We start from the raw sequence: 57,671 nt of genomic DNA, 5'->3' as shown, positions 1-57,671 counted from the left end.
ATCCGCCCGTCGGCGCACGGTCGATGGCGCAGTCATCGGTCACCGCTCCTCAGGATCGTGGGCGTCGCGGTTGCGGAAGACCTGTTGGTCGCGGCCGTGGAGGAGGTAAGGCGTTCCCGGCGTGGCGCCGGTGCCTGGTCGTTCGGTGCCGAGCATTCGCACGGCGAGGCGGTAGTGGGTGCGCCGCCATTGGCGCACGGCGGCGGCGAACTGCCGCATCCCGTCGGCCAGAATGGGCGTTTGCGCGAGTGCCCGATGGTCGGCGCGGATGGCGTCCAGGGCGTCGTCGAGACTGCGCTGTCCGTTGCTGACGCGGGCGTACACGTCGGGCACGGACAGGTACGCCGCCGAGTGCAGACGCTGCGGGTCGGGTATGCGGCACAGCGATTCGACCAGCTTGTAGGCGCGGGACTGGATCGCGCTTGCCCCGTCGGTGTAGACGCGGAAGGCGTGGAACGCCTCCGGTTGCATGGTGGCCAACAGCGACCACAGCGGTGCGGTCTCGCGCAGAAGCGAGGCCGCGAAGGACAGGCGCGCGCCGGCCGCGGGCAGACGTTCTTCGTCCACGGCGGTAATGGCCGCGGTGAGGTCCACGGCGAGCAGTGCGAGGGTGGACTCAAAGGCTTGCAGGACCCGGATAAACAGGTACTCGTCGTGGACGCGCTCGACCGGCAGCATCGTGGTCCGCAGCATCAGCCGGTCACCCGCGGTGCGATCGATCGCGGTCAGCGCGGTCAAACGGCGGGCCAGCGCCATCGGATCGCCGGCGGCAGGGAGTGCGAAGCTGAGCCGGCGCAGAGCGGGAGCAGCGGCACGCACCGCATGTCGCACCCGTTTCCTCACCACCATCGCGTCGGGACGCATCTGGGGCAGCGGCGCCCCGGTGCTGTCGAGGGCGCGAAGCTCGAAGGAGATGAGGTCCGTCAGGAGCAAGGTGTGCAGGTGGTCGCGGCGGGCCAGCAGCTGGTCTGCCGGTCCGGCGTTGCTCTCCGCGTCAGGTATGGGTAGGAGGGGCAGGGCGAGGTAGGTGCGGTAGTCGTACCTGCCGTCGACCTTGTCGAGGGCTACGGCCAGGAAGTCGGCCAGGTATGCGCGCGGCCCGGACACCTCGGGCAGTCGCTCACGGGCCGAGCGCAGCGGCGTGGTCCACGTCTCGGGGATGAAGTGCTTGCCGTAGTAGAGGTAGGCGTCGACGACACTGTCGTAAGGGAAGCGGTGTGTGGTGGGCCGGCGGTGGGCCAGCCAGCGGTGCAGCGGCTCGGGATTCATCGGGCCGCTCCAGGGCGGGTGCGGCTGCGGCACCGGTACGCGGCGATCGCCTCGCATACGGCGTCGATGTCCTCGTTGGTGGTGTAGGCGTGCATGGCCAGGCGCAGGACACCTCTACGGGGCGCGGTGATGACGCCGCGGTGTCCGAGCCAGGCGGCCATCGCCTCCGCGTGTGGCTCGATGAGCGCCAGGTGGGCGCCTTGCGCGTTGACGTCGGCGGCCAGACGCACGACCTCGCCCTGGGCGGCCAGCCGCTGCGCGGTCATGGCGATCAGCCGCTGGGTGTGGTGGCGTACCTGCCGCAGGTTGAGGTCACCGATCAGGGACAGGCCGGCGACGGCGGCGTAGACGGCGGCTGCGGCGGGGGTGCCGGTCTCGTAGCGCCGGGCGTGCGGTGGCGAGTCCAGGACGGTGGTGCGAAAGGCATGGGGGTCGATGCGGCCGAGCCAGCCGGTGAGCGCCGGCGGCTGTCCGCCAGGATGCCGGACGTAGAGGAACGCCAGGCCGGGCAGCCCGAGCAGATATTTTCCGGTGCCGGTGACGAGGTAGTCGCACCGCAGGGCGTCGACGTCGAGGGGGATGACGCCGGCGGCCTGGTAGGCGTCAACGAATACGGCAGCACCGGTGTCGTGCGCGGCATCGGCGATACGTGCGATGTCGAGGCGGATGGCCTCGCGGTAGGTGACGGCGGGCACTGACACCAGCGCGGTACGGGGTGTGATCGCCGACAGGTAGTCGCCGGTGTGCACCGTTCCGTCGGGCGTGCCACACCAGCGCACCCGCGCACCGGGTTGGGCCATCCAGATGTGCGCGATCCCCGGGAACTCGGCGCGGGTGGTGAGGATTTCCCGGCGTCGTCGCCACCGGCGGCCGGATGCCGCCTGGTGCGCGGCAATGCTGGCGTTGGGCAGGACCGCGACCTGGTCGGCGTCGGCGCCGATGAGGCGGGCGAACAGCTGGCGGGCCCGGGCGACCTGCTCCTCGCATGCTTGCCAGAAGCCGGGCCGCGAGAGGTCGTTGAGCATCCGGGCAACAGCCTGTTCCAGGTCGAGGGTGCGGGGGGCGATGCTGCACGCCGCCAGGTGGGCGCTGCCGGATGGCGTGGCCAACCGCTGCCGGAGCAACGCGGGTCGGGTCAGTGCCGCGGCGGTCACGGCTGCACCTGCCGGGGACAGGCCACGCGCGAGAACGCTTCAGTGAGTTCGCTGCGGGCTTCCCACAGCGTCGGAAACCGGCGGTGGGCGATGAGCTTGGTGAGGCTGTCAACCGGGGTACGGCCCGTGCCGAGCACGCCTTGACCGATGACACGGGTGGCGACGCTGTAGTGCTCGGTGCGCCACAGCGCGATCCGCTCGTCCAGCTCCACCAGCGCCTCGGCGAGCCGGTACAGCGGGTCCGACGGCTGTCCCCGATACAGGTCGACGGGGGTGAGGCGCAGCGAGGACAGCAGCCGGGCGAACGCGATGTCCAGCTCCGTGGTCGCTTCACGGAGCAGCCGCCACCCGGGGCTTTCGAACCCTGACCCGTTGCCGAGCGCGGCCCGGATGATCGCGAACTGCGCCGGTGGCAGTGACCGCAGGATGCGCAGGTGCTCGGTGATCAGCCGAAGCGCTTCCGCGGCCCGACGGAGGAGGAGTTCCGCCGCGGACGGTTGATCTGCGGTCATGTGCGCGAGGGCCCTGGCGAGATGTGAGCGGGTGAGCTTGAGCCACAGTTCGCTGCTCTGGTGCACGACTTGGAACAACAGTTCATCAGGGTGTACCCACTCCCCCGGTCCCTTCTGCAAGGAGAGCAGGTCGTCGATGCGCATGTAGCGGGCGTAGTCGGTGTCGCCCGCTCCCGGTAAAACAGCGGGTAGAGGTGTTGTGGGCACAGGAAGTCTCCAAGGACGGTCGGACCGATGCGCAGGCGAGGCGTTGTCGGGATCGGCGTCTCCGGTGGATCGCGTCGCGGCGGCCTGATCAGGTGCGCAGGGCGGCCAGGGTTGAGGTCGCTACGGCCGTCAGCCGGGCGGGCAGGTCGCCGGGCAGCGCAGCCCCGAGGCGCAGCGGTGCGGCCGCAATCGTCAGGTACAGGTTCGCGTCGTAGGTGACCAGGTTGAAGCCGGTCGACTCGTCCGTGTAGGTGTAGGCGGCGGCACCGACGCCGGTCAGATCGGTGACCGGGCCAGCGTCCTGCTGCGCCTGCCGCATGCCCTCATACATCAGGCGGGCCGAGTCAGGCTCCACGATGTCGACGTGCACCGTCATCACGACACCTTTGGGCAGGCGCCCCACGGTGGCGGTGCACGCCAGGTTGGCGGTGCTGCCGCTCGTGCGGGAGGTGTCCTGCCTGCTCCCTACCGGCCCAATGATGTCGGCGACGGCGCGCAGGTCCAGCTTGGCGCATAGCGCGTCAATCGAGCGATAGAGGGTCGCGGTCGAGGGTGGCGCGGCTGGCGTCGTCGAAGCGCCCGCTATGGCGGTGGAGGTAGCGCCGGAAGCAGGCGAAGACTCAGCGGCGCCGGTGCAGCCGGACGCCGCCAGCGCCACGGCGGCGAGGCCCCACATTGCGGTCGCCGCGCGAAGCGTCAAGCCAATGGGAATCGTCCGTCGGCGACGACGCGACTGACAGCCGCAGGGAAATGACGACAAATTCATTTGACGCACCTATCCGGGGGTGCGAGCTAGCAGCCCGCGCGGATGATGTCGCGGGCTCCGGGCGTAGACCTGCTCCCCCGTTGTGAGGTCTGCGCCAACAACGCGATCAATTCAGCACACGCCCAACCGGAGTGTCTACGTTTCCGGCCACTACTAGTCGGTTTCACCAGTCCAGTCACCACACTATGTAGGCACGGTTGACCTGGGATTATGTCCGCCAGAAGGTAATCCTCCAGCGCGCATCACGCTGGTAGCTGACACAGCAGAAAGTTACGTTTTCTTCCGCACGGCACGGCGGGGCATCGCGCCTTCCGTCAAGGCCGAGTTCAACACTCCGAGGGGGAGGAAATCACTCGTGCATTTTGGATCGATTCGCACCTGGAATGCCCTGGCAATATCGGCAGCCAGCGCAGCTGTCGGCCTGATGGTCGCAGCCTCACCCGTACTCGCCGATGCCACGCCTGCTCCGGACGCGGCGGCGACGAGGGCCGCGACCGCGGAGGCGACCAGCGCCGACATGAGCCCGCCCGCGCCGGATCCCACCGCGACGCCGGAGCCCGATCCCACCGACCCGGGGCCGGATCCGGAACCCACCACACCGCCGGGCCCTGAGCCCCCCACGCCACCGCTCCCTGAACCGAGCAAATCGCCGACGGCCCCGCCCCCGCTCAAGCCCTCGCGGCCGTCCAGCAGCGTCTCGAACACGTCCACCCCGACGTCCGACGCCGCGGTTGTCGCTGGCGGTGCCGATCAAGGATCAGGGTTGCCCGTGACCGGGGCGCGGGTCGCATCGATCACGGCGGTCGGATCCGGCGCGGTCCTCATCGGCGCAGGTCTGGTCGTTGCCGGCCGCCGACGCAAGATCGGCTAACGCTCACGACACAGATAGGGAGGGCAACGTGACGAGGCAGCGCCCCGACCAGGCGATCTGGCCCATCGGCCACGGCGACGTGCCGGCGAGGGCACCTGGCCGGGCGCCTGCCGTCACTCCCGTACACCCTGCAGGCGGCGCCTCCACTCCAGCCCACGCCGCCATCCCGCACAGTGATCGACCAAGGACCAGCCGCGCCCGGCTTGTGGCCATGATCCTCGCGGTGCTCCTTGCCGGTGCCGGGCTCGGCACCGATTTCGCGAGCTGGTTTGCACCCACATCCTCGGAGATGCCAAGGGACCGCCCCACAGGCGATGTCGAAGGTCCGTTCGCCGAGCGTCAGGCCAGCGTCAATCGCAGCCACATCCCGACGAAGCAGCTGGCCGAGTTCGCCGCGCCCTGGCTCACTCGCATGGGCGACTGCACCGGCGACACCCAAAGCGGAGGACCCGAGCGCGGCGACGGCGAGCAGACGCGTACCCGGTGCACCGCCGGGATCGTCACCGTCTACTGGATCTCATATCGCAGCATTGCCGATCGGGATGCCGCCCAGGCTCGGTATGCGGCCCAGGCGGCGCAGTCACAACATCTGGCTCCCGGCATGCTGCAACCCAGCCCGGCGGCCGCCGGCCACGCTCCGCAGCTTCACGTCGAGTACGCCTACCGAGTGCCCGCCGGAGAGCACGCCGGACAGACAGTGGCCGCGCTGTGGTGGAGCGATCCCGCGCAGCCTGTCGCCGGCGTCCTGACCGCCTACTGGGAACAGGGTCTCGGCTCCTCCTGGGCACCCCTGCGCGACCTGTGGCGTCACACTTCCTGAACCTCCCGATGACCGCGAGGTCCCTCGGGTGGCTATGGCGGACGAGATGGGCTCCACCGGGACGGCCATAACGGGCCCCGGCACGGGCCGGCCTCGCCGAGAGTCAAGTAACGGTGCGTGAGGGCCAAGGCTGCTGGTGCTGCGCGTGGCAGTGCGCGGATCTGAAAGTGCGCGCCGCGTCAGAGCGGGTTCTTCCTACGATCCCACTTCAGCTTCATTGATCACAGTTCGCGCCCTCGCAAAGAACGTTTCCACCGCTTTTAGCGCCTTATCGCCCGAGGGTGGGCGAGTGCCATTCACTAGAGCTTCCCTGTTGCCCGTGAACCAGATGCCGCGCAACTCGAAGACTTGGTTAGCCGCTCGGCGCAGAGAGTCGTCATCCAATACTTCAATGTGTGGCATAGCACTGTTGTGGAATTTGCGCACAGCAGACGCCCCCAAGTCGCTTAGCTCGGCAGCCTCCAGATCTGCTCCTTCCGAAATTGCTTTATGGAGCGGCCGCACGTCCTCGAGCATCGCAGCGATGTCTCTCGCAACGGCAGATATCTGGTCGCGAACTCTAGCTGCGTGCTCCTTGCGCAGCTCTGAAACCCGCTTCTCGCGCTCGACGGTATTCGTGTACCAGTGACCAAGTGTCGTAGTGATAATTGCGGACAGCAGTGCGATAAGGCCAGTCACCAAAGCCAGGGCGAGAACATTGCTCTGGGTAGTTGTGGTGGTTTTACCGTCGGGATTTGTGCTAACAATCGTGGTAGTTCCGCCTCGCAGCAACGTAAATATTACCAGAGCCACCAGGGCGGCGCCCAAAAGCACGATAGCGATGCGAACCAGCCACGAATTTTGTTCTGCCTTCATGCGACCTCATCACGGGATATTTGAAAGCGGAGAACTTAGCTGCTTATGGTACCGATGCGGAACAATGCAATACTGTCATGCCGCCGACCGCGTGCCACAGACGGTGGCTGCTCCCGAGGCCACCCAGTGTCCGGACGTGCCGATGAGAGGACGCAGGCCAGGTAGATTTGCGTGCGAATCCCTGAGAGGCCACATTCTTATCAGGTTCTCACCCTTCTACACAGACGCCGCCACCTGGCGCTTCCCGGACTTTCCGGGCATCCGGTTCACAGTGGACAGCATTCAGACCGTTGGCCGGCATGGCTCAATAGCATGCTGTGCTGGGCGCCCGCCACTCCGGTGCTCGACCGGCATCCCGAGGCCTGACGAGATCGAGAAGCGATGCGAGAATTTGGCCATGGGTACTCCGATCACGCTATCACTGAACGGCATCACCATTGACTGGGGCCAGAACCGGCATTGGAATAACCACCACTGGCTCTTCCCCCCAGGGAGTCTCACCGACGTCGAATACCTGTACGCCTACGATGTCGTCGAGACGAAACCGGGGTTCCAGACAACCCTGGACGAGGCTTACTTCCGACTTTGCCATCTCGGCTATTCCCATCAGGAGACTAGGACGAAGTTCGACATCGCCGTGGCGCGCTGGAACCGGACTGCGGACTTGCGTCTCTCCTTCGAGGACTTTCTAGGCGCTCTTACCAGCGTGGACTTTGCATCGCTCACACCGGCGGACCTTGCACCGTACGTTTGGGACTTCCGGGCATTCGTGGCGAACCTGCTCGCTGCGTGGGATTGGGACGAGGCGATGCTTGAAGACTTCATTGCGGGCCTTGACTTCGCGCTCACCCTTCGAGTGCTCGCCGATCGTGTTGACAATCGCCCACTTCCACTAAGGTGGCACCACCAAGATTTTATCGACAGCGGATGGGCGTCTCTCGACGACCTAACTGACATCGATCGACAGACTCTCATCATTAACCACACGATGATGGTTGGACGCCTGCAGGATTACGCCGGCAAGACGTCCGTGAAGGAGTTCGATAACTGGCTCGTAGAGCACGGGCTCCGCCGATCGACGCCCTACTCACGGATGAATCAGGACGGCACGGTGACCCACCAGATGACGACCCTGCCCAGTGCCGTCCGTAACATGATTCATCACCCAGAGAACCCACACAATGCCCTGTCCGACGGCAACCTTTTGGAGAGCATCGAGGTCCTTCTAAGAATCGCGAAGCTTCTCCCGAGCCCGATTCCCGGCCTAACCTAAGCTAATGGCAGCCCTCCGCCCGTAATCCCTCGGTCAGCATACTGATTTGCCGCACACCGTGCGCTAGGCCCGCGCCTGTGGCGTTACGGCATCGCCTGCCTGACCGTTGATCGCTGTGCCGAGCCCAGGTCGTGCGGCGGCATCGGCGTCTCGTCAGCGGGCCGCTTGCTTGCCGAGTGGGCAGGCTCGGATCGCTATGGTGACCTGGTTGCCCACGGCGGGGTCGATGACGCAGTGCAGTCCGAGGTCTGTGATGCGGCCGTCGCGTGCGTCCCACTCCCGGGCACCGGCGTCACGCCCCAAGATTGGGCCCAGCGAGTCGATCGTGGCCTTCCAGATGTTCGGCCAGGCGCGGCGGGGCCCGACCACGAACGCAAGCTGGAGGGCGATACCGCCATCGGGAAGTGGTTGAGCGGCGGTGATCTGGTCGCGGATTTGCCGCTTGTAGGCGGTGGTACTAGCCGACGCAGTGGTGCGTACCTGCAGCGAGTACACCCCGCCGGGATCCTGGACAGTTTGCGTCTGGCACACCGCGACCGCGGACCTCGCCGCATGCCGCTTGGTCGCCCAGACCGAGGCAAACTGCCGCCCAGTGCCCTTGGTCAGCTTCGGGACGAGCGGAAACAGGTAGTTGTCGAGGTCGTTGAGCGCGAGCAGGGGCACGATGTCCGGCAGCCCGATATCCACGCGCAGCGCGAGCGGATCCGGAGTGACGCGCAACTTCGGGGCGATGGCCGCCAAGACGTCTGCGGCAAACGCGACGGAGCGAACCTGGCCAGGTGACCCAGCCGTGTCCCAGCTGGCCAGGGCAGGCGGAACGCTGAGTGTGCTGCCCACGAACTCCGGGCGCGCATAGAAGACAGGCAAGGCCACAGGGAAAATCTATCGTCAGACCAAAGCTTGACCGCCCGTCGTGGCTGCCCGCTGCTCGAGCTGGGTTTTCGGTTGCCTTCACGCTGATGCCACCGTCCGTGCGCGCCAGCCGCGCGTCGCCCCTCGCTGCGGGTGGTCGGTGCTTCGCGACGCTCGGGCATCCTGAACTGCCGATGTGAACGCACTGTAGACACATCTGGCAAGTCACGCTGTCGTCCAGAAACGTGGAGTTATCTTTGCACCTGAGCGCCAAGAGTTACCTCCTTGATTAACAAGCGCAAGGTGCCGATTCCTGCCACGAGCGCAGTCTCAAAGTCTCTAGATGTGGGATCCGCAGCCAGCATGTGATCTTTTAGGACATGCACTCGGGGCCCAATAAGCGGCAGAATGCTGAATTGCCTGAGCAGGTAGGCTTGGCGGATGGCCAAGTCGGAGCGCAATGCGCCTTGCCTGCTGACGCCAAACATGCAGCAACAACAGCCGCGCTGACACGGCATGAGTGCACGTGAAGTTTGTCTGCACAAGCCGAACAAGCAACTTCTCGTGGGGAATGCGCGACGCCTAGGCATCCCTCAAATCCTTACCAGGGAATAACCCGACCTAATCTGATGGAGCGCAGCCGTCCGTCGCGTCGCGATCTACGGTATGCATGGTTAGCGGAAATGAGTGAATGACGGCAGCCGAGCCACCGATTTCTCTAGTCCTCCTGCGAGAACCTCAAGAGCTCTCGGCGTGGAATCCGCCACTCATCCCATCTCGTCGCGGTTCCTTCTGGTCGTTTGCGATAACTAGCGTGTGTCAGCACGAGATGGTGCTTCGCGCGGGATATCGCGACGAAAAACTCGGACATGATCGTAGTGAGGTTACTGCCCCAGAAGAGTTGCTCCTCCACTCCGAGGACCACGACTTTCTCGAATTCCAAGCCCTTGCACTTGTGAATGGTCAAGAAGCGGATTGCCTCCACCTCCGAAAGCCGTCTGAGCGCTTGAACGGCGTTTCCGTCAACCACGAGCTCCCTGCCGAAAGCCTCGAGCGCCTGCTCGATGACGTCATCGAGCCGTTTGCCCTGCTGGTACCCGGGCAACAGGGCGGTCAGCACGGGTCGTGACACCAGTTGGAGGAACTCATGGACGAGAGGGCTCCATGCTCCGGGCTTCTCAGCCTCGAAGGCGGGATCGCGGACGGCAGCTCGGGCCGTGCCGAGCATCCGCTTCAATTGGCTGTCGAACCGTGACGCCTCCTCCTCGGAGGCGCTCAAGCGGTTGGCAATCCTCATCAGTTCGGCGTAGGCGTCGGGCTGCCTGTCGTCGGCGACGACCCGGATGAAGTTGAACACGAGTGCAGCTGCTGGCTCTGCGGCGAGGTCCTGGCTCTCTTGCTCGTTGCGGAATGGAATGCCGCGGCCTCTGAGCTCGCTACCGAGTGCTGCTGCGACCAAGTGCGGCTGCTGACGTACGAGGATGGCGATCTCGCTCGGCGCTACGCTTTCCTTGAGCCAGCCTTCGATGAGGTCCGCGACGGCCTGCGCCTCGTCGTGCTCGGTGTCAAAGTGGAGCACCTCGATGATGCCGTCATCTCCGGCCAGGTCCTGGGCGGGGCTGACTGCTTCGGGGTCCATTTGTGCGATCATCCGGTTCTGCATCCTTCGCAGGCGAGGGGCCGAGCGGAAGTTCTGATAGAGCGGAAGCGGCCTGGCGGAGAAGTCCTCGGCGAAGGTCTGCAGTACACCGTCTAGCGCGCCAGCCCAGACCATGATCCGCTGTTTGGTGTCACCGACGGCTGTCAGGAGGGCTGGTGACTGGCCGAACGCTGCCTTGATCAGTCGATACTGCTGGGTGGTGCAGTCCTGAAACTCGTCGAGGAAGACGTGGCGGTATGTCTGGCGGATGCCTCCGCGGGCATAAGCGTTGGCTTCGACGATCTCCAGCGCTAGCGGCACCAGGTCAGCAAAAGTGATCTGCTCGCGAGCTATACGGGTGTCAGGATCGATCCGGTAGTCCGGGTTGAGAGCGTTCTGACCCGTAAGCGCGGGTCGGAAGTTGTCGATAAGGCGCTTGGCGAAGGCGTGGAAGGTGAAGCTGTCGAACCTGGCCGCGAGCTGTGAGCCGGACCGACGGCGGACTCGCTCGCGCAAATTGCGGGCGGCGTCGACCTTGAACGAGACCGCCAGGATCCGGCGCGGGTAGGGGCACTGCCCGGTACGCAGCAAGAAGTCCGCTCGCTGGGCGAGCAGCTCAGTCTTCCCCGCTCCTGGCCCGGCGGCGACAACCACGTTCTCGTTCGACATCGTGGCGGCCTTCATCGCATTCGGTTCGAGGGTCAGGCCGTCAACTGGGTGCCACTGATCGGGTGGGATCATTCCGGCAGCCCGGCAAGACTCGCGCGCACGTGCTCCACCAGTCGATCGAGCGCGTCGGGGAGCTCTTGGAGCAGCTCCTCGTCACTCAGGTCGGCAAGAGCGGCTAGGTGGGTGGCAGGCTTGCTGCCGAGGTCGAACTTGCCGTGGTAGTCGTCGAAAAGTTCGAGGACGTTGTCGGGAAGGCGGGTTTCGTTCACGTGGCTCTTCCCGAGCACAGCCACGATCGTTTTCTCATCCGGCGCCTTCGGATCGACGCCGTAGGCGTCGGGGTATGCCGCCAGCATCATCAGGTCGAGGTCGACCGGGTGGGAGAAGAAGACGCCTTGCTGCTCCAGTGCCTCGATGGGGCCGTGCCCGTCTTTGAATCCGGGGTCGACGAGTGTCGGGAAGTCCTGGTCATCATCCCACTTAGGAAGCTTGCTGAGCTGTGCTTCCGTGTAGGTTCCTGGCCGAACTTTGTTGATCTGTTTCAGGGCATTGCGCACCCGGCCCCACCCGCCGTGATAACGGCCGCTGTCGAGGTCGAGCAGTGTGGCGTAAGGGATCTGCAACTCGTTGAGGAGTCGCCAGAAGTGATTGACGTGCCGGCCGCCCAGCGGGACCACCGACACGGATGCGTCATCCTCGGCAATGCCGGCGGCCGCCAGGACTCGGGGCAAGACCACCTGCTCGCTGTCGCCCTCGCCGAGCACGACGTAGCGGGAGAAGTAGAGCTCGGGGTAGGCCTGGACAGCCTCCCGCACGTACTTGGCGGCCGATTCGTCGTCATCGGGTAGGACGATGCGGTGGACGGTAGTTTCCCGGGCGGCGTTCAGCCGCAGAAAGCAGATCGAGTGGGGATCGACTCGTCGCAGCAGTGTGGGCGCATGCGTGGCGATGAGCGATTGGACGTCCCCGTGCGAGCAGGCCCCGCGCAGTTGACGGATGATCCGACCGAGATACTGCGGCGCGAGGCTGTTCTCGGGTTCCTCGAGAGCGATGACTGTGTGCACCGGAGGACGCAGGCGGTCCGCGTCGAGAGACGTCTCCTCGCCGTTGAGTACCCGTCTGGCCAGGGACTGCCAGGCAAGTACGAGTGAGATGTAAAGCAAGGACTTCTGTCCGTCGCTCAGCCGCTCAAAGGGCAGCGGCGCCCCGTCGTGCGAGGGCGAGAACGTCACGGTGAGCTGGCGCAGCACTCCCTCCAACTCGCCTCGCCCGAAGGCGATCGAAGGTTCCTTGAAGTAGGTGCCACGATGGAGGCCGAGCCACTCGTTGGTCAACTGAACGCCTATGCCGGCTACCGCGGTGTTGGTAGCGAGCGATGCGGTGATCTGAGCAGTCAGGTCGCTCAGTGTCTTGCGCTCCGTCGTCCAGTCGGCGGCTCGCAGACTGCGCCCGATGAGTGAGGCCGTCGTGTACGCGATGTGATCGGCCGGGTCGCGACGAGCAGGCAGATAGTGCACTTCAATATGTCCGCGGTCGTAGCGCGACATGTCCGCGCAGCGGGCCGGCTCACCGGCCTCATCCGCCTCCAAGACGTACTCGATCTTCTCGTCGATGACACCGTCCGGGGCAAGCGAGGCTGTCAGGCGCACACGGATGCGCGGGACCCCATCCGCTGTATCGATCGCCATGTGCGAAAAGTTCGGTGGAACGGAAGCGTGCTGGCCATCGGCTCCCGCCTCCGGACACTCAACGTCGACCTCCAGCCACAGTGTCGGCTCTCCGCTCTGCACCTCGCTCGCGCGTTGGTCGACTGGCACATGAAAGTCCTCAAGGCGGATCTTGCGCTCGGCAGCCAGCGGACTGAACAGCCGCGACAGTGCTTCGAGGGCGGCCGTCTTGCCGGAGCCGTTAGGGCCGAGAACATACGTCAGACCGTCGAGATCGATAGCCGTCGGTTCCGGACCGAAGGACTGAAAATTGCTCAGCCGCAATCTCGTGATCTTCATCCGCGCTTGTTCGCCTTCCTCGCTCGCGGCACTGGCATCACCATGCCGTTCGGTCGCGCGTAGCCTAACCACCAGCCGAGCCAGATTCAGACACCCGAAAGTGGAACTTCAGGCGCAAACATCCGGTTCGATCACCCGATCGCCCTACCGATTCGGTCGAGGCTCTCGAGGGCGGACGTTCAACCGAGTCGGGCCGAGCCACCCTGCATGATCGGGTATAGCCTTTTGGCAGAGTGGCCAGTCCGATTGGGTCCGTGCCGGTCAGCCGTCAGCCTGCGCGCAACGCGCCGCCCCGTTGAGCCGTCACCGCCCTTCGCCGGCGACAGGGGTGGATAGCTGGAGTGCCGGGTTGTCGTAGGTGCCTGTCATGCTCTGCCACATGACGCTTCACATAGATGGCAGCTGGAACGGCTGGTCAGGCGACACCATCGTCCAACTCACAGATGGCTCCGTTTGGCGCCAAGACGAGTATCACTATGAGTACCACTACGCCTACCGCCCGGAGGCCACCGTCTCCAACGGGAAGATGCTGGTTAAGGGCATGAAGAAAGCGATCCGGGTGCGACGCCTCACCTAAGCTCACGACCCACGACGGCCCCCCGGTTCGGCGCGCACGGATAAAGGCAACTTAGAGTGCTGCAGTGCACGGGCATCGCGTGACCGAGTGCACTCAACTCGACAGAAGCGGATGCAAGCGGCTCGGGCTCATGCGACTGTTTGAGGCGCGCTGCAGCGGATCCGGCTGCACTCGCTGCTCATCAGCAGGCCCACGGATACTCACCCCAGGTCGCCGAAGTAGCCCTCCTCCTCGCCGAGCAGCAGCGGTACGTCGTACACCGACAGGTCGGCCCGGTTCCGCGAGTACCTCACCCGGTGCCGCCAGCGGCCGTGCTCGAAGGCAACGTCGGCGTCGATCTCTGCCACCACGGTGGGCTCGATCTGCACGTACCGCAGCGGCTCCGGCCGGTCCAGCTGTCCGGACCAGGACGCGGGTAACGGCTCTGGCCACGGGTGCACCACGGCGGCACCGTACTGTTGCCGAGGCCGTAGCGGAGACAGCAGCACGGCAAGCTCCTTCCGCTGGAGGCCGGTCAGCGGGTGTGTCCGCCCCTCTGGCGATGTCAGTTATCACAACTATCGGAATTGGCAGAGATCGGTAGCCCCAGCGTCTGGCCTCTCACTGCGGTAGACGCGACGGCGGGTGCCCAGTTCAGGTGACCTGGCTCGGGTCTCGCTGTAGCTGGCGGCACTCGGTGCTGCGTCTCATTGGAATCGATTGCCGATGGGCAGCGGCCTGCCCGTCAATCGATGTCGGCAACGATCATGCCCGTCGTCATCAGTGGCACCTGCGCGACCACCTCGGCATGCGGGCTGATCACACTGGTTGGGCCCCAGCCGACCCGGTGTTCGTCGCGTTCGCCGGTAACGTCAGCCGATACCAGCCACATGCCGGTTTCTCGTACCCGTTCGGCGCGGATGGCGTGGTGCAGGTGCTTCCAATGCAGCGCGGCGGCCCGGCGCATCATGTTCTGTGCGGGCACGAGGAGCAGCCGAGCACCCTGGGCCGCGACGGGCGCGGCGGCATTGCCGAACTGTGTGTCGTAGCAGATGTTGATGCCGAACCTGACACCGCGCAGGACGAAGGTGGGGTAGGCGTCGCCCTTGTCGAACAGGGCCTCTCCGGGCACGAGGTGGGTCTTGCGATAGGCACCCACCAGTTCGCCCCGCGCGACGACGACAGCGGTGTTGTAGTACCTGTCCTCAGCATGTTCGATGACGCCGAACACGAGCGTCTGCTCGATCCGCGCCAGCCGCCGTAGCACTGCAGCGAATCGCTCCGAGTCAAGGCTGAGCGCGTGCTCGCGCACGTGCTGTTCCTCCACGAGATATCCCTGGAGGAAGCACTCTGGGAATAACAGCAGATGCACGGCCTGCACGTCGGCCTGCGCGGCGAACTCCTCGATACACCTCAGCGCTCGTTCGATGTCGCCCAGGATCTCCGGTGTCTGGCACGCGCCAACCCGCAACCTCCCGCGCACGTCGCGATCATAGGACACGACGGGTTGCACCGCGGCGGAGGCTTTCTCCCTGTCTTCTGCGCGCTCGTCATTCCTGCGATGTATGCGCAGCGCCCAGCCATGCATCGAGAAGTGGCAGCACAGCCCGCAGGTCGGTCCCGTCGACTGATACGTGGGCGGCTGCGCGAGCCGCCGGGGTCGCGTTGAAGGCGATGGCCAGCCCGACCTCAGTGAAGAGCGGCACGTCCGAGCGGCCGTCGCCAACGGCCGCGCAACGCTTCGGGTCCACTCCAGCTCCGCGGCCATGCTAACCGCGAAGTCGCGCTTGCCCAGCTCATCGAACTGCTCGGCGACCTCCCCGCTGTAGCGGCCGTCAACCAGCTCCAGACGCGGTCGGCTGCTCAGGTGCCGGCGCCGTAGCCGGCCTGCACCCCTTGAATGACCTTGGCATGGCCGAGGAACTCCGCCAGGTGCTGCCCGCTGCTAGCAGGCGTCAGCGTCCCATCGACATCGAAGAACACCGCTCCACGCGTCCTGGGGCGAACGCTATCGGCTCCATGGCGAGTCAATGCCTTCACCTCTTCGTCGTTCGGCGGCCGATGTCTGCGGCATAGCTTGTCCAGTCGCCGGCGCTGGCGCGTTGCCAGGCCGCGGCGCTGGAGATGTGTATTCCGAGCATGCGCGCCAGGACTGCGGCGGGTAGGTCGGTGGCGAGCTGGAACAGTGCGGTGGATCGTGCCTGTCGTGGGCGGAGTCCGTGCCGCCGTAGGCGTTCGCCGAGCTGACGGCCGCTGATGGGGCGACCGGGCAGCTCGCCGGGGAACAACCAGCGCGAGGTCGCTTGGCCGGTGACGGGGTGGCTGCGGCGGTCGCGGACGAGGTCGAGCATCAGGCCGGCGAGGGGCTCGGGCAGGAGGATCGGTTGTGCGCCGAGGTGCAACGCCACTTGCCCGTCGGTGATTGCGATGTGGTCGAGAGTCAGGCGGCTGATGGCCGAAGTCCACTGCGCGTAGAACAGGACGAGGAGGCCTGCGACCCGATCTTCGGTGCTCACAGTCTGGTCGTGCAGAAGGCGTCGGGCTTGCTCCCAGCGGGCCTCGCTGTCGAGCGCCTGTGTGGGTCCGGCCCATCTGCTCGTGGGCGCTTCCACCGTGGTGAGTTTCTGGTTCTTGGCCCAGCGGAGGAATTGGCCGGCCTCGCGGTGGCGGGTCGTGGTGTCGTCTGCGTGCCAGTCGTCGATGTGGTTCTGGCGGCAGGTGGCGAGGGTGAGGTCGCGTGCGGTCAGCCAGTCGAGGATCAGCATGGCGGCGCGGACGTGTTCGCGTGCGGTGACGAACTGGTTGAAGGTGATGTGATGCCCCTCGGTGCGGCGCCGCAGCCGTCGGGTGACGTGCCAGGTGGCGTAGTGGCGGAGAGTCTGCTGCTGGTCCTCAGGGGCGTCACGGCTGCTGAGGGATCGTTTGATCCATCGTTCGAGGCGGACCATGTGCTCGTCCCGTTCGGGGAGGGTGCCGACGGCGACCAGGACAGCGCGTAGGTAGTCGACGGTCTTGCCGGCGGGTAGTTCGTCCAGGACGTCGTGGGTCACTGGTTTGCCGGTGCTGAGGTCTTGGAGGAGCGTTGCCCGGGTGTCGTTGCTGAGCCAGGTCGCGAGAGTGCCGGGCCGTTCGGTGGCGCGGAGCGCGTCGCGCAGGGGTTGGAGTTCGGGACGGATGTGGCCGTGCTCGTCGGAGAGCAACAGGTCCAGACGTTGGTGCAGTGTGCAGCGGGCGCACCGGTTGGTGTGACGGCGGCCGGCCTGACCGCAGGTAGGGCAGGTTCGCCAGTATCCGGGCTCTGGCCGGGTGCACGGCGCGCAGAGCGGCGCATCCTTGGTTCCACCCCGCTGAGGGCGCACCTGGCTGCAGTTGGTGCAGCGGGCCCAGCGGCTCGTGCAAGTCTTGCAGTAGGGCTGCCCAGTGGTTTGGGAGATCTTGCATGGCCGGGTCTGACCGCAACTGGCGCAGGTAAGGACCGGCCAGGGCCGGCATGTGTCGCAGAAGGGACCATCAGGTGTCCGGGCCGCGACGGGCCGCCGACGTTCGCAGCCGGTGCATTCCTCGAGATTTGCCGGTTCTCTGCTCACGCAGCTGGAGCACAGAGGCTGGCCGTCGCTGTCTCGGGTGCACGGCTGCCGCCGAACGCCGCAGCGGCCGCACGGGATCATCCTGGTCTTGCCCACGCAGGAGCGGCAGAGCCACCGTCCGTCGATGCGTCGGTGCAGGGGGACGACCCGAAGACATACCGGGCAGGGTGGCTGGACCACCCCGTTGACGCCGGCCTGACAGAGGTGGTCGATCAGCCGCAGCACTGACGAGGCGGGGGCATCGGCTGCCGCACCGGTGAGCAGTTCGGGCTGGTCCTGGACGATCCACGCGACGCGGCGGCGCTGTCCTGCCCGCTTGCTGACCGCGTCCAGGGCCGTCGCGATCGTGCCGGCGTTGACGTTCGGGTCGAGCGTCGCGACGACGGCGAGCAGCACGGGCAGGGGGTCGTCGTGTGTTTCGCAGCGGACGCAGCGGGGCCGCCCGTCGCGGTCACGGGAGCTTACTGGGCGGTCGTTGCCGCAGCTCGCGCACTGTTCGCGCCGCGGGCCGCAGGTACCGCAGTACCAGTCCTGGTCTCGGCGCTGCTGAGTACGCAGGTGCTTGCCGCATGTGGCGCAGACCGGTGGCGAGGTGCCCACCGCCCCGGCCGCCCGTAGCGCGATGAGCAGGTCACCGACCACCCGGGGTGCCGGGGACCGCCCGTCGGTCAGCACTGACGGGCGGTCCAATAGCGCCTGGGCCAGCCTGCGGCGCTTCGCTCGCCTGCCCGCCACACCCATGACGATCTTCTCGACCAGGCCTTCGTCCAGCAGCGGGTCGGCTCGGTGCACGATGTCGACCGCAACGCTGACCGGGTCGGTGAGCACCTGCGGGAGGTCGCCGCTCACCGGCTAGTCACCGGCAAGCACGATGCGCGCCCGTTTCGGGCGTAGGGCGCCGACACCGGCCTCTTCGCCGGTGGCCGCCCGGTTCGTGCGGGTGGCCTTGGCCGCCGCGACGGGCTCGATGAGGTCCTCCATCGTGCAATCGAGGATGTCCAGCAGCGCCACGAGCACCTTCAGGCTCAGCCGCTCTGGCCGCTCGACCACCAGCCGGTAAATCTGGCTGGCTGACAGGGTGATGCCGCGTTCGGCCAGCGGCGACGCCAGGTCAGTGGTGGCGAACATGTGAAGTGACCCCCTGAAGCCGGACACCTCCTGACTTGGCATTCTGCCGAGGAGGAGGAAACGCTGTGGCTCGACAGAGCAAGTACCCCGAGGAGTTCCGGCGCCAGGCCGCGGCATTGGTGCTCGACTCCGGTCGCCCGATCCGTGACGTCGGTCGGGAGTTGGGCGTCAACCACGAGACGCTGCGCAACTGGGTCGACCGGCTGCGGCAGGAGCGCGACGGCGGCCGGCCCAGCGACCTGGCCGCTGACGAGCGGGCCGAGCTGATCCGGTTGCGGCGCCAGGTCGCCCAGCTGGAACTGGAGAAGGAGATCCTGAAAAAAGCCGCGGTCTTCTTCGCACGCGAGACGGAGCGGTGAACCGTGCCGACGTGTACCGGTTCATCGACGCGGAGAAGACCACCTACCCGGTCCGTCTGCTCTGCCGGCTCCTCGGCGTCGGCCACAGCGCCTTCTACCAGTGGTTACGCGCCGGCCGGCAACGCGCCACCGACAGAGAACGCCACGACCACGCCCGGGTCGAGCTGACCCGGCAGGCCTGGTCGGAGCACCGCGGCGTCTACGGCGCCCGCCGGCTGACCGCAGAGCTGCACGAGCGCGGCCACCGCTGGAACCGCAAAGCGGTAGCGAGGCTGATGCGCCTGGCCGGCATCGAGGGCGCCCACCGGCGCCGACGCGGCAAGCCCCGCCGCAAAGCCGCCTCGACCGCGACCGCCCCGGACCTGGTCCAGCGGCAGTTCAGCACGACCGCACCGAACCGGCTCTGGGTCGCCGACATCTCTTACCTACGCACCTGGGAAGGCTTCCTCTACCTCGCGGTCGTGGTCGACGCCTACTCCCGCCGCGTCGTCGGGTGGGCAATGGCCGATCACCTGCGCACCGAGCTGATCCTCGACGCCGTCGGCATGGCCATCCAGCACCGCCGACCCGCCCGCGAGCAGCTGGTTCACCACTCCGACCGCGGAACCCAGTACACCTCGTTCGAGTTCGGCCGCACCCTGCGCTCCTGCGGCGTCCTGGCCTCAATGGGTTCGGTCGCCGACTGCTACGACAACGCCATGGCCGAGTCGTTCTTCGCCACCCTCAAGACCGAGTTGGTCTACACCCGGGCCTGGCCATCGCGGCATGAACTGGAGATGGAGGTGTTCTCCTACATCGAGGGCTTCTACAACCCTCGCCGTCGGCACAGCCGTCTGGGTAACGTCAGCCCCGACACCTACGAGAAGCTCCACCAAGAGTCCCTGACAGACATCGAGGTGTCCGGCCGATAGGGGTCACTTCACATGGGCTGTGGCTGTTGGCCGTGTCCAGGCGTACCTGGTCATGGTGTGGCAGCCCGTCTCGACGAGTCGGACCGAGAGGTCCGCAGACACCCTTGGAGCTACACCGTGCCAGCAATAGCGCCGAACCGGGTGATGCGAACGAACTCCTCGAGTCCGCTGCCGGGTCGGACGAAGACGTGCGTGTGCGCCGCCCGGATTTGGAACGTGTTCAGTTCGTCGACCACGTGTGCCGCCACCTCGCCTTTCGCGGTTGGGCCGAACGCCACCAGCGACCGGGGGCTAACGGGCATCAGAATCTGACTGGCATTGCCGAGGGTGACTCCTACTCCTGGTTCCAGTCGTCCTGTTCGGTCGAGCACCACCACCGGCGCGTCGCCGATGAGGAATTCTCCCGAGGAAGGGTGAACGATCTGGATCTGACGGTCCGCCATCCATGCACGGCATCGATCGAACATTCGCTCGACGCTGTACCGGAATGTCAGGCCGCTGTGGAAGTCGATGTCAGAACGCCGCGCCAGCACCATTTCGAAGTAGAAGTCGTGATCTTCGCCGGTTATCGGCGGCCGGCCGAAACGGCGCTGAAAGTCGCCCGCGTACCCAGGAAAGGTCCGAGCCCGTCGCTTCAACGCCTCCCGCTCGTGCTGATACCCCTGGACGTGGACCCGCCAAAAGCTTCGGTTTCGTACGAAGTGCAGGGCAACGAGATCGCGCAGTGTCGCTGCTGCGTCTGGCTCGTCCAGGATTGCATCGGTATTACAGAGCCGAACCAACCGTGGCACATGCTGTTCGGTCATGGCCCATCGTTGCTCCGCCGATCGGGAGGCTCGCGGCACGAAGTCCGGGATCTTGCCCAGTCCTGCCGGACCACGAGCGATGACCCTCGCTGTCCTGCCCGTGACGCTCACCGCGTTCAGGCACCGTGTGTGGTCGGTCCATTGTTTCAAAACGACGCGGGACACGACGTGCTGTTCAGGGATGTTTTCGTCGGCCTGCAAGCGAAGTTCAGCGATACGTTGAGCTGCGGCGAAGCGGTCAAGAGGAGGCTGAGCGGGCACCCTTCCATGGTCACACCAGCGTCAAGGCATATCAAAACCGGGGGCTAAAGGGGGCTCTTGTCCTGGTTGGCTGGTGTAGCAGCAAGCCAGCCGAACGATCACCGCGCAGCGATGAGTCCGCTAGCTCACACGGTGGCCGGCGGTCCGGCGGTGAACTGCGCCGGACCAACCGGAAGATACGCTGGCCAGCCTTGGTGGTACCCCTCGGCGACGTACAGGCAAGGCCCTGGGACTTCTTGCCGAGCAGTCCACCAACGACCGGGCCCACCTGTTTCTGGGACTGCCTGACGGCGGCGCCGGACTTCTTCCTGCACTGGTCGGCTGACCAGTCAAGCGGGGCATCCTCAACTGCCGCTGATCGCCCGCAACTGCCGAATTGAGTGTGCCGACCGTGTTCCCGTCGCCTCATTTAATGGGACATCTGCCCGCGGTCACGCCGCTGTCACCTCCAAATGTGCCCGACTGCTCGACCGTGTTCAGCCTGCGTGCGTCGTCGGTGCACTCGATGACACGGCTTCCGAAGCACTCCCTATCAGGGGGCCGACGAGCAGGCTATAAATGGACGTCTTTTCGCCGAGCCTGAGCGATTACCAACCTGGATCCCTCACTTCGGCCCTCGGAATTGCGCATATATTGGTCCTAGCATCCGGTCGTCGCCCGCGAATCTCTGCCGCGCCGCGTCAGTCAGAGGTAGTTGGCTGGCAAGTAACTGGCGCAGGGTGTCGTGGAGGCCAACGATGCTTCGTTCTACGAGCCTAAAGTCGGTATAGGCGGCCTTACCGCGGTGCGAGAGGTTACTCCGGACCCGGTACCAGGCATCGAACGACCTCGGGCCGGGAGCCCGCTGTCGCTGCCCCGGGTCTCGGCTGTCGCTGACCTCGATCGATGGCGGCTTCGCCGTCTCGACGGCCTCGATGGCAGCACGATCGCCTCGAAGTCTGCGTAACCGTTCGCCCGGGTCAATGGTCGGGCCGAAGACGAGGGCGGTGTACCTTTCGAGCACTGTGCACAGCGTGAGGTACGTGCCCTGGATCGGGAGAAAGGCGTCCCAGAAGCCTTCCATGTCGGCGGGCATGGGTCTGACGCTCTCGAAGTGGCGTTTGGCGATAGCGAAGATGCCGTCCATCGCACCACGGAACAAGGGATCATCGGCAGATGACCATTGCTGCTCGTGTGGCTGCGGGTTCCCCCTGCTTGGACCACGACCGACGTACACCCAGGCGTCGACCTCATCCCCCGTTTCGGTCCTTGCCCTCCCCGCCCGCTCGATGTAAAGGGCTTCGTCCTCGTACGCCCGAACCTTGTACCGAAGGAGGTCGGCGTCCTCGATCGTTGACGCGCTGAGCAGTTCGCCGCGGACGCGGCCACCGCGGACCTCGGTGATGAATGGAAGCCCGTCGCGCACGTAGAGGCCAAAGCCCGTGACCTCCGCACGATCAATCCGCGACACCAAAGGCGCTACCTGCCGGTGGGCCAGTTCGCCACGGCGAAGACTGCCGTAGACGAAGATGGCTTTGGGGGTGTCGGACACGAGTCGAAGTTTGCCACGGCCGAAGGATCGGTCATCACGGGTGCCTCCGCACACCCAATTTGCCGCCTCACCAGGAGCCGTACCACACCACCGCCGGGCGGCGTGCGGAAGATCGCCAAGACCGTGCGGGATCTGGCCGCCCCACCAAGCTGACCGCTCCCGGGGGCATCGCTGCGCCTCACCGGCGCAGCACCTCGGCGGCCGCGGCGAGCACCGCGGCCGCCGTTCCGATTCCCACCGCCCAGGCCGGGCTGTGTGCGGCAGCCAGTCCCGCCACGCCAGCCGCTCCGGCAGCCGCTGCCAGTCTCCGCCACCCCCGCGGCGACCGCTTACGCCTCGACAAGTTCTCCCTACTCACGCCCTTGTCCTCCCGACGTCGCGCCGCTCCGGTCGAGCGGCGACGCCCCAAGGAGACCAGGCGAGCAGCGGAGGATTCTGGCGGAGCTCGCGGGGCTCCAATGTGCTCGCGGGAGCTGCCACCAGCCGGGTACGGTCGGCCGATGCCGCGCAAGACCACCAGCCCCGCAGACGAGGACCTGCTGGCGGCTGCCCGAATCCGGGGCGTCGTCGTCACCGGCACCCAGCTTGAGCGTTGGCGCGGCTCCGGGCTGCTGCCGCGCAACGTGACCCGCTCGCTCGGCCGTGGCCGCGGCAGCACTTCGACCGCCCCCGCTGGCGCACTGGACCTGGTGATGTGGCTGGGCCGGCATGCCCGGCCCGGTCGGCGCCCGCACGACCTCGCCCTGCACGCCTTCGGCGAAGGGCTCGCCGTGCCCGAGCGCACGGCGCGTGCGGCATGGCGCTCCGCCGTCGAACGGGTCGTGCTGCCAGGCGAACATGACGGGCCCGGGCCACCCGCCGACTCCGGTGACCGCTCCGACTGGGCGTGGGGCGTGGCCGAGCGCGCGGCCGCCGACGCCCACTCGGTCGTGCTGCCGCGGCGGATGCGCCGCATCGACGAGCGGATCACCGCGGCGGGCGTGTCGTGGGCGCCACCCGAGCTTGCGCAGTTCGACCGGGGCCCAAGCAGCGACGAACCGGTCACCGCCAAGGAGTTCGCCACGTTCACCGTGGCAGCCGTGCTCGCTGGTGCTCCCGAGCTATCCGGCCCGGCGATGGCTCCGCACGTGCGCGCCCTGCTGCCGGCCGGCGCGGTCAGCCCGATCGCATCGTGGCTGGAGTACCCGGACGGGCCAGGCCGCGATCCGGCGGAGATCAACGGCGGTGCCGGGACCAGCCTGCTGCCGGTGGGCGACGTCCGCGAAGACCTGCTGCGCATCATCGACCGGGCGACGACGGAGCAACTGCGGGCCGCTTGGCGCGCTGCGGCTGACATGCGCGACTGGGCGCTGGCCCAGTGCACCGCAGTCGAAGCCGAACTAGACAGCGGCGACCTTGGCGACGCGACGCTGACCTGGATGATGGGCGCCGTTCTCGGCCTGCCGCGACTGCTCGTCCGTGATGTGCTGCGCGATCGTCGCCCATCCATTGGGACCCGGGTCAGCACCGCGGTCATGCTGCTGCTCATCGGGGACGGTTTGCACCGGCTACGCGAGTTGGTGCCCGACGGGCAGTTCGAGCTGTTGCCCCAGATCCTGCCGCCCTTCCTACATCCGCTCGCCGGCGTGCCGACCCCCGCCACGCCATCGTGACCACCCCGGGCCTGCCCCACCGCGACCCGAGCCGAGATTCATCAGCGCCGGGGATGACGTGGGCGCCGTCGAGGCGTCGATGGACCAGAGACAGCAGCGAGAACAGGTCCGGGGCGTTCGGCTCGGTCAGCGCCCATCCGGCGGTGGCTCGCGGTGTGTGGGCTGGCGGGTTGCGGAATATCCCGAAGGTGCCCTTGAGCAGGTTGACGAAGCCACGATGCTCGCTGGTCCCGAGTCCGTGCGGTAGGCGTTGATCCGCAGCAGCGGGGGCCCGCACGCCCGCCGAAGCACTGGTCGACCAGCTCACCGCCGTCGGCGGTGAGGCTAATCACCTGCCGTACCCGGTCACTGACGCCCTTGGTTGCCTCGAGACCGCGTGGAACAGCGACCGACGCAGCACTTCCTCCTCGCAGTAGCGCACCACCTCAGCGTGCATGCCGCAGCGGCGCAGTTCGGTCCGCAACCGCCCGGCCAGCTGGGCCACCTCATCTAGCGTGGTGGCGGTGCCGACTGCGCGAGCCACCTTGTCCTCGTCGTTCACCCGCAACCGGACCAGGGACAGCGGCTCCGCGAGTGCATCGCGTTGGTGCAGGGGGGCGACAACCTATCTGTCAGATACTGAATGCGAAAGCCTGTTCGCCGTGGGTAGCCTTCCGGAGCGGATCTTCCTAGACTGCGGGCGTGGCTGACGTCGAGGTCGCACCCCCTACAAGCCGTGAGCAGGACGCCGTTCGAGTTCTGCTGATCATCGCCGCTGCCGCCCAGCCGATGCCACAGAGCCCCTTGCCAGACCCGACGCTCGCTGAGGCGGTGGCGGTCCTAGAGACCCAGGTGAAACTCCAGAAGATCGACTTTTGGGTGCGGAATCCGGACTTTCTTGCGGCGACGCTGCTAAAGGACTACGAGATCAGCCGCGAGCCTTATCTGCTGCAGCTGGCGGAGGAGATCCTGACGTCCGAGGAGCCAGAGGTGCGCCGGTACCCCATGATTCGGTACCTGTTCGGGGCGTACGAGCAACTCGACGATGCGCTGGCTGTGTTGCGCAGCGCCGGTCTCATCATCCGTCGTAAACGCGGAACGCCCGGCCACGTCCAGCAGCACGACTACTTTCTCACCGCGCGCGGGCGGCAGGCCGTCGACACGATCCTCAGCACCGAGCCTGTCTTCGCCTATTACGTCGACCGGGTCAACCTGGTAGCCGCGCTCACCGAGGGATACGGCGGCACGCAGCTGAAAGCCCGCCAGTACCTGCACGAAGAGTATCGGGACACGCCGATCGGGGATCGGATTGGCAGTATCGCGGCACAGACCAGGGCAAGGCTGGCGGAGTTGAGGGCCGAAGCGGCTGAAACGGTGGAGCGGTGATGGACAACGACGACGAATCGCGTGACCTTCCGGACCGCATCGCGCTAGAGGCGAAAGTTGGCCGTCACCGGGTGCTGGAGGTATTCCAAGAGTTCGGGTTACCCCTGGCAAGCTCAACAGCACTCCCGCGCCCGCTGTCGGTGAGCCGCCTACGTATCGCTGGCGACCGCACGGTCGAGCCCAAGGGCCCTTTCGACACCACCCTGCGCTTCGGGAGTGGCCTGACCGCACTCGTTGCCCACAACCTGAAGGGCAAGACCAGTGCCCTGGAGCTGATCACCTGGTGCTTGCGGGGCAGACACCGCGACGATCTCCAGGGCGTCGTCAGGTCCTGGATCTCGCAGCTGGACTGCGACGCTCTCGTGGCAGGTCGCCCCCTCGGCTTACGGCTCAGCATGGACCACGGCGACATCGTTGACGGTCGAATCCTGTCGGCGCCTACCCTCGATGCGTTACAGGGCGTCCGGGAGGCCCGCCCCGACCTGGGGGTGACAGAGGTTGTTGCCGTCCAGGACGCAGCGGCGTACGGGGACGCAGTAGCAGCGCTGATGTTGGACCTGCTGAATCTGGGACGTCTCGAGAACGCATCGACACAGGCTGCGAGCGGCCGGGTAACACACGGGTGGCCCACCTACTTCGGCGCGCTCTACCTTCCCGTCGGCGGCGACCGGGCGCTGCTTGGAGACGTCGTGATGGGGGGGCTTGCGGGCCGACTCCTTCAAGTTTTCCTCGACCTACCAAGCGTCGCGCTCCTGACCCAAGTCAAGGCCATCCGCGACGCCCGGGCTGCCAGCGCGAAGGCAGAATCTGCCGACGACGCGCGACTCCGGGCTCGGCAAGCTCAACAGTACGGCGATGTGCTTCGGCAACTTTCGGAAGCCCGTGAACGGCTTCGCGAACTCACCGTCGAAGCGGAACCCATCGAGCCGGTCTCTTCACTGGCTGCTAGAGTCGCGCGGCTCGGATCCCAACTATTTGAGGCCGAAAGCCGGCTCAGAGCCGCCCGGCAGACACATGACCTGCTCCGGGCCCAACGCCAGAGCGACGAGAAGACGCTGAACGACCTGCGGGAAAGCGCGGTCGCTCGTGCCCTGTTCCATGCGCTCGACCCGGTCGCCTGCCCTCGATGTGAGGCACCAGTGACGAGCGCTCGCCGGGCGGCAGAGAGCAAGGTGCACACTTGCGCCGTGTGCGCGACTGCCGTGGCGGTCGTCGACGACGAAGACCGGGAGCAGATCGAGCAAGAGGCGCAGGACCGCCTGAAGGCAAGCCAGCAGGCCGAGCAGGCGGCAGCAACGGAGCTGGCTGCGGCATCTGACAACGCCCAAGTGCTGCGTCAGCAGCTGACATCGACCGAACAGCGGCTCCGGCTTGCCGAACAAGCATCGCAGGCCGGCGAGCGCGCAGAGTTGATGGCCTTGATCGCACGCTTGGAGGGCATGCTCACCGTCCTCGCGCCCCCAGACGACATCACGGTTGGCCTGGTCGACGATGTGCAGCGTGTGCTCGGTGCCGCAGTCAAGGTTCTAGAGACCGACGGAAGCCGAGCGAGTGAAGGCCTGTTCGACGCACTCAATAAGGAAATCGTCGAAGCGGCTCGACGGTTCGGCATGACCGACCTGGACCGGGTCAAGATTGACAGAGCGGCCCGCCTCCAGGTCTTCAAGGTCGGCGGACCTCGTGAGTGGTTCAGCAACCAGAGCAACGGCGAACGGCTGCGGCTGCGGATCGCAGTCGTGGTGGCACTGCTGCGGGTTGGGGCGCAGTTCGGCCTCGCCACGCACCCCGGCCTGCTCCTCGTCGACAGCCCCAAGGCCGAGGAGGTTCAAGACGTTGACGCGAGCGCCCTCTTTACCGAACTGGAGCAGGCCGCCGCCGACCTACCAGGCCTACAGGTCATCCTCACGACCGCCGACGAGCCGCTCACACGCAGCGTCCTGACCCGGTCCAACATCATTGCGCCAGCGCTGCCAGGCGGGCCATTGTGGTAGCCAGCGGCTGACGTTCGATAACACGAGGGCTTCCCCGGCACCAGGAGGTGGAGGTGAACGCGCTAGACACACTCCTAGCGGACGCTGCTGCGCAGGACACCGCGCCACCCCTTATCGAGTTGTTGGGCAACCTCACGATCGATGAACAGACGATTGCTATACGCGACAGTGCAGGCGGTCCACTGGGTCACCTGACCTGCCGGGCCACCGTCCACGCGCTTGAGATCGGCACACCTCCCGGCAGCGAAATAATCGACGCCTTGCTCGTGGGCCTCACCAGCCAACGCAGTCTGCTGACCCTGAACGACGCAGTCGACGCGCTGCTCGACAGCGGGCCATTTGTGCAGCAGTTTGGTCAACGACTGTGCGATGCGCTCCTCCGCGGGCACACCAACGCGCTCGGCCAGCAGCCGCTCCTCGCCGCCAGCCACCTTGAAGGCGCCCTTCGCCTTGCCATCGTTAACGCAGCCCGGCCCGTCCGCGTACTCAGTGCGCTCGAACTCGACGACGTCACGCGGATCGACCCTGAATACGCCGAGCGTCTTCCCCGGCTCATCGGCGCCGCACTCGACCGATGGGGAGCTGACGAGAACCTCGCACCGCCATTGCGCCAAGACCTCGACAGCCTCCGTGAAGTTCCGGATGCCGCAGCAGACGCCACGTTTGAGTACGGGCTAGATCTGCTGCGCCGCGCGGCGAACCAACAAGCAGCAAATGCCCTCGCGCTGCTTCTCGAAGCACGGGAGCAGATGGCGACCGCCGTCGCCGCCGAGGAAAACCGTGACGATGCGGCGCTCTACGGCGCCGGCCTCGACGCCATCATGGCGTTCTCCCGAGCCGATCGCGACCTGCTAGTCGCCTCTCGCGACTCGGTGTCATCCCTGCTAAACAAGCGGGAGGCGTGGCTCCGAGGTCTCCATACCCCCGCATGGCGACGGCCTCGACGCGAGGCGGAGCGAGCATGGGCCAGGTTGGTCCTCATTCTCGACAACGCCGCCGAGCACATCGCCGCTCCCGCTTGGCTGAACGTCTGGGAAGCACTCGCAGCCGTGCTCGACGCGTACGAACTCGACCGCGAAGTCATCCCGGTGCCGGGCATATCCAACGCGCCAGGACTCGAAGCTGTCGTCCGTCCGATGGTCGAACAGAGCATCGTGCGGGAGCAGTCGCTGCTAGCAGGCTTGAGGCATGCTGCTGAGGTAGCGGCCTCGGCAGACGATCCGCCCATCGACGCCGCCCAGCTGCAGCTTCTGCTGACTCATGTCGATGTCCTGACAGAACGGCCGATCGAACAACGGCACGCTCGCGAGCCCGGCGCCGCATCGGAGGACGACTCACCGGCGCTCCTACGATTAGTTGAGAGGGCGCCATCGCTGGTGGCCCGGCTTGGTCTAGAGAAGGCCATGCGTGCGGCTCAGGGCATGACGGACGATGCGCTCGACCTTATGGAAGGCGTTGCATACCGCGAAACCTTCGACGCTGCTGCCGGACCTCAGGTAGACCTGATCCGGCGGAAACTAGAGGCCGACCTAGCCAAATGCCCCGACTACGCTGGCCGAGTCCGCCAGTACTTCGATCTGCTCACCTGGGAACTGGCCACCTTCCTCGCCGCACGCCACGACGTGCAGTTGACGGGCAAGCTCGCGTATCTAAAGCCCTTCCCGGCCGGAAGAGCCCCGCACGAGGAAAAGCTGCAGGTCGACTACTTCGACTGGCTGCAACGCGGCAAACTCGTCGGACGCGTGCAGTTTGAGGTGTCGCACGTGGCGACCGGCCGCGTCGACATCCAGGCCGGCTTCGGCACCGTCCGCTTCTACATCGAGATCAAGCGCGAGCTTCACGATGCCAGCAACGCTGCGCTGGAAAAGTCCTACCTGACCCAAGCCGCAGACTACGCCGGAACGAACTCGGCACTCGGGCAACTCTTGGTGCTCGATCTTACCGACCACAGCGACGGCGTGCGGCACCTCCGCGAGAGCGCATGGGTCGCAACGCACCGCCCGACCGGCAGCAGCGTCGACCGCTACGTCGTGGTCGGTGTGGTGATCGGTAACCGCGATACTCCGCGCTCGTACTCGGACTGACCAGCCGCGATCAATACGGGGGTGTTTGGTGCTCAGGACGACCTAGCACGCATACGACCTTGCCAAGGATCACCGCCTCGTCCCCTGGGATGACCGGGTAGAGCGGGTTGCGGGGCAGCAACTCGACCTTCCCATCGCGGCTGCGGTAGACCTTGACGGTGGCCTCGTCATCAATCAACGCGGCGACGATGTCACCGTTCTCAGCGGACACCTGCTGTCGTACAACGATGACGTCTCCATCGGCAATGCCCGCCTCGATCATTGAATCCCCGCGGACGTGCAACGCAAACAACGTGCCTCGGCCGACCAGCTCGGACGGCAAGGCCAGGATCTCCTCGACATGCTCCTCTGCGAGGATCGGGACCCCGGCGGCGATGGCCCCAACGAGCGGGACTCGGACACCGGGGCACAAGTCCAGATCGGGCGCGGTGGCGCTGGCCGATGGCCGCGCGTCGACGGCGCGCGGCCCATGGGCAGCGCGCCGCACAAGGCCAAGCCGCTGGAGCACCTTCAGATGATGCGTCACCGATGACGGGGAGCCGAGTCCGACGGCAGCACCAATTTCACGCACCGTCGGCGGATAACCGTGGCGCTCGACCCACTCGCGGATCACTTCCAAGATCCGCTGCTGTCGAGGGCTCAACCTGGGTGAACTGGGTGCCGCATCCGAGGACGTCATTCCCGGACGATACCTCAGTCTTAGATCATATGTGCTAATGCTGGTCGGGTTTGTTATGTGTCCAGAGCAATCGGTCGTCGGCACTCGGCTCGGGCCGCTCGGATCAGGTCGGCGCCCTTGAGCAAGAGCGGGACCAAGCCTCACCACCGCGAGGCAGCTTGAAACCTTCCCCGCTCGAACGCATAGGCCTTTCGCGACGTCCCGTTGTCCGACTACCTAGAGGCCGTCGACAGAAGCGGACACCGCATCGTCGCAGAGCTGCCGGTAGCACATCAGCGCGGTCTCGATCAAGCCGTGTGGGTTGGCATGGTCAGGTTGACTGCGCGGCGACGTCTCGCCCCTGACACACCTCAAAGTCTCTGGATAACCGTCCCACTTGGGTTCATGAAGCAGGTCGGGATTTTCGGGCACCACATCGACCGGCGCAGCGAGCATCGGCGCGAAGGGCCGGCGCAACGCGGGATCCGCCGCAACTCGGCGCCGGGCCGGACTCACCGCCTGCGCGGGCTGTGAAAGCTCATCATCCCTGTCCCCTCGCCCATCGTCGGTGAGGGGCCACCCCGAACGGGCGAAGATCGACTACGACAAATACCCGCCTTGTCGGCCTTCAAGGTCACTTAGACTCAGCCGTCAGCGCCCATCGCGGCGGCCTCGCCGCTTGGCGAGTACCTGGGCAACGACGTCGTGCACATGGCCGCCAACGAGCCGAAGCTGGACGATGAACAATTCGTCATCCTGCGGCAGGCTGTCAATGACCCATGATCCTTCAGGTCTACCTGCATTGCGATCCGTGCACGCGAGCCCACCATGCCGCAGGTAAACCGCCCCTGTCGCGACAGCGCATGTACTTCCTGCTGCTACTTCCCCACGGTATCCGCATCGTCATCGGGTGCGATGGCGTCCAGCACTACGTACGCCCTGACGGCCGTGCCGAGCCTCCTCGCTACGCCGAACTGGTCGCGGAAGACCGGGAACTGCGGTTTAACGGGTACGAGGTGTACCGGTTCGGCACCGCCGAGCTAGTCGATCAAAATCTCGCCCGACAACGGCTCTCCGCCTTCTTCAACCGCCTCGCTGCCCGGCACTGCAGCGACGGTTTCGACGCCAGCCGTGTTTGGTTGTCTACCCTCTCCCTGCCTGGGCCCCGGGCACGCGTCCGGCAGCACATCCGGCTTCGGACTGCGGCTCTCTGCGGCTGCTGGGCTCGCCACTCGCGGGCGAGGCGGTCGGGCAAGCACATGAGCGACCATGCTCGCCGGGTCACCCTCGGCCTCGGACCCGACAATCTGCCACAACGCCCGACTGAGGTCGCGCACAAGATCATCGCCGACTGTTGCAGGCCGCCAACGGGGAGTGGCTCGATAGACCAGCGAACCGGCGGGACGCTCGAGGACTGTATCCCCCCTAACGAACAGGTTTCGCCGCTGCATCGCCGTACGTAGGCCTCGGTGGAGGGTGGCGGCCATCAGCAACATCTCACTGCCGAGCCGCGTAGCCTCCCTGACCCGATGCGGCATGCGGCCCTGGGCCCCAGGGTTCAGCAGCGACCGGGTCCACCGCAGGGCCTCGCCAAGCTCGGCCGCGGCGTCCTGGCCAGGGCCGGCCGCCGGTGCCGCGCGCAGCTCGGCAGCGGCGATCGCCGCCTGCCGCCAACCCCCGATCATCGCCGGGGATCCGTCGGTGCTGAGGACGTGCATCGCCAGGCCAAGCTGCGTCCCGACCTGGAGGTGCGCTCCGGTGACCTGGTCGGGGTGAAGCCACAGCCAGGTACGCGCGGCGCGGACCGCCGCGATCGCCGCATCGACGGTGTTTACCGCCGGTGCCGGATGCTGTGGCGATCGGGCGATATCAAGCTCGCGGAGGTTGGGCTGAGTCTTCGCGCCGGCGATCAGCTCTTTGGCGACGGCACCCAGCCGGCTGCCGCTCGTCCATCTGGCTGCCTCCGCCACCGGCTTGTATGTCTGCGCCAGAGGTCCGCCCCGGTCAAGCCACGCGGGGAGCCGGCCGTCGAGCCGCACGGCACCGACGGCGAGCCGGGCGATGTCACCAAGACCGCCCTGGACACCGCCCCCAGCCCGAATGGCAATCCCCTCCGGAGTGCCAGGACGCCGCCCGGGTGGAACGTGACCGGCGATGATGTCACCCATGACGCCAATCGCGTCAGCGGCCCGCCGCAGCGACCGCGCCGCGCCAGTGGAGACCTCCGGTGCCGGCGGTAGCCGCTCGTCCACCACTGCTGCGGCCCGCAGTCCCACGTAGAACCGGGTCAGGCTCTGCCCGTGCCGCCCGAGGACCAGGCCGGCAGACGCCCTGTCCGGCACCTCCGCCGCTGGACGACCGCCGACCAGCAGCTCCGTTACCCGGGCCAGTTGGTGATAGAGGTCCGACCGGGCACCCACCAGACCGTTGATCTCCCCAGCGGTCCCCGCGCGGCGTCTGGTCACCGCCGCAGCGGCAGCCCGCATCGCCCGCTGCGCCTCCTCGTACCAGAAGCCGATCGTCATACCAGGGCCGCTGCCGCCCGACGCAGTTGCTCGGCTGCCGCGTCGTGATCGAGTCGTCCAGCCAGCCCGTCCTGGGCGACGGCACGGCGATCGTGGTACTGGGCAAGGTGCTCAATGAGATCCCTCACCGCAGCCCGCACCTCGGACCCGTCGGTGTCCGGGGCCGCCGCGTCCACGACGACGTCGTCCTCGTAAAGGCGGCTGCGGACGTCCAGGACCTCCAGTCCGAAGCGGTCCCACGCGGGATCAAAACCGCCCAGGTGCCTCCAGGCTTCGATGGCCAGGTGGACGGCCCCGGCGGCGGCGAGGCTGTCGTCGCCAGCGGCGAGACGCCCGGCGAGGACGTTGGCTGCTTCCGCAAACTCCATGCGAGCAGACTCCGTCAATCGGCCGCCACCGTCCACCCCGCCGGGTTCCGCCCTGTGGACATCCCGCTTCTGAGCAGGTCAACGGCCGCAAACCCCCAACCGGAGGCCTGGATGGAGTCGAACAATTCCTCGCGCCACCAGCCCGTCGCGACGTCGCCGAGGACCGGCGACTCCCCTTGCACGGTTGAGGTGCGGGTGGGAAGCGATCTGGCGCATTCATCCCGCTGAAAATGAGGCGGCGATGGCAGGTCATCGCCGGCTTGGACGAGGCTCGGCAGGATCTCGGTGTGGGCGCGTAACGGGGTGGTGTCGTGCTCCCGGCCGGGCCGCACCTGCGACGTTCAGATCGGCCAGCCGTCCGGGATGGTGATCACCTGAATGTTGCCGCCGTGGTGGTCGCGCTTGTCTGACCACCGCAAATCCACGCCCCGGGTGGGGTCAGGGGTGCGGCAGCGGTTGGTCTCGACCAGCATCCCGTCGATGTTCACGTGGCCGAACCCGGCCGCCTTCGCGGGCAGCAGCGCTCCGCATAGCCCAGGTGATCGGGCAGCCAGGACATCGATGCCTTCGCGCAGATAGTCATAGCCGGTAGCCGGTCGACTTGCTGATCGCGTTATGCCGGGCCAACTGGGCCATTCGCGTGCCGTCCAAAAACCAGCGCAGGACGAGCACCGCTTGGTCACGGCAGGATAACCCGCGGGTATCGGCGCGGGTTCTCCGCCGCAGACGTTCATCGGCCAGCAGCCCGGCCAGGAACGCCACCGTCGCCTCGCGTACCGGCAGCTCGGCCGTATGTGACACACTCATCGTCGACGCAGGACCCTTATGAAGTTGATCTGTCGGAGGACCACCTTCATACCCAAGTTCTGCGTCTTCTCGTTGCACCACAACCAATCCGGCGTGTTACCGCACCACCGGCGATATCGGCTACCCAGCGTCGCCATTACGCTGAATGGCTCACTCGGTCACCAGCACGTTCCTGAAGGCAGCGGCCGCGGGCAGCTTGCGCTCGTCAATGCGTCCGGCGAGTTCGTCGGAGCGGGGCGCCCACAGGTTGGCATGAACGCGCATTTTCAGGTGAGGGATCGGTGTCGGATCCCAGCCGACACGCTCATGGACGACTCTGCCGTCGACCAGCCAAGTCACTCGGTCTGGCCGCCAGTCGATGGCGTATCGATGGAAGTCTGCGGTGGCGTCGAAGCCGAGGTCGATCCGACAGGGCGAGCCACGGTATCCGAAGCCCATGGCGGTACCGTCGTCGCCAGGATTGAAATACACGTTGACCAGCATTCGCCGGGGATCGGCGCCCGCGAACTCGATGTCGATCTCCTGCCGTGGTGTGTCGCGATGCAGGAAGAATCCGGTAACGAGCCCCGAGCCTGGCGCTGCCCTTATCTCTGCCTCAAAGCGCCCATGCGGGAACGAGCGTACGGATGCGAAGGCTCCCGACCGGTACGGTCGGGAGCCGCTTTCGATGGCGTCAATCACTAGTTGCGCGCCCTCGTCGCTGTGCTGGAGACCTTCCGGTGCGAACGACGCCAGGTTGCCCGGAAAAGTCTCGATGAGACCAGGGAACGATGCCGACGCCTCTGTCATGGAGGCTTTGGCAATGGCCAGGCCGGCCGCGCGCACGGAACGGCGCGCGTTCTGCATCGGCCGCCATCCGCTCGACGCAGGAAGGACCCAGGGCGAGTCGTCCATCGCGAAGTTGTCCCGCCGTAGCCGCGCAGCGGTGCCGAGTCGTGCGGTCGGGCGTTGGTCTCGGAACAGGCGGAAAGCTCGCGGAGTTCCGGCCGGGAAGGGTTCGATGGGCTCGACAAGGCCCAACACACCGCATAGGCCTCTCCACGATCCGCCCAAGGAATCACGGGGTGCCAGAACGGCCGACCGCGACAGCGGCAGTTGGTCTAGCTCCAGACCCGCTGGTGTCTGCGCGTCCGCCTCCAGGAGGATAACCGAACGCTCGTTCGCCACCGCGGCGGCAAGCGCGGCGGGCACGAGCGGAGCGTCAACGAGGGCGTCGAAGGTCTTCAACACCTCCTTCAGTTCTCGCTCGTGCATCGGTTCCTCATCGCCGTCGAACGCGCGGACGCGCAGCCCGAGCATCGACAGCGCCATGGCGAGGCTTTCCTGCTCCCCGCCCCCGGTCCACGCCAGCACTGGACCAGTGCGCGATAGGTCAGGAGGCTTGGCTCCCTGCCCAGAATCGACGATCCCAGCGCGGGCCAGGTAGGGCAGGACCGAGTAGGCATTGTCGGACGCTTCGTCATGCCTCTGCGCGATCGCGGGCGAAGTGAGTGCCAGCGCACCGAGTTCTGCAAACCGGTAGTTCATCCATAGGTCGACGGGTCCGACCACGGGCATTGCGCGAAGGAGCGCGGCGGCTCCCTTGCGCGAGAGTACGTAACCCGAGAGGAACCACAGGCCGCGTGAAGGTCGAAAGAGGATGTCGCAAGCTTCGTCGCGCGCCGCAGTTCCGCCGGCGTCAGAGTACGAAAGGTAGAGCAGCTTCGGTCCACCTTCGGCTGTGCACCGGTCGAGGGCGGCGCGCCAGCCGCGATCGATGGCAGCTGGGGCGCCAGGTTTGAACCAGACGTCGTCTTCCAGCACGAGAACGTAGTCCTCGGTCCCGTTCGCGACAGCCTTCCAGACCTCCACGTGCGACCGCGCCACCGCCACTTCTTGCCGCGACATCCGCACCGGCTCATCCTCGGCGAAACACTCTGCCAGTCGGGCGTCGGGTTGCACGTGCAACTGATCGCCGATTCGATACATCACGTCCACGTCAACGGTCGCCGCTACGGCGCGTCCGTCCCGCGCATCGACTGCTGCGAGTCGCCGTGTGATCGACGTCAACGGAATGCCCTCGGATGTCCGGAACCGGCCTAGCTCTTTTGTCACGCGCCGCCATCGCCTCGGCTGCCTGTCCAGGTTGATGACGATGATCGCTCCAATCTGGCCTGTGCCTCGACCGAAGGCCCGAACTCGGCGACCTGGGACGAACACGGTCAGGGAGCGCCATGTTCGGAACGCGAGCGCTCGCACTGGACTGACCAAGTTGTTGATGTTCATTGAGGGCCTCGTCAGCTGTCCATGTTGCGCCAGTTGCGGACGTCGTTGCGATATGCGAGGTCCCAGCACGGCTCCGCGATTTCCTCCCAGTCGAGGAGCAACTCGAAGTCTGGCATGGTGCCACTAATCTGCGACTCGCGGGCGTGCGCGGCTAGAACAGCGGTAAGGTTCCCGGGACCGGTCGTCGCCTGAATCTCCGGCGCTGGCTCATCTCCAAGCAGGGTGTCGGTCGCACGCGCGAGCGCCCGCCGCAGGACTGGATGACCGGCTGGGGCGGCGATCGGGTTGTTGTTGACGTAGAAGATGCGACCGTCCGTCGGCAAGTCGATTCTCCGCAGTTCAGACCCTGGCACCATGCCGCCGGCAGTCACGTCATAACACAGCGGGTGGACCTTTAGCGTGCCATCGCGGAAGACGTCGTTCCAGCCGTCGCCAAGCAGCACATCGTCTGCGTCGACATACAGGCCGCCCTCCGCTAGCACGAAGCACATGCGTAGATAGTCACTGCGCATTGCGGGATGCCTGCATCGCGCAAACGCCGCAAGCTCCCGCGGACCATACCGCTCCTCGATGTAGGCCGCTGCCGAGGCATCGCCGAACATCCGGAACGAGAAACCTTCGTCGCGCAGCGCATCCCAACTCTCCAGGCACTTACGGACGTCCGGTGGTACGTCGCACGGGTCGTGCCAGAACCGCACCAGGGTTCTGGGTATAGACCCTGCATGATCTGCGTGCCTGGATCCCGAAGATGCTCGAGGGCTTCGTAGTTGCCGCAACGTCAAGTCTCGAATGAAGTCAGAACGCAGACGGTCGTCCTCTTCGAAGCCTGGCGGGTACGAATCCGTTGCCGAGGTTCCTTGGCGAGGGCCGCGTGTTACGGGAGCGTCCGGCGCTGGAGCGATCAACGGTTTCTCTGTGTCGCGCCTCGTCGGTCTCACCGACCCCCATCTTTCCGATATGCGATGTAGCGCTCGGAACTCCGGCGGAGATACGCACGCCCCTCGACGACGAAACCGTCCAGTTCATGATCTGCCGTGTAGGTATCGAGGTCCGACAGGTTGTTGATGAATCCCTTCCCGTTGAAGTTGAGAGATGTGTTGCACAGGACTCCGTATCCGGTGCGTGCCTTGAAGGCAAGGAGCAGCTCGTAGAGTTGGGCGTTCGTACTTGGGCTTACAGTTTGGAGCCGGGCCGTGCCGTTTACGTGCGTTACTGCGGCCAGCGCGTCCGTGTTGGCTCGGTAGGTGTACAGCATGAACGGGCTTTCGCGATCACAGCCGAACCACCGCGCCGCATCATCTTCTAGGCAGACAGGCGCGATTGGCCGGAACTGCTCGCGCTGCTTGATCTCGTTCAGGCGCACCCTCGTGCTGTCATCGAAAGGCGAGGCGAGGATGGACCTATTGCCCAGGGCGCGAGGGCCGATCTCGTACCGGCCGTTGACCCAGCCAAGGATTAGGCCGCTACTTAGCATGTGGGCGACGTCCTCGTAACTCGCGTCTCGGACGTCGTAGCGACCGGCGGCGACGGGTGAATCCATCCTGAACGGCAGTCCGGAATAGACGTCCCATTTGATCTTTGCGTTGCCGGTGAAGTGCAGTTGAGCGTCAATCGCTGTCCCGATTGCCGAGCCGGAGTCGTTGGCAACGGGTGGCACGAAGACCTCGGAAAAGATGCCGGCTTCCCTCCACTTCGAGTTCCAGTCACAGTTCAGGCCGCAACCTCCAGCGATGACCAAAGGCAGGTTCTTGCGCAGATTCGTTTTAGCGAAGCGGTAGAAGGTGTCGAAGATTCTGTCGCTAAAGATGCCCGCGAAGTTGCGGAACTCTGTGTCATCCGTGCCTACGTTGTAGTACGCGGAAGACTCCAGTCGGTCGTAGAGGTCAAGCCGAACGTGTTCCGAAGATAGAAGGAAGGCCATCAAATCTTCCTCCTCGGCGGTGGGCGTGCCTCTTTCTGAGAAAGAGGCGAGCGCCATCAACTTGCCTGCATCCGAGAAGCGGGAGAACGGCGCATTCTTGGGAAAGGTCGGATCTGCTAATCCATAGATCGAGGCGTATCGATCACCTGGTTCGCTCATTACGTCGGCGATCAACGTTATGTTCATGTCCGGATCGATCTCATAGAACGCGCCGATCGCCCCCTCCCACACCAGTGCATAGCAAGGCGAGCCCTGGGGAAAGGGTGACATGCCAAATCCGCAGAGCAGGTGCGACCTCTCGTGAGAAGAGGAGAAAAACGGAATCGACTTGCCGAGCAGGCGGCGATGCTCCACAGTGATTTCGTCTTTAACGATGCCGCGATACCCAACGTGGGACGGTGACCCGGTCGGGCGCGCCTCACGCGGCCACCAACCCCCAGTGCATACCACGTCGGGCACTTGCTCTAGCCGTCCGAAGGCGTCGAGCATGTCGCGACTGGACATCGGGGTGTACCGGTAGTTGGAGTCCTTCTCCGCTTCGACAGAGGAGACGAGGTAACCGTCGCGAAGGTGGACGAAGGCTCCGTCGTGACCCGGGTTGTACGACACGATATCCACGCTCGCGGGACCCTTCTCGTTCGGTGAGCCGGGCGACGACTGCGGCGAGGGCCGCCACTTGCCCACTGGCGCTCTTAGCTCCTTGCGCGGCGGTGGCCAAGCGATCCGTCAGTGACCCTCTTTTGTAGCCGCCTCGTGCTCGTGATCGAATGCAACTTACCCGGTTCTCCGCGCCACAGTGCATCCGCCTTCCAGCGGTGCGGGGCCGGCGACCCGGCCGGCGCCGCCACCCTTCGAAACCCTGCTCACCGATCGGCTGCGGGTGCTTGGGCCACCCCCACACCTTGCTCACCCGCCACAACATCGCCCGGTGGCCCGGCAGGCCGACGACCATGCCGCCATCGCGTTTGAGACGCTGCCCACAGACCAACTGCGGGTACTCGGTGCCGACCACCCCACACCCTGCGAACCCGCCATAGCCTCACCCATCGGCGGGAAGCCGCCCAGCGTTCTAATACTCCAGCCGCACTTGATGGGGTCTGAGTCTTCGCTTGGTAGTGGGCTGTTTTGGCGCGGTACTGGTGTTCGGCGTCGCCATCGTGACCATCGATGTACGTGGTCGAAGGGCCGGGTGGTGGTGGTCAGGTGCGCCAGCAGACGTCGGACCTCGCCGAGGGCGAGGGGAATGAGACCGTCGTGGTCGGCTTCGGCGCCCCCTTTGGCGTGGACGGCGGTGACGGCAAGGTAGGCGTGGGCGCACAGAACGCGCACGTCGGATGCTGGCCCGACCAGGAAGCACTTCGCCGTGGACTACGCCGGAGGCGGGCCTACGTCCATCGACGACCACTCCGCCTCGTCGGTTTCACCGGGTGCGGCCAGCCCATGCATCAGGATGTCGAGGTAACGCCGTGTCTCCACGACGAACTGCTGGAGCATCGGCATCACGTCGTGCGTCGTGTCTCGGTAGGTGAGTTGCACCTTCATGCTCGGGCGGAGGACCATCCGGCCGACCATCCTGATCAGCGCTCCGGCATGGATCGTCCCGAGCACCACGCCATCTCCGAACTTGACGTCTGAGCGCATGTCGATGCGTGGCGTGGCTTGGGTGTCATGGTTCTCGTACTCGAACGATCCGCCGAGGTTGATCTCGTGTAGGTCGGCCGAGACCGTCAAGATGTCGCGGTGCTTGTCCTGGATATCGAGGTCGTGGAGCATCGACAGCACCGACACACCCTCGGCTGGCACGTAGGTGAACGGTTGCATGATCCGGAGCCGTTCCTGGAACTCCGGGTGGATCTCACCGATCCAAGCCTTGACGGCCTCGCCCCACTGCTTCTCGTCGTCGCAGATCGGGAAGGTGACGCGTTTCGGGCGGGTCGGTTGTGCGTCGTCGAAGTGCGCCATACCCCAGGCCACGGCATCGAACGCGCTTCGGAGGTTGTGCAGGGCATCGCCGAGATCGAGCGACCACTCGTGCTTCGGTATCCCGCGCGGGACCCGGGCAACGAGGTCGATCCCTTGGCGGTCGTCGCGCAACACCGCGTCCACGGACACGGGCGCGCTGGCGTGCCACTCACCGAACTTCGACTGCAGGGCGGCGATGTGTGACTTCCCTCGGCTCCATTTGAGATCGGGCCACGTCGTGAAGTTGACGCCGCCGACGAGCCGGATCGGCTCTTCGAATGGCCGTTGGCTGTCTGCGGCGGGAGCATCATCGGGCACGGCACAAGCATCGCATCTGCCCCACCGACGCCCTGGGAGCGGGCACGCGCGGCGCTCCGTGGGGTCTCCCGCAACACGGCGTCGATCCCGTCGAGGAGTTCGCGAGCTGGCCGGAACCCCCGTACGGGCGGTTTCAGCGCCACCGGCGCGTGTGGCTACGCCAACATGACATCCACGTCCGTCACGGGAGGGTATTTGGGCCTCGGACACCAGTCTTCGTGCGAGGTCACGGGAGCTGCGGCGTTCACCATGACCACCGCCCGGCAACCGCGCCGCGGATGCCTCAACGAGCAGCTAGCAGCCGCAGCCCTACGGCCGAGTGGGCCCCGACCTCATCTTGAGTCAGGACCCACTCCAGCCCAACTCAAGCCAGTGGATGCGGCTCATTGGTAAGTGCCGCGAGCGCGGCGGCTACTTCGTGAATGGTGGCGCGAACGTAGGTGGCGGTGGTTCCCGCGTCACCGCCGCTGCCTGTGTGACCAGCGTAGGCGCGGGCGACGGCGTAGCCAAAGTTCCTCTCCACCCACGTCAACGTGGTGTGCCGTAGCCAGTGTGTGCTGATCTGCTGCGTGTGCGCCCAGGGCAGGTGCTCACCGATACGCACCCACAGGTGGTCGTAGCGCCGGTAGGTGATCGGCTGCCCGCTGCGGTACCGGAACAACGGTCCTATCTCGGTGGCGTGCCGCTGCTCGGCGTGCCGCTGCAGATACCGCATCAGCGTCGGCGACACCGGCTGCCACCGTACCGTCTCGCCCTTTTCCCGCAGCAGGATCAGACACTGATCCGGGTCCAGGTCGACCGGCCGCAAGGCCAGGGCCCCGCCCCGGCGGCACGCCGTCTCGGTATGCAACCGCAACAGCAGACTGTCCAACGCCGGATCGTCACCTGTAGATGCCGCGACCTCGTTGATCTCCGCCAGCCGCGTGTCCGCCAACGCCCGCCGGGTACTCGGCAACCGCCGCGGCTTCGCCACCTTCAACGCAGGGTTATCCGCCTCCGCGATGAAACCGTCGGCGACTGCCCGCCGGTATAGGCACCGCAACGACGCGATCAGATGCTCTGCCGCGCTGCGCCCACCCCGCGCGTTGCGGCGGGCTACTACGTGCGACTTGACGTACTCCGCAAGCCGCTCGATCTCCGACGGTGTCGGCTCGTCCAGCCGCCGCTGCCCCCACTGCTCGACAACGCGCTTCCAGTACGACCCGTACGCTCGGCGGGTACCGGCACTGACCGCTGCCGCCACCACCGGCACGTACTCAGCGAAGGTCGGTGCCGGAGGGCGAGGCGACGCCGCCTCGATAAGGTCCGCCGGCGTAATCCCCATCCGCGCCAGCAACAAGCGAGCCGCATCCAACTCCGCTTTGCCCGCAGCAGTGCCGCTCACGCCTCATCACCACCGAGCGCTTCGGCATGTACTCGGGCAACCACCGCATCCAGCGAAGCCGGCGGGTGAAGCACCAGACGACCCGCAGCCGGGTCCGCGGCCAGCAGTACCCGGTCGCCGGCCGTCAGGCCACACCACTGCCGGACCACCGCCGGCAGCCGCACGTGACCTTCCCTGGTCACCCGGAACACGCCCTGCCGGTCAGCTCCGACGATGATCAGACCGCCGCTTTCCCTGATGCCCAGCCTGAGGCCAGGACCCCAGCCGAGCGCGGTCATCACCGCCCGATCGGCGACGCGGCCATGCACATCAAGCGTCGCCAGCCCATACACCGCGCTGCTGTCACGAGTAGGAGCAAGCCGCGCCAGCGGCAGAGGCGGTCGCTTCATCGCGGCACGCGAGTCGCCGCGGATCTTGAACCCGCCTGACGGAACCACCGCCGGGATCACTGAATCGATTGGCCGGTCTGTCATGACCCACCTCGCCCAACGACGAGGCTGCCACCAACGGCGGTAACAGAGAGTGAAATCAGGTGGTCAAGCATGCTTGACCACCTGTACGTCCAACGTCGCACGGTTGCTACGCGGGAGTGTCCGAGGGGGGACTTGAACCCCCACGCCCTATACGGGCACTAGCACCTCAAGCTAGCGCGTCTGCCATTCCGCCACCCGGACCTGCACGTACCAGCCTACCCGGTCGACCAATGTGAGCTACTCACCGCATCGGTCGGCCTGGCGGGCCGCACGGGGCATTACTGTACACGGCCCAGAACGATCATGCACATCAGCTCCACCGTGGGACGTTTGCGCAGGTCAGCGGCCACAACGATCGGGTGGGTAGCGCGCAACAGGCGATTCCGGGCAGCATTGCTCACGTGTCCCACCCCTCCCCGTTGATCGCCACTCAACACCAGGCCCTCGCGCTACGCGCCGCGGGTGACCTGACAAGCGCCCGCCGCCTGCTCGCCGACGCGATCATCGCGGCCCGCCCGGCGTACGGCGAGGACCACCAGGACGTCCTGGCCACCGGTCACCTGCTGGCCCGGCTGCACCGCGAGGCCGACGACCCGGCAGCCGCCCGGCGCGTACTCGAAGAGGCCTACGCGGCCGGCGAGCGCCGCCGCGGCGAGGCCGACCCGCTGATGCTCGCGCTCAGTTTCGACCTCGCCGGGGTGTCCGAGGAGCTGGGCAACCGGCACGAGGCCCGCCGCAACTACAGCCGCGTGGCGACCGCCGGGTCCGCCGTGCTCGGTCCGGACCACCCCGCGGTACGCGCAGCCCGCCAGTACCTCGGCGGCTCCGCCGCCGCTCCCGCAGGCTATGGGCCCTCCCCCGGCGGCTCCGCCGCCGCTGCCGCACCGCACCCCGCTCCGCCCCCGCCCGGATACCCGAATGCGGGCCGTCCCGGGCACCCCCATCCGTCAGTGCCCGGACATGCCGATCCAGCGTTGCCCGGGAGCCCCGGCCCGGTCCGGCCCGGCCAACCCGGTCCCGCCTCCGCCGGGTACCCCGGGCACGGAGTGTCCGAACCCACCGTCTCGCTGCGGCCTGTCCCACCGCCGCACCCGCACGCACCCGCGCCGCCCCGGCCCGTCGCCCCGGGTGCGCCCGCAGCGAATCCGCCGGTACCCGGCTCACAGTGGGCTCCCCGCCCGGGCCCGGCACCGCATGCGCCCCACGCCGGGCAGCCACCTCAGTCCGCGCCGATCATTCCTCCGCCCCCGGTGGCGCCTGCCCCGCCGCACCACCCTCCCGCCGCCGGGCCGAGCGGACCCGCGAGTCCGTGGGCGCCGGCCTCGAGGGCTGCCTCGGAGGCGACGACCCGGTTCGCGCCCATCACGGAAGAGGCCACCTCCCGGTTCCCGGTAGTGCCCGTCGAACCCACCGCACCAGCGACACCGCCGTCTGCCGGGGCCGCCCCGCAGACTCCCGGCATCCGCCCGGTGCCCCCGGCCCACGGTGTCACCCCGGTACCGCCGGCCCAGGGCGTGACCGCGGTTCCACCGGCCCAAGGTGCGACCCCGCTTCCGCCGGGAACCTACGGTCGACCGGCCGTCGCTCCCGGCGTGACGCCGGTACCGCCCCGCGTCCCCGTTGCCGCACCCCTGGACCCGGCGACCTCCGGCACGTCCGTGCCCCCGCCGCCCCCCGGAGCCCCGGCGGCAACCCCGGGAACACCGCGAACACCGGGAACGCCGGGAACGCCGACGACGGCACCCACGGCCGGCGCGCCGGTACCCGCGAGGCCGGCGGTGCCTCCGATGCCGGGCCCGGCGTCCTCGGCCGCCGCAGCGCGTGTCGCGCCCGTCTCGGCGCCGTCCGCCCCCGCACGTCCGGTCCCGCCACCACCGAGCGTGGCCGGTACGCCTCCAGTGTCGCCACCACCGGCGCCGAGCGTGGCCGGCACGCCTCCGGTCCCGCCTCCGCCGGTGCCGGGCACCGCTGGGAGACCGCTACCGTCCCCGCAGACACCCGGCACTGCTGGCGCCCCGCCACAGAGACCCGGCACTGCTGGCGCCCTGCCGCAGCCGTCCGGCACTGTCGGCGTCTCGCCGCAGACGCCGGGTAAGGCGGTTACGCCGCCCTCACAGATGCCCGGGACAGTCGGCGCGTCTCCGCTACCGCCCCCGCCGGTCATCCCGCCCCCGCCCGCAACGCCGGTCGTCGAGACGCCGCCCTCCACCGGAGGCACTCCGCCTGCGTCACGGACACCATCGGCGGGAGTCCTGCCACCGCCACCTTCGACCGTCCTCCCGCCGGCACCGCGCGTTCCGCCGATGGAGAGCGGTGTCCTGCCACCGTCGCCGGCAGTTCCGGTCGCCCCGCCGGGATCGACCTCGTCCGCCCCGCCACCGGGCACCACTCCGGGCTCGACGGCGCCTCCGGTGCCGGTTTTCCAGCCGGTGGCGGAATCCGCTGCGGCTACTGCCACCCCAGCGGCACCCCCCGTGGCCCCCGTGGCGCCCCGACCGGCACCGGCCCAACGGGCGACACCGACGACCGAGGCCGTCCCCGCTCCCCCACGCGCCGATACGAGCCGAGCCGCCGATATGGATCGGACTGCCGATACGGACTCGGCCGATACCGAAACGAGCAGAGCCAGCGCCACTACTGTGCCGCCCGTCCCCGGTGGACCGGGCTGGGACAAGCCGACGATCCAGGTGCAGCAGATCGGCCCGCTGCTGGAAGAGGAGGCGGAACGCAACGCCGCAAAGGCAGCACGCGACGCTTCGGCGAATCCCGCAGCGACCGCTTCCGCCGACGAACCCCCTGTCAGCGCACCACCGGCCAGCAAATCCCCTGCTAACACGCCCTCGGCCGGCTCAACCGGGATGATCGCGCCCGCAGCGAGCGCGCCGCCGCTGAGCACGTCCCCGGTCAGCGGACCGCCGGTGAGCCCGTCGGATACGAGTGACGGCGGCTCGGGTGGTGTACCGGTCACCGACGCTGCCGCGAGCGTGAAGCATCCGGGCGCCCCCTCCGTAGGTGCGTCGGGCACCCTCGGCACGCCCGACGCCGGTGCGCCTCCGGCAGGCCGAGCACCGCTGCCCGCCGCACCCCACATCAGCCCACCGCCCACCAGCGTCGCGCCCGTCAGTGCCGCACCCGTCAACCCAGCACCCATCAGCGCACCGCCGGTCAGCGCACCGCCCGTCGGATCGCCCTCGACGTCGCCGGTCAGCGCGCCGCCCACGCACCCGGTCAGTGGCCCTCCCGGACAGCCGGTCAGCGGGGTTCCGGTAAGCGGCTACCCCCCACCGGTCAGCGGCCCGCCCGCCGCGCCGGTCAGCGCCGCACCGGCAGTGGGCTACCCGCCACCGGCCGGCGGACCCGCACCGGCCTATCCGCCGCCGATCAGCGCACCACCCGCACCCGGCTACCCGACGCCGGCAGGCGGACCACCCGTGCCACCCGTCAGCGGCCCTCCGGGCCCGCCGATCAGCGGGCCACCCGCACCCGGCTACCCGTCGCTGACCGGCGCACCACCCGCACCACCCGTCAGCGGGCCTCCGGGCCCGCCGATCAGCGGACCGCCCGGACCCGGCTACCCACCGCCGGTCAGCGCGCCGCCCGCCGGACACCCACCGGTGAGCGCTCCCCCCGGCACCTACCCACCGCCGGTCAGCGGACCACCCGCGGCACCGGTCAGCGCGGCACCCGTCAGCGGTTCCTCCGTACCGCCGTGGGGCATGGTCGCGCCGCCGTGGAGCAGCGCCGCCCCGTCCCAGCCGGTCGACCGGCCCACCCGACCCGAGCCGGAAGAGGACGAGCCGGCGCCCGCCGACGCGGCAGGCGAACCGGAGCAGGACGCGCCGGAACCGAACCGGCAGATGACGATCTACGAGGACCTGCTGGACTTCCCCGAGTCCACCCGACCGGAGCCGCCGGCCCAGCCAGATCAGGGCGCGTGGCCGGCGGCCCCGCCGATGTTCCACCAGCCGCCGGCTGCGTACCCCGAGACGGAGGAACCGGAGCACGGCCGCAACCGGACGGTGCTGGCCCTGGTGGTCGGGGGTGCGGTGCTCGCGGTGGTCGCGGTGGTCGGTGTCGGCGCGGTGTTGCTGAACCGGGAGGCGGCGCCGCCTCCGGCTCCCGCGCCCGCGTCCGGCTCCGCGTCGCCGAAGGTGGCCGGGCCGCCGCCGGGTGACCTGAAGCTGCGCGACGACACCACGACCGTGACGGTGACCTGGACCGATCCGACGAACGGCGGGGTGCCGTTCGTGGTGGCGGGTGGCCGGGCCGGGCAGAAGCTCGGGGTTATGGCGACTGTGGACGCCGGGCAGACCCGGTACACGGTGAACGGGCTGAGCGCGAAGCTGGACTACTGCTTCACGGTGCTGGCTGTCTATTCGACCGACTCGTATGCCACCTCGGGCCAGGTCTGCACGGACCGGGAGGGCGGCGGCACGCCGAACTGAGACGACACGCTCGGTGTCCACAGGAGGACGGTGCGGGTTTCACCGGCTCCGGACGGCACCTATGATGGCTCCCGGCTCTGGGGAGGGTCGGCCGTGCTCGGCGTCTCTCCCCCACCGACACGGGGAGGCAGCCGGCAGTGACCACCATCGAGGACGTCACGGGCACCGGGCCGGAGCAGGCTCGTCCACGGTCGCGGATGCGCGGCGGGCTGGTGACCATCGGCACGGTGGCCGCGCTGCTGGCCGCGATGGGTTTGACGGTGCTCGGGCTGGGTGCGGCCGACAATGCGGTGGCGAGCTTCGACGCGTCGTCCTGGTTGTGGAGCACCACCCGCAGTGAGCTGGCCCGGGTCAACGGCGTCACCGCGCGGGTGGACACCCGGATGGAGGTGCCGGGTGGGCGGCGGCACCAGATGCAGGTGGCCCAGACCGACCGGCTGCTGATCCTGCGCGACCTCAACACCGGCCGGGTCAGCTCGCTGGATCTGGCGACGTTGCAGATCACCGCGACGACGCCGACCGCGCCGGGGTTCGGGGTGAGCGTGGCGCTGCACGAGGATTCCGCGTTCGTGGTGGACGCGGTGCAGGGCATCGTCCGGCAGCTCGACCCGCGGGCGCTGACGCCGGTGGGCGAGCCGGTGCGTTACCCGCCGGGCATCACCGGCGGCACGTTCGACGGTGCCGGCAAGCTCTGGGTCGCGGTGCCGAGTGAGGGCACCGTCTCGGCGGTGACCGCCGCCGAGCTGCCGGAGACGCCGGGTGACGCGCCACCGGCCGGGCTCAGCCCGAAGCGGGTCGAGACGTACGACGTGGCCGAGCCGGCGCACGAGCTGGTGGTGTCCACGCTGGACGAGGGTGTGGCGGTGCTGGACCGCACTTCGGCGTCGCTGGTGACTGTGGTCGGCGGGCAGACCCAGCGGGCGGAGTTGAGCATGACCGCGCCGGGGAACCTGCCGACGCGTACCAGCGGGCCGCAGGTGCCGGTCACGGTCTCCGGTGACCGGTCGGTGCACGTGGTGCGGGACAGCCGCGAGGTGAAGCGGTTCACGGTGCCCGGCACCGGCGCGCGGCTGAGCCCGGCGGTGTCGTGGGCGGGCCGGTTCTACTGCGCCGACGAGACCACCGGCACGGTGTACGCCTTCGACGCCGAGGGTCAGCTCGTGCAGACCGTCAAGGGCTCCGGCCGGCCCGGCCCGGTCGAGCTGGAGGTGCGCGAGAATCACCTGTTCATCAACCCGCCGGACTCGTCCACCGCGCAGGTGGTCGACGACCGCAACCAGGTGCGTGAGGTCGACAAGTACGCCAACGACGTGCTGGGCGGCGATCCGCCGCCGGTGGCTCCGCCGCCGCCCCCGCCGAAGAAGCCGAAGGTGTCCAAGCCGGGTGCGCCGAAGTCGGTCACGGCCGCCGCCGGTGACGCGTCGGCGCGGGTGAGCTGGCAGGCCGCCGCGTCGAACGGCGCCGAGATCACCCGGTACGTGGTGGAGGGCGCCGGTCAGACCCACCAGGTCGGCGCGAACCAGCGCGCGCTGGAGGTCACCGGTCTGACCAACGGTGAGACGTACACGTTCTCGGTGCACGCGGTGAACGCCAAGGGTGAGGGGCCGCCGCGGCGCAGCAACCCGGTGGTGCCGACCGCCGAGGTGCCGGACCCGCCGGCGTCGGTGACCGCCGAGGCGCGGCCGGACGGCACGGTGCGGGTGAGCTGGCCCGAGGCCGACGGCCAGGGCAACACGATCGCGAAGTACGCGGTGACGGCGACCTCGGCGGGTGCGAGCGCCCCGGCTGGCGAGTCGGCGAAGACGGAGCTGGTGGTGCCGGCCGGGCAACTGGAGTACGGCACCCAGTACGCGTTCACGGTGACCGCGGTGAGCGACAAGGGCGCCGGGTCGAAGGCGTCTCCGGTGAGCAACACTGTGGTGCCGTTCACCACGCCGAAGGCACCGACCGAACTGCGGGCGTCGACTGTCGCCGACCAGCCGGGCACGATCGCGGTGCAGTGGTCCCCGGCGGTGGACAACGGCCGCCCGGTGACGAAGTACGTGGTGGAGGCGGCCGGGAAGTCGGTCGAGGTGACCGACGTGCAGGCCACCGTGGGCGGCCTGGGCAACGGCCAGAACGTGACGGTGAAGGTCAAGGCCGTGAACGAGGCGGGGCCGGGACCGGAGGCGAGCACCACCGCGCGGACGGTGGCCGAGCCCCGGATCACGGTGACCGGCTCGTCGGCGGACGCCACGTCGGTGACTGTGACGTTCACTGTGGACGCGGGCGGTGGCCGCGCCTCCTGCACGGCGGCGACCGGCGGGAAGTCGGCGAGCGGAAGCTGTTCCAGCCTGCGGGTGACCGGGCTGACGCCGGGGACCGCGTACACGGTGACGCTGACCGCATCCAACGCCGCCGGTAAGGGCACCGCTTCGCGCGCGCAGACCACCGACCCGGTGTACGGCGTCGCCACCTGCAAGAACGGTCCGGACGGCGACCAGCGGACGTACTGCGACAGGGACGTGCCGGGCCGCAACGGCAACGAGATCTTCGAGGTCCCGCGGCAGGACAACGACCGTCAGGCCGGCTGGGTGCCGGACGGCCGGCGGCTGCGCACGTACTGCAAGGTGAAGGGCGAGGACGTGGACGCCTGGATCTACAACAACAACAAGCAGAGCACCTGGTGGGTCCAGGTGGAGTACAAGGGCAAGACGTACATCCCGTGGGCCTGGCTCAACCTGGAGGGCGGCGACGACCTCAACGTGCTGCCCGCCTGCTGACCGCACCGTCCGAGAGGCGCATCCGTGAACACGCACGAACCGCTGAGCCAGCCGGAGGTGCAGGGCTTCGCCGCCCTGGCCGCCCGGCTGGCCGACAACGTCAACGCGGTCGTGCTGGGTAAGCCGCAGGTGGTGCGGCTCGCGCTCACCGCGCTGTTCGCGCAGGGGCACGTGCTGCTGGAGGACGTGCCGGGCGTGGGCAAGACCACGTTGGCCCGTGCCGTCGCGGCGACGGTGAAGGGGCAGTGGCGGCGGATCCAGTTCACGCCGGACCTGCTCCCCTCCGACGTGTCGGGGGTGACCATCTTCAACCAGGCCAGCCGGGGCTTCGAGTTCCACCCGGGGCCGGTGTTCGCCAACATCGTGATCGCCGACGAGATCAACCGGGCGTCGCCGAAGACGCAGTCGGCGCTGCTGGAGGTCATGGAGGAGCGGACGGTCACGGTGGACGGCGTACGGCATCCGGTGCCGCAGCCGTTCCTGGTGGTGGCCACGCAGAACCCGGTGGAGATGGACGGCACGTACCGGCTGCCCGAGGCGCAGCTCGACCGGTTCCTGGTGAAGCTGTCGGTCGGCTACCCGGACGAGGCGGTCGAGGTGGAGGTGCTGCGCGGCGCCACGGTCCGCTCCCCCGACTCGCTGACCGCCGTCACCGACACCGCCACTGTGGGCGAGATGGTGAAGATGGCCCGGCGGGTGCACATCGCCGAGCCGCTATACGCGTACGCGGTGCGGCTGGCCGCGGCGACGCGTACCCATCCGCAGGTGCGGGTCGGGGTGAGCCCGCGCGGGGTGATCGCGCTGACCCGGGCGGCGTGCGCGTACGCGCTGATCGACGGCCGGGGCTGGATCATGCCGGAGGACCTGAAGGCGCTCGTCGAGCCGGTGTTCGCGCACCGGTTGCTGCTCACCCCGGACGCGCAGGTGCGGGGTGTCACGCCCGCCGAGGTGCTGCGGCAGGCGGTCGCGTCGGTGCCGGTGCCGCTGCCGTCGGGCCAGGCCACAGCGGTGCACGGCTGAGCGTGGGGATCACCGCCCGTGGCATCGGGCTGCTCGTCGCCGCCCTGGTGCTGCTCGGTGTGGGGTTCCGGTACGCGTACCCGGAGCTGACGGTGCTCGGCGCGGCGGCCGCGGTGGCGGTCGGCTACGCCGTGGTGAATGCGGCCTGGCGGCCCCGGCTGAGCGTTCAGCGGCGGGCCGACCCGGACCGGGTGGCCCGGGGTGAGCCGGCGGCGATGGAGCTGACGGTGCGCAACACCGGCCGGCTGCGGGCGGCGAACCTGGTGGCCGAGGACCGCTGCACCGGGGCGCTGGTGCCGGTGCCGCTGCTGCGGTTGCGTCCGGGCCGGGACACTGTGGTGCGGTACGACGTGCCGACGCACCGGCGTGGGGTGGTGCCGGTGGGGCCGCTGCGGGTGGTGCGCCGGGATCCGCTGGGCCTGGTGGCGCTGGCGCGCGGCTACGGCGGCACGGTGCCGGTGTGGGTGCACCCACGCATCCACCCGCTCTCCGCGGTGCCCACCGGTGCGGGGCGCAGCCTGGACGGGCGCACCGACAGCGTGCCGCACGGGTCGATCACGTTCGACTCGTTGCGGGAGTACGTGGTGGGCGACGAGTTGCGCCGCGTGCACTGGCGCACCAGTGCCCGGGTGGGTGAGCTGATGGTGCGGGAGAACGTGGACACCAGCCTGCCGCGCCTGGTGGTGGTGCTGGACAACCGTGCGTCCGCGCACCCGGACCGCGCGGGCGGTGTCGCGGAGTCGTTCGAGTCGGCGTGCGAGGCGGCGGCGTCGGTGGTGGCCGCAGCGGTGCGGGAGGACCTGCCGGTGCAGATGCTGCTCGTCGTACCGGCCGAGGTGGAGCCCGCCGGGGCGGCCGGGCCGCTGGACCGGCTCGCCGCGGTGGAGCTGGCGGACGCCGGGCCGGACGTGCTGCCCGCCGCGACCGGGCGGCTGCGCCGGGACCGGCTCGGCGACACGCTCGTCTTCCTGACCGGGCCGGGCGGCCGCGACGACCTGGGGCACGTCGGCGCGCTGCGCGGCGCGTACCCGTCGGTGGTGGTCGGGATGTTCGGCGCGGACGGGCCGACGGCGGCCGGCGCGGCGGGGCTCACGGTCCTGGACGCCGCGGACGGCGCGGCGTTCGCCGCCGAGTGGGACGGGGTCCGCCGGTGGTGACGCCGCCGCGGAAGCAGGCGGCGGAGCGGGCGGTCCGGGCGTTGCGGGCCGCGCCGGTCCCGGCTGCGCTGATCGTGCTGGTCGCGCTCTCCGGCGTGGTGCTGGGCCGGGTGTACGCGGACCCGCTGCCGGCCCGGCTCATGGCCGGTGCGGCGGCCGGGTCGGTGCTGGTCAGCGTGGCCGCGCGGCGGCTGCCGTCCTGGCTGGTGGCGCCGCTGTCGGTAGCCGCGCTGACCGGGTGGACGCTGCTGTCGCTGCGGCTGGCCGCCGCGCACGCGGCGCTGCCGGGCGGGCTCGGCGAGGTGGCCGCCGACGCGGCCCGCAACGCGATCCCGCGGCTGCTCACCGCGATGATCCCGGTCGAGCCGGCGCCGGACACGGTGCTGGTGCCGGTGGTCGCGGCGTGGCTGGCCGGGCTGACCGCCGCCGAGGTGGCGCTGCGGGCCGGGCGGGTGCTGCTGGGTTACCTGCCGCCGGCGCTGCTGTACGCCGGCGTGCTCTACGTGGTGGGGCCGAACGCGGATCCGGCGATCGGCCCGACGGTGCTGTTCGCGGCGGTCGCGGCGGCCGGCCTGGCGACGCCCGCGCGCCGCGACGGCCCGGCGCCCGATCCGGTCGCCGGTCTCACTCCTGCGGTACGCGCGGCGGTGCGGCTGCGTCTGATGGCGGCGAGCGCGGCCGGGCTGGCAGTGGTGGTGGCGCTGGCGGCGCTGCTCGCCCCGGTGGTGGCCGCCCAGGTCGACGAGCGGCCGGTCGACCCGCGCCGCTACGTGGAGCCGCCCCGGGTGGAGTCGCTGGACGAGAACCCGCTGATCCGGATCTCCGGGTGGGCGCTGAACCCGGACCAGCGGCTGCTCGACGTGCGCACGGTCGCGGGTGTGGGTGACGGCGGGTCGCCGCGGATCCGGCTGGCGGTGCTCAGCGACTACGACGGGGTGACCTGGCGGGTCGGCGCCACGTACCGCAACGCGGGGCGGATCCTGCCCGCCGCCGAGCCGGCCCCGGACGCGGCCACCGACGAGGTGCGCCAGGAGATCACCGTCGGCGACCTGACCGGCCGGCTGCTGCCGGCGGTGCCCACGCCGCGCGAGGTGACGGGCGCGCGGGTGGCGTACGACCCGGCGACCGGGACGCTGATCCGCCCGGAGGGGCTCGCGCCGGGGCTGCGGTACGAGGTGTCCTCGGTGCGGGAGCGCCCGGACGCGAACCTGCTGCCCACCGCGAACGTGCCCGCCGGGGACGAGGTGGCCCGGGTGCTGCGGGTGGCCGACGGGGCGCCGGAGCCGGTGCGCCGGCTCGCCACCCAGCTCGCCGAGTCGAACGGCGCCCCGTACGCGCGCGCCGACGCGATCGCCACGTTCCTGGCCGAGCACTACCGGGTGACAGCCGACGCGCCGAGCGGGCACGCGTACCCGAACCTGGCGTTCTTCCTGTTCGGACCGCGTAACGGCGGCGGGCAGCGGGGCACCTCGGAACAGTTCGCCGCCGCGTTCGCGGTGCTCGGCCGCCTCGCCGGGCTGCCCACCCGGGTGGTGGTCGGGTTCGAGCCGAAGGGCGACGGTCCGGTTCGGGCCGCCGACGCGTACGCCTGGCCGGAGGTGCTGTTCGACGGCGTCGGCTGGGTGCCGTTCGACCCGATGCCGCGTCCGGACTCCGAGCCCCGCCCGGTGGAGGAGGACTTCCGGCCGCAGCCGGAGGATCCGCCGCCGTCGGAGGTGCCGGCGCCCACCGAGGAGCCGAGCGCCACTCCCCCGGCCGCCGCGCCCGCGCCCGGCCGGAGCGAGCGTGGGCTCGGCACGCCGGTGCTGGTCGGCGGCGGTGCCGGTGGCCTGCTGCTGGTGGTCGGGGCGGTGCTGGCGATGCTCGTGGCGATGCGCCGCCGGCTGACCCGCTCCCGGTTGGACGCCGGTGACCCGGGCGAGCGGGTCGCCGGTGCGTGGCGGGAGCTGACCGACGCGCTGCGGCTGGCCGGGCACCCGGTCGGGCCGGACCTGGCGGCGGCCGAGGTCGCCGAGCGGGCCCGCCGGACGCTCGCCGAGGCGCGCGCGGCGCGGCCCGGAGAGGGCGCGGCGAACGGCGACCCGGATGGCGCGGCGGTGGACGAGCTGGCCGGTCTGCTCAACCAGGCGGGCTTCGCGCCGGGCAGCGTCACGCCGGAACAGGCGGAGCGGGCCGCACGGCTGAGCGCCGGCTTCGCCGACGCGCTGCGTTCGGCCCGGTCGCGGTGGCGACAGGTGCTGTGGGCGGTCCATCCGGGGCCGCTCCGGTGGCGACGCTGATCAACAGCCGTAACCGGATCGCCGGGCCGGTACCTCTACGAGCCGTCCTGAGTGGGGCACCGGCGGCCGGCTTACGGAAGTAGGGTGAGCGGTGATCTGGATCAGGAACCGGCGTTTTCGTCTGCTCTGGACCAGTACGCTCTTGTCCAACCTGGGCAATTGGCTGATGATCGTCGCGGTACCGGTCCACGTCTACACGATGACCGGGTCGACGCTCAGCAGCGGTTTCGCCTTCGTCGCGCAGACCCTGCCCGCGATCGTCTTCGCGCCCCTGGCCGGGGTGCTGGCCGACCAGTGGGACCGGCGCGCGGTGATGGTCGGCGCGGACCTGCTGCGCATGGCCGTCGTGCTCGCGCTGGTCGTGGTCGACGATCCGGGCATGCTGTGGCTGCTCTACACGGTGATGTTCTTCGAGAGCGCGATCGGGCACGTCTTCCAGCCCGCGGCCCGGGCGGTGGTGCCCGCCATCGTCGGCCGGGGCGGTGACCTGGAGGCGGCGAACTCCTGGAACACGGTGGCGAGCGGCGTCGTCCGCCTCGCCGGCGCGCCCCTGGGCGGCGCGCTCTACGCCCTCGTGGGTTTCGACGCTCTGGTGCTGATCGACTCCGCGACGTACCTGGCCTCGGCCGTACTGATCTTCGGAATGGGCCGGCTGCGGGTGGCCGACGACGGGCGCCGGCCGGGCACGTCGTCCTGGCTGGCCGCTTTCCGGGGGCAGATCCGGGAGGGTCTTGCCTTCCTCTTCGGGCATCCCGTCCTCCGCACGACGCTCGGCGTCTCCAGCATCTTCCTGATGGCGAACGCCGCTCTGAACGTGCTTCTCGTGCCGTACGTCATCAGCGTCCTCGGCGGCGACGCCGGCGATGTCGGCGTGCTCATGGCCGCGCTGGGCGGCGGCTTCCTGGCCAGCGCGTACGTCGGCAACGTGCTGTCCCGAAGCGGTCTCCTCCGGCTGTCGTTCACCGGCTGCCTGGCGGCGATCACCCTCTGCTTCGCGGGGCTCTTCCTCATCCACCACTTCGCCGCCGCGCTGGTCTTCATCGCCCTGGCCGGCCTGCCCGGTGGCGCGTTGCTGATGCTGGTCCAGGTTCAGGTCCAGCGCCACACCCCGGACCGCCAGCTCGGCCGGGTCGGATCCGCCTTCTCCGCCGCCGAGATGGCCGCGACCGTCGTGGGTGCCTCGGCGGGCAGCATCGCCGGGCAGCAGTTGCCCCTCATCACCACGGTCTGGCTCGTGATCGGCGTACTGGCGGCCGGCGCAGCAGTCGCCGCCCTCCTGCTACCCACCCGGTCCGGACCGCCGGCGGCGGAGCCGGTGGCGACGGCAACTCCGCCGGCGACAGCCGGAACCGGTGGCGACGGCTGAATCGCCGTCGATCCGTCACGACTGAGGGGAGCCGGCGCGCAGCTTCCGGACGAGCTTGCGCAGCCCGGCCTGCCAGCCGTCCGGGTCCTCGGCGCGGCGCCGCGCGTAGTCGGCCACCTCGGGGTGCGGCAGGATCAGGAACCGCTCCTCGGCCAGCCCGGCCACGACCACGTCGGCGACCTGGTCCGGCGTGAGGATCGACCCGGACGCGGCGATCACCCGGGCGCCCAGGTGCCCCTCGGCGAGGCCGTCGGCGAGCATCGGGGTGTCCACGCCCTGCGGGCACAGCGCGCTGACCCGGATGCCGGCGTCCCGGTAGGTGATCGCCAGCCACTCGGCGAGACCCACGGCGGCGTGCTTGGTGGCGGTGTACGGGGCGTCGCCGACGGCGGTCAGCAGTCCGGCCGCCGAGCAGGTGAGCAGCAGGTGTCCCTGGCCCCGGCTGAGCATCCCGGGCAGCACGGCGCGGGCGCTGTGCAGGTGCCCGAGCACGTTCACCCGCCACGCCCGGTCCCAGTCCGCGTCGGGCGCGTCGATGCCACCGCCGGTGGCCACTCCGGCGTTGGCGCAGAACAGGTCGATCCGGCCGTGGCGACGCTCGGTCTCCTCGACCAGCGCGTGCACCGCCGCCTCGTCGGTGACGTCGAGCCCGACACCACTGGCCACCGGGCCGATCGCGTCGGCTGCGGCGCGGGCCGCGTCGGCGGCCAGGTCGGCCAGGACGATCGCGGCGGCGCCCTCGGCGGCGAACCGGCGGCCCAGCGCCGCCCCGATCCCACCGGCCCCGCCGGTGATCACCACCACCCGGTCGGTCAGGTTCATCTCAGGCCGCCTTTCCGGGGGCGAGCCGGGGCAGCAGGTCCATCCAGGCCGCCGCGCCGCCCTCGGTGATCTCCGGCGTGGGCAGCACCGCGATGACCGGTACGTCGACGCCGTTGTCGGCGTAGCGGCGGACGGCCGCCACGCACTGCTCGGGCGAGCCGTGCAGCACCAGCGCGTCGACCACCTCGTCCGGTACGGCGGCGGAGGCGCCCCGCCGGTCCCCCGCGGCCCACGCCTCCCACATCGGGCCGAGCGAGTCCTGGCGGCCCAGCCACCTGTGGAAAGCGGCGTACGCGGGCACGGTCAGGTAGCCGGTGATCATGCGGCGGCCCAGCGCACGGGCGTAGGCGGTGTCCTCGGTGGGGCAGACGAAGATGCGGGCGGCGACGTCGAAGCCGGGCCGCCGCTCGCCCACCTCGGCGAGCGCGGTCGGCACGTCGTCGGCGGCCAGCCAGTTGAGGATCACCCCGTCGGCCTCGGCGGCGGCCAGGCGCAGCATGCCGGGGCGCAGCGCGGCCAGCAGGACCGGCGGCGGCACGCTGGGCGGGCGCTCCAGCGTGAACCGCCGGACCGCGAACGTGTCGAACGCGCCGTCGACTGTCTCGCCGCGCAACGCGGCCCGCAGGAAGCGCAGCACGTCCCGGGTCCGCTTGAACGGCTCGTCGAATCCGATCGCGTTCCAGTCCCGCACCAGCACCGGCGACGAGGCGCCGACGCCGAGCGCGAAGCGGCCCGGCGCGGCCTCGGCCAGCGCGGCGGCGCTCATCGCGAGCAGTCCCGGCCCCCGGGTGAACACCGGCGTGATCGCGGTGCCGAGGCGCAGCCGCGGCGACCAGGCGGCGGCCAGGGCCAGCGGGGTGAACGCGTCGGCGCCGGCCACCTCCGACGACCACACGTCGGTGAACCCGGCGTCGTCCAGAGCCGCGTAGACGGCGGCGTGGTCGGCGAGCGGGATACCGCCCAGCGGCACGGTCATGCCCCATCGGTTCGTCACCCGTCGATGGTGCCCGTCCGGCAGCGCCCGGAGCAAGATCCAGGCAGATATGGGTGATCCGCTCCGAGTTGCCGGGAAAGAGTGTTACGACTGCCGCATGAGTCGGACCGGGGACGGGGCCCGGCGGTGAGGACCGCCGAGCCGGCCGCGCTGCGCAGCTCCGGCGGCGGACCCGACCGGGCCACGTTCCTGGAACTCTTCTTCGACCTCGTGTACGTGTTCGCGCTGACCCGGATCTCGGCGCGCGCCTTCGAGGACCTGGTGCTGGAGGGCGGGCAGACCGGCTGGTCGGCGGTGACCGGCGGCGGCAAGACACTGCTGCTGCTGCTCGCGCTCTGGGCCGTGTGGCAGGGCACGGCGTGGACGACCAGCCGCTACGACCCGCATCACCTGTGGTTGCAGGTCATCGTGATCACCGCGTTGATCTCGGCGATGGTGATGGGGGTGGCGATCCCGCGCGCGTTCAGCCACAGCGGCCTGATCTTCGCCACCGCGTACGTGGTGGCACAGGTGAGCCGGCCGGCGATCCTCGTGCTCGTGCTGCGCAAGCAGCAGTACCGCCGGCTCAAGCTGCGCATGCTGATCACGTTCTGCGCCACGGGTGTGCTCTGGCTGGGCGGCGCGCTGCTGCCGGGCAGCGCCCGGGTGGTGCTGTGGACCACGGCGCTGCTGCTGGAGTACCTCGCCGCCCGGTTCGGCTGGCCGCTGCCGGGCCTGGGCCGCTCGACGGTGTCCCGGTGGGACATCCACGGCGAGCACCTGGCCGAGCGCTACCAGCAGATCTTCCTGGTCGCGCTCGGCGAGACGATCCTGCTCGCCGGCCTGTCGTTCACCCGCTCCTCCACCAGCCCGGGCATGGTCGTCGCGTTCGCCGTCGCGCTGGCGACCTCGGTGCTGCTGTGGCGGATCTACGTGCAGCGGGCCGGGCAGATCCTCGGGGAGGCGGTGACCCGGGCCGCGCACCCGGCCACCATCGGACGGTCCGCCGCCGACACCCACCTGGTCATGGTGATCGGGGTGG

The 57,671-nt window shown here is 68.5% G+C and carries 43 protein-coding genes, 1 tRNA gene and 3 pseudogenes (1 of these 47 running past the window's edge); 16 read left to right on the top strand and 31 right to left on the bottom strand.

Annotated features, from left to right (window positions below):
• Nucleotides 1-39 precede the first annotated feature (39 nt).
• The 4 genes from ML5_RS20855 to ML5_RS32400 form a co-directional block, all read right to left on the bottom strand.
• Complete coding sequence (locus tag ML5_RS20855; protein ID WP_013476026.1) at nt 40-1,269, bottom strand: tryptophan 2,3-dioxygenase family protein; 1,230 nt, start codon at nt 1,267-1,269, stop codon at nt 40-42.
• Nucleotides 1,266-2,294, bottom strand: coding sequence for an aminotransferase class V-fold PLP-dependent enzyme (locus ML5_RS20850; protein WP_041784599.1), 1,029 nt, complete (start codon nt 2,292-2,294; stop codon nt 1,266-1,268). The genes ML5_RS20855 and ML5_RS20850 overlap by 4 nt, the downstream gene beginning before the upstream one ends.
• Before the next feature lie 125 nt (nt 2,295-2,419).
• A complete protein-coding gene (locus ML5_RS20845) occupies nt 2,420-3,142 on the bottom strand; it encodes a tryptophan 2,3-dioxygenase family protein (RefSeq protein WP_013476024.1) in 723 nt (240 codons plus the stop codon).
• An 88-nt stretch (nt 3,143-3,230) separates the two neighbouring features.
• Nucleotides 3,231-3,842, bottom strand: a complete 612-nt coding sequence (locus ML5_RS32400; RefSeq protein ID WP_236619248.1) for a hypothetical protein — start codon at nt 3,840-3,842, stop codon at nt 3,231-3,233.
• Between the two features lie 1,148 nt (nt 3,843-4,990).
• Here ML5_RS32400 and ML5_RS20830 point away from each other — a divergent pair.
• Nucleotides 4,991-5,599, top strand: coding sequence for a hypothetical protein (locus ML5_RS20830; protein WP_013476022.1), 609 nt, complete (start codon nt 4,991-4,993; stop codon nt 5,597-5,599).
• A 195-nt stretch (nt 5,600-5,794) separates the two neighbouring features.
• On the opposite strand, the gene ML5_RS32085 is transcribed toward ML5_RS20830, so the two are convergent.
• On the bottom strand, nt 5,795-6,454 hold the full coding sequence (locus ML5_RS32085; RefSeq protein ID WP_143766950.1) for a hypothetical protein: 660 nt from the start codon (nt 6,452-6,454) through the stop codon (nt 5,795-5,797).
• A gap of 397 nt (nt 6,455-6,851) precedes the next feature.
• Here ML5_RS32085 and ML5_RS20825 point away from each other — a divergent pair, with 397 nt between their 5' ends.
• On the top strand, nt 6,852-7,727 hold the full coding sequence (locus ML5_RS20825; protein WP_013476021.1) for a HEPN/Toprim-associated domain-containing protein: 876 nt from the start codon (nt 6,852-6,854) through the stop codon (nt 7,725-7,727).
• A gap of 153 nt (nt 7,728-7,880) precedes the next feature.
• On the opposite strand, the gene ML5_RS20820 is transcribed toward ML5_RS20825, so the two are convergent.
• From ML5_RS20820 to ML5_RS20785, 9 genes are all read right to left on the bottom strand, one after another.
• Nucleotides 7,881-8,600 (bottom strand): hypothetical protein, encoded by a 720-nt coding sequence (locus ML5_RS20820; protein ID WP_041784243.1) that lies wholly within the window; start codon nt 8,598-8,600, stop codon nt 7,881-7,883.
• Nucleotides 8,601-9,297: 697 nt separating this feature from the next.
• Nucleotides 9,298-10,959 carry a UvrD-helicase domain-containing protein gene (locus ML5_RS20815; protein WP_013476019.1) on the bottom strand — a complete coding sequence of 554 codons (1,662 nt, stop codon included), beginning with the start codon at nt 10,957-10,959 and terminating at the stop codon, nt 9,298-9,300.
• Nucleotides 10,956-12,893 carry an AAA family ATPase gene (locus ML5_RS20810; protein ID WP_013476018.1) on the bottom strand — a complete coding sequence of 646 codons (1,938 nt, stop codon included), beginning with the start codon at nt 12,891-12,893 and terminating at the stop codon, nt 10,956-10,958. Before ML5_RS20810 ends, ML5_RS20815 begins: the two co-directional genes overlap by 4 nt.
• A 777-nt stretch (nt 12,894-13,670) precedes the next feature.
• A complete protein-coding gene (locus tag ML5_RS20800; RefSeq protein WP_201766703.1) occupies nt 13,671-13,913 on the bottom strand; it encodes a hypothetical protein in 243 nt (80 codons plus the stop codon).
• A 281-nt stretch (nt 13,914-14,194) separates the two neighbouring features.
• The gene (locus ML5_RS20795; protein ID WP_168168219.1) at nt 14,195-15,037 is read right to left on the bottom strand and encodes a carbon-nitrogen hydrolase family protein; all 843 of its coding nucleotides are present in this window, start codon (nt 15,035-15,037) and stop codon (nt 14,195-14,197) included.
• Nucleotides 15,000-15,155, bottom strand: coding sequence for a hypothetical protein (locus tag ML5_RS33285; RefSeq protein ID WP_369752299.1), 156 nt, complete (start codon nt 15,153-15,155; stop codon nt 15,000-15,002). The genes ML5_RS20795 and ML5_RS33285 overlap by 38 nt, the downstream gene beginning before the upstream one ends.
• A 157-nt stretch (nt 15,156-15,312) precedes the next feature.
• Nucleotides 15,313-15,432 (bottom strand): haloacid dehalogenase-like hydrolase, encoded by a 120-nt coding sequence (locus ML5_RS32880; protein ID WP_236619247.1) that lies wholly within the window; start codon nt 15,430-15,432, stop codon nt 15,313-15,315.
• 53 nt (nt 15,433-15,485) lie between these two features.
• Nucleotides 15,486-17,885, bottom strand: coding sequence for a hypothetical protein (locus tag ML5_RS20790; protein ID WP_013476016.1), 2,400 nt, complete (start codon nt 17,883-17,885; stop codon nt 15,486-15,488).
• Nucleotides 17,886-17,888: 3 nt separating this feature from the next.
• Nucleotides 17,889-18,164, bottom strand: a complete 276-nt coding sequence (locus ML5_RS20785; RefSeq protein ID WP_236619246.1) for a helix-turn-helix transcriptional regulator — start codon at nt 18,162-18,164, stop codon at nt 17,889-17,891.
• 65 nt (nt 18,165-18,229) lie between these two features.
• Here ML5_RS20785 and ML5_RS20780 point away from each other — a divergent pair, with 65 nt between their 5' ends.
• Both ML5_RS20780 and ML5_RS20775 read left to right on the top strand, forming a co-directional pair.
• Nucleotides 18,230-18,523, top strand: coding sequence for a transposase (locus ML5_RS20780; RefSeq protein WP_013289208.1), 294 nt, complete (start codon nt 18,230-18,232; stop codon nt 18,521-18,523).
• A complete protein-coding gene (locus ML5_RS20775) occupies nt 18,520-19,434 on the top strand; it encodes an IS3 family transposase (protein WP_013289209.1) in 915 nt (304 codons plus the stop codon). Before ML5_RS20780 ends, ML5_RS20775 begins: the two co-directional genes overlap by 4 nt.
• Before the next feature lie 110 nt (nt 19,435-19,544).
• Here the strand turns inward: ML5_RS20775 and ML5_RS20770 are convergent, their stop codons facing one another.
• Nucleotides 19,545-20,405 carry a DUF4238 domain-containing protein gene (locus tag ML5_RS20770; protein ID WP_236619452.1) on the bottom strand — a complete coding sequence of 287 codons (861 nt, stop codon included), beginning with the start codon at nt 20,403-20,405 and terminating at the stop codon, nt 19,545-19,547.
• Nucleotides 20,406-21,105: 700 nt separating this feature from the next.
• The gene (locus ML5_RS20765) at nt 21,106-22,032 is read right to left on the bottom strand and encodes a gamma-glutamylcyclotransferase family protein (RefSeq protein ID WP_041784240.1); all 927 of its coding nucleotides are present in this window, start codon (nt 22,030-22,032) and stop codon (nt 21,106-21,108) included.
• Nucleotides 22,033-22,532: 500 nt separating this feature from the next.
• On the opposite strand from ML5_RS20765, the gene ML5_RS32875 reads away from it, so the two are divergent.
• Nucleotides 22,533-23,684, top strand: coding sequence for a hypothetical protein (locus tag ML5_RS32875; RefSeq protein ID WP_013476012.1), 1,152 nt, complete (start codon nt 22,533-22,535; stop codon nt 23,682-23,684).
• Between the two features lie 82 nt (nt 23,685-23,766).
• Here ML5_RS32875 and ML5_RS33280 read toward each other — a convergent pair.
• Nucleotides 23,767-23,961: pseudogene (locus ML5_RS33280) on the bottom strand (TIGR02391 family protein); the annotation flags it as partial.
• Nucleotides 23,962-24,012: 51 nt separating this feature from the next.
• Entirely contained in the window at nt 24,013-24,207 is a 195-nt protein-coding gene (locus ML5_RS31215) for a hypothetical protein (RefSeq protein ID WP_143766949.1), read from the bottom strand.
• Nucleotides 24,208-24,365: 158 nt separating this feature from the next.
• Between ML5_RS31215 and ML5_RS20750 the strand changes: the two genes are divergently transcribed.
• Genes ML5_RS20750 through ML5_RS31210 form a run of 3 tightly spaced genes read left to right on the top strand, consistent with a single transcriptional unit; the run spans nt 24,366 to nt 29,124 of the window.
• Nucleotides 24,366-25,049, top strand: a complete 684-nt coding sequence (locus tag ML5_RS20750; protein ID WP_041784239.1) for a hypothetical protein — start codon at nt 24,366-24,368, stop codon at nt 25,047-25,049.
• The gene (locus ML5_RS20745; protein ID WP_013476010.1) at nt 25,049-27,040 is read left to right on the top strand and encodes an ATP-binding protein; all 1,992 of its coding nucleotides are present in this window, start codon (nt 25,049-25,051) and stop codon (nt 27,038-27,040) included. The genes ML5_RS20750 and ML5_RS20745 overlap by 1 nt, the downstream gene beginning before the upstream one ends.
• Before the next feature lie 53 nt (nt 27,041-27,093).
• The gene (locus ML5_RS31210; protein WP_013476009.1) at nt 27,094-29,124 is read left to right on the top strand and encodes a hypothetical protein; all 2,031 of its coding nucleotides are present in this window, start codon (nt 27,094-27,096) and stop codon (nt 29,122-29,124) included.
• A gap of 10 nt (nt 29,125-29,134) precedes the next feature.
• On the opposite strand, the gene lexA is transcribed toward ML5_RS31210, so the two are convergent.
• From lexA to ML5_RS20680, 11 genes and pseudogenes are all read right to left on the bottom strand, one after another.
• Nucleotides 29,135-29,803 (bottom strand): transcriptional repressor LexA, encoded by a 669-nt coding sequence (gene lexA, locus ML5_RS20735; protein ID WP_041784238.1) that lies wholly within the window; start codon nt 29,801-29,803, stop codon nt 29,135-29,137.
• Between the two features lie 1,019 nt (nt 29,804-30,822).
• On the bottom strand, nt 30,823-32,307 hold the full coding sequence (locus tag ML5_RS20730; protein WP_041784237.1) for a hypothetical protein: 1,485 nt from the start codon (nt 32,305-32,307) through the stop codon (nt 30,823-30,825).
• Entirely contained in the window at nt 32,304-32,675 is a 372-nt protein-coding gene (locus tag ML5_RS20725; RefSeq protein WP_013476006.1) for a hypothetical protein, read from the bottom strand. Before ML5_RS20725 ends, ML5_RS20730 begins: the two co-directional genes overlap by 4 nt.
• Before the next feature lie 245 nt (nt 32,676-32,920).
• A pseudogene (locus ML5_RS32870) lies at nt 32,921-33,482 on the bottom strand (transposase family protein); the annotation flags it as partial.
• 150 nt (nt 33,483-33,632) lie between these two features.
• Nucleotides 33,633-35,747, bottom strand: coding sequence for a family 16 glycosylhydrolase (locus tag ML5_RS20715; RefSeq protein WP_013476005.1), 2,115 nt, complete (start codon nt 35,745-35,747; stop codon nt 33,633-33,635).
• A gap of 11 nt (nt 35,748-35,758) precedes the next feature.
• A complete protein-coding gene (locus ML5_RS20710; RefSeq protein WP_201766701.1) occupies nt 35,759-36,445 on the bottom strand; it encodes a glycosyltransferase family 32 protein in 687 nt (228 codons plus the stop codon).
• Nucleotides 36,446-36,681: 236 nt separating this feature from the next.
• Nucleotides 36,682-38,286, bottom strand: a complete 1,605-nt coding sequence (locus tag ML5_RS20705) for a carbamoyltransferase C-terminal domain-containing protein (protein WP_041784236.1) — start codon at nt 38,284-38,286, stop codon at nt 36,682-36,684.
• 750 nt (nt 38,287-39,036) lie between these two features.
• The gene (locus tag ML5_RS31195) at nt 39,037-39,948 is read right to left on the bottom strand and encodes a hypothetical protein (RefSeq protein WP_013476002.1); all 912 of its coding nucleotides are present in this window, start codon (nt 39,946-39,948) and stop codon (nt 39,037-39,039) included.
• A 364-nt stretch (nt 39,949-40,312) separates the two neighbouring features.
• Entirely contained in the window at nt 40,313-41,332 is a 1,020-nt protein-coding gene (locus tag ML5_RS20690; RefSeq protein ID WP_041784233.1) for a site-specific integrase, read from the bottom strand.
• The gene (locus ML5_RS32865) at nt 41,329-41,805 is read right to left on the bottom strand and encodes an AbrB/MazE/SpoVT family DNA-binding domain-containing protein (RefSeq protein WP_236619245.1); all 477 of its coding nucleotides are present in this window, start codon (nt 41,803-41,805) and stop codon (nt 41,329-41,331) included. Before ML5_RS32865 ends, ML5_RS20690 begins: the two co-directional genes overlap by 4 nt.
• A gap of 117 nt (nt 41,806-41,922) precedes the next feature.
• A tRNA-Leu gene (locus tag ML5_RS20680) sits at nt 41,923-42,006 on the bottom strand.
• 158 nt (nt 42,007-42,164) lie between these two features.
• Between ML5_RS20680 and ML5_RS33275 the strand changes: the two are divergent.
• The 7 genes and pseudogenes from ML5_RS33275 to ML5_RS20645 form a co-directional block, all read left to right on the top strand.
• Nucleotides 42,165-42,380 (top strand): annotated as a pseudogene (locus ML5_RS33275) (hypothetical protein); the annotation flags it as partial.
• A gap of 3,039 nt (nt 42,381-45,419) precedes the next feature.
• Nucleotides 45,420-46,250 carry a fibronectin type III domain-containing protein gene (locus tag ML5_RS20670; RefSeq protein ID WP_236619451.1) on the top strand — a complete coding sequence of 277 codons (831 nt, stop codon included), beginning with the start codon at nt 45,420-45,422 and terminating at the stop codon, nt 46,248-46,250.
• 197 nt (nt 46,251-46,447) lie between these two features.
• A complete protein-coding gene (locus ML5_RS20665) occupies nt 46,448-49,012 on the top strand; it encodes a fibronectin type III domain-containing protein (protein ID WP_201766749.1) in 2,565 nt (854 codons plus the stop codon).
• Nucleotides 49,013-49,036: 24 nt separating this feature from the next.
• Nucleotides 49,037-50,032 (top strand): MoxR family ATPase, encoded by a 996-nt coding sequence (locus ML5_RS20660; RefSeq protein ID WP_013287288.1) that lies wholly within the window; start codon nt 49,037-49,039, stop codon nt 50,030-50,032.
• Between the two features lie 2 nt (nt 50,033-50,034).
• Entirely contained in the window at nt 50,035-51,189 is a 1,155-nt protein-coding gene (locus tag ML5_RS20655) for a DUF58 domain-containing protein (protein ID WP_013475996.1), read from the top strand.
• A complete protein-coding gene (locus ML5_RS20650) occupies nt 51,183-53,468 on the top strand; it encodes a transglutaminase domain-containing protein (protein ID WP_013475995.1) in 2,286 nt (761 codons plus the stop codon). The genes ML5_RS20655 and ML5_RS20650 overlap by 7 nt, the downstream gene beginning before the upstream one ends.
• A 91-nt stretch (nt 53,469-53,559) precedes the next feature.
• Nucleotides 53,560-54,834 carry an MFS transporter gene (locus ML5_RS20645; RefSeq protein ID WP_013475994.1) on the top strand — a complete coding sequence of 425 codons (1,275 nt, stop codon included), beginning with the start codon at nt 53,560-53,562 and terminating at the stop codon, nt 54,832-54,834.
• Nucleotides 54,835-54,849: 15 nt separating this feature from the next.
• Here the strand turns inward: ML5_RS20645 and ML5_RS20640 are convergent, their stop codons facing one another.
• Nucleotides 54,850-55,656 (bottom strand): SDR family oxidoreductase, encoded by an 807-nt coding sequence (locus tag ML5_RS20640; RefSeq protein ID WP_013475993.1) that lies wholly within the window; start codon nt 55,654-55,656, stop codon nt 54,850-54,852.
• A 1-nt stretch (nt 55,657) separates the two neighbouring features.
• Nucleotides 55,658-56,632 (bottom strand): LLM class F420-dependent oxidoreductase, encoded by a 975-nt coding sequence (locus tag ML5_RS20635; RefSeq protein ID WP_013287292.1) that lies wholly within the window; start codon nt 56,630-56,632, stop codon nt 55,658-55,660.
• Nucleotides 56,633-56,776: 144 nt separating this feature from the next.
• On the opposite strand from ML5_RS20635, the gene ML5_RS20630 reads away from it, so the two are divergent.
• Nucleotides 56,777-57,671, top strand: partial view of a low temperature requirement protein A gene (locus tag ML5_RS20630; protein WP_013475992.1) — the 5' portion only. Its footprint extends 317 nt past the window's final position; 895 of the gene's 1,212 nt are visible here — the first part of the coding sequence; its start codon is at nt 56,777-56,779; its stop codon lies off the right edge, out of view.

It is taken from the genome of Micromonospora sp. L5, from assembly GCF_000177655.2.
GTDB classification, from domain to species: domain Bacteria; phylum Actinomycetota; class Actinomycetes; order Mycobacteriales; family Micromonosporaceae; genus Micromonospora; species Micromonospora aurantiaca.
This window is presented reverse-complemented; position numbering and strand designations above follow the sequence as displayed.

Excerpts from the sequence above, each read along its gene's own strand:
- ML5_RS32865 (WP_236619245.1), bottom strand. The coding sequence starts at position 41,805 with ATGACAGACCGGCCAATCGATTCAGTGATCCCGGCGGTGGTTCCGTCA.
- ML5_RS20745 (WP_013476010.1), top strand. The coding sequence starts at position 25,049 with ATGGACAACGACGACGAATCGCGTGACCTTCCGGACCGCATCGCGCTA.
- ML5_RS32875 (WP_013476012.1), top strand. The coding sequence starts at position 22,533 with ATGCCGCGCAAGACCACCAGCCCCGCAGACGAGGACCTGCTGGCGGCT.
- ML5_RS20850 (WP_041784599.1), bottom strand. The coding sequence starts at position 2,294 with ATGCTCAACGACCTCTCGCGGCCCGGCTTCTGGCAAGCATGCGAGGAG.
- ML5_RS20830 (WP_013476022.1), top strand. The coding sequence starts at position 4,991 with ATGATCCTCGCGGTGCTCCTTGCCGGTGCCGGGCTCGGCACCGATTTC.
- ML5_RS20855 (WP_013476026.1), bottom strand. The coding sequence starts at position 1,269 with ATGAATCCCGAGCCGCTGCACCGCTGGCTGGCCCACCGCCGGCCCACC.
- lexA (WP_041784238.1), bottom strand. The coding sequence starts at position 29,803 with ATGACGTCCTCGGATGCGGCACCCAGTTCACCCAGGTTGAGCCCTCGA.
- ML5_RS20635 (WP_013287292.1), bottom strand. The coding sequence starts at position 56,632 with ATGACCGTGCCGCTGGGCGGTATCCCGCTCGCCGACCACGCCGCCGTC.
- ML5_RS20730 (WP_041784237.1), bottom strand. The coding sequence starts at position 32,307 with ATGACGATCGGCTTCTGGTACGAGGAGGCGCAGCGGGCGATGCGGGCT.
- ML5_RS20815 (WP_013476019.1), bottom strand. The coding sequence starts at position 10,959 with ATGATCCCACCCGATCAGTGGCACCCAGTTGACGGCCTGACCCTCGAA.
- ML5_RS20640 (WP_013475993.1), bottom strand. The coding sequence starts at position 55,656 with ATGAACCTGACCGACCGGGTGGTGGTGATCACCGGCGGGGCCGGTGGG.
- ML5_RS20715 (WP_013476005.1), bottom strand. The coding sequence starts at position 35,747 with ATGAACATCAACAACTTGGTCAGTCCAGTGCGAGCGCTCGCGTTCCGA.
- ML5_RS20810 (WP_013476018.1), bottom strand. The coding sequence starts at position 12,893 with ATGAAGATCACGAGATTGCGGCTGAGCAATTTTCAGTCCTTCGGTCCG.
- ML5_RS32085 (WP_143766950.1), bottom strand. The coding sequence starts at position 6,454 with ATGAAGGCAGAACAAAATTCGTGGCTGGTTCGCATCGCTATCGTGCTT.
- ML5_RS20795 (WP_168168219.1), bottom strand. The coding sequence starts at position 15,037 with ATGCATGGCTGGGCGCTGCGCATACATCGCAGGAATGACGAGCGCGCA.
- ML5_RS20785 (WP_236619246.1), bottom strand. The coding sequence starts at position 18,164 with ATGTTCGCCACCACTGACCTGGCGTCGCCGCTGGCCGAACGCGGCATC.
- ML5_RS20825 (WP_013476021.1), top strand. The coding sequence starts at position 6,852 with ATGGGTACTCCGATCACGCTATCACTGAACGGCATCACCATTGACTGG.
- ML5_RS20665 (WP_201766749.1), top strand. The coding sequence starts at position 46,448 with ATGCGCGGCGGGCTGGTGACCATCGGCACGGTGGCCGCGCTGCTGGCC.
- ML5_RS20725 (WP_013476006.1), bottom strand. The coding sequence starts at position 32,675 with ATGGAGTTTGCGGAAGCAGCCAACGTCCTCGCCGGGCGTCTCGCCGCT.